Source organism: Undibacterium umbellatum (assembly GCF_014284125.1).
Classification (GTDB): domain Bacteria; phylum Pseudomonadota; class Gammaproteobacteria; order Burkholderiales; family Burkholderiaceae_D; genus Undibacterium; species Undibacterium umbellatum.
In genome coordinates this window covers 57672-115096 of record NZ_JACOFX010000007.1, presented here as the reverse complement: position 1 = coordinate 115096, position 57425 = coordinate 57672, and the positions used below count along the sequence as shown (strand labels likewise).

At 51.8% G+C, this 57425-nt stretch carries 55 protein-coding genes and 1 pseudogene (2 of these 56 cut by a window edge); 31 read left to right on the top strand and 25 right to left on the bottom strand.

What is annotated here, in order from left to right; all coding sequences use genetic code 11:
- Together H8L47_RS14995 and H8L47_RS14990 are read left to right on the top strand one after the other, a co-directional pair.
- A protein-coding gene (locus tag H8L47_RS14995; protein WP_186954403.1) for a GAF domain-containing sensor histidine kinase crosses the window boundary here: on the top strand, positions 1 to 286 show its final stretch. The gene continues 1685 nt to the left of window position 1, outside the view; 286 of the gene's 1971 nt are visible here — the last part of the coding sequence; the start codon falls outside the window, past its left edge; its stop codon occupies positions 284 to 286.
- 308 nt (positions 287 to 594) lie between these two features.
- Positions 595 to 858: a hypothetical protein gene (locus H8L47_RS14990; RefSeq protein ID WP_186954402.1), complete on the top strand. Its 264-nt coding sequence runs from the start codon at positions 595 to 597 to the stop codon at positions 856 to 858.
- Between the two features lie 223 nt (positions 859 to 1081).
- Here H8L47_RS14990 and H8L47_RS14985 read toward each other — a convergent pair whose 3' ends face one another.
- Together H8L47_RS14985 and H8L47_RS14980 are read right to left on the bottom strand one after the other, a co-directional pair.
- Positions 1082 to 2593 (bottom strand): response regulator, encoded by a 1512-nt coding sequence (locus tag H8L47_RS14985; RefSeq protein WP_186954401.1) that lies wholly within the window; start codon positions 2591 to 2593, stop codon positions 1082 to 1084.
- 130 nt (positions 2594 to 2723) lie between these two features.
- Positions 2724 to 3368 (bottom strand): LysE family translocator, encoded by a 645-nt coding sequence (locus H8L47_RS14980; RefSeq protein WP_186954400.1) that lies wholly within the window; start codon positions 3366 to 3368, stop codon positions 2724 to 2726.
- 172 nt (positions 3369 to 3540) lie between these two features.
- Here H8L47_RS14980 and H8L47_RS14975 point away from each other — a divergent pair, with 172 nt between their 5' ends.
- From H8L47_RS14975 to H8L47_RS14965, 3 genes are all read left to right on the top strand, one after another.
- Positions 3541 to 3897: a DUF7674 family protein gene (locus H8L47_RS14975; protein ID WP_186954399.1), complete on the top strand. Its 357-nt coding sequence runs from the start codon at positions 3541 to 3543 to the stop codon at positions 3895 to 3897.
- Between the two features lie 45 nt (positions 3898 to 3942).
- Positions 3943 to 4170 (top strand): hypothetical protein, encoded by a 228-nt coding sequence (locus tag H8L47_RS14970; protein ID WP_186954398.1) that lies wholly within the window; start codon positions 3943 to 3945, stop codon positions 4168 to 4170.
- 393 nt (positions 4171 to 4563) lie between these two features.
- Positions 4564 to 6393 (top strand): AMP-dependent synthetase/ligase, encoded by a 1830-nt coding sequence (locus H8L47_RS14965; protein WP_186954397.1) that lies wholly within the window; start codon positions 4564 to 4566, stop codon positions 6391 to 6393.
- Between the two features lie 51 nt (positions 6394 to 6444).
- On the opposite strand, the gene H8L47_RS14960 is transcribed toward H8L47_RS14965, so the two are convergent.
- Genes H8L47_RS14960 through H8L47_RS14940 form a run of 5 tightly spaced genes read right to left on the bottom strand, consistent with a single transcriptional unit; the run spans position 6445 to position 10547 of the window.
- Entirely contained in the window at positions 6445 to 7701 is a 1257-nt protein-coding gene (locus tag H8L47_RS14960; RefSeq protein ID WP_186954396.1) for a DUF4214 domain-containing protein, read from the bottom strand.
- Between the two features lie 24 nt (positions 7702 to 7725).
- Entirely contained in the window at positions 7726 to 8619 is an 894-nt protein-coding gene (locus H8L47_RS14955) for an FAD:protein FMN transferase (protein WP_186954395.1), read from the bottom strand.
- A 14-nt stretch (positions 8620 to 8633) separates the two neighbouring features.
- Positions 8634 to 9764 carry a DUF3570 domain-containing protein gene (locus tag H8L47_RS14950; RefSeq protein ID WP_186954394.1) on the bottom strand — a complete coding sequence of 377 codons (1131 nt, stop codon included), beginning with the start codon at positions 9762 to 9764 and terminating at the stop codon, positions 8634 to 8636.
- A 34-nt stretch (positions 9765 to 9798) separates the two neighbouring features.
- A complete protein-coding gene (locus tag H8L47_RS14945; protein WP_186954512.1) occupies positions 9799 to 10050 on the bottom strand; it encodes a DUF4266 domain-containing protein in 252 nt (83 codons plus the stop codon).
- Positions 10050 to 10547 (bottom strand): TlpA family protein disulfide reductase, encoded by a 498-nt coding sequence (locus H8L47_RS14940; RefSeq protein ID WP_186954393.1) that lies wholly within the window; start codon positions 10545 to 10547, stop codon positions 10050 to 10052. The genes H8L47_RS14945 and H8L47_RS14940 overlap by 1 nt, the downstream gene beginning before the upstream one ends.
- Before the next feature lie 316 nt (positions 10548 to 10863).
- Here H8L47_RS14940 and H8L47_RS14935 point away from each other — a divergent pair, with 316 nt between their 5' ends.
- From H8L47_RS14935 to H8L47_RS14920, 4 genes are all read left to right on the top strand, one after another.
- Complete coding sequence (locus tag H8L47_RS14935) at positions 10864 to 11289, top strand: carboxymuconolactone decarboxylase family protein (RefSeq protein WP_186954392.1); 426 nt, start codon at positions 10864 to 10866, stop codon at positions 11287 to 11289.
- Positions 11290 to 11308: 19 nt separating this feature from the next.
- Positions 11309 to 11809 carry a cupin domain-containing protein gene (locus tag H8L47_RS14930; protein WP_186954391.1) on the top strand — a complete coding sequence of 167 codons (501 nt, stop codon included), beginning with the start codon at positions 11309 to 11311 and terminating at the stop codon, positions 11807 to 11809.
- A gap of 121 nt (positions 11810 to 11930) precedes the next feature.
- Positions 11931 to 12995, top strand: coding sequence for a sensor histidine kinase (locus H8L47_RS14925; RefSeq protein WP_230413754.1), 1065 nt, complete (start codon positions 11931 to 11933; stop codon positions 12993 to 12995).
- Between the two features lie 13 nt (positions 12996 to 13008).
- Positions 13009 to 13752, top strand: coding sequence for a LytR/AlgR family response regulator transcription factor (locus tag H8L47_RS14920; RefSeq protein ID WP_186954390.1), 744 nt, complete (start codon positions 13009 to 13011; stop codon positions 13750 to 13752).
- Positions 13753 to 13758: 6 nt separating this feature from the next.
- On the opposite strand, the gene H8L47_RS14915 is transcribed toward H8L47_RS14920, so the two are convergent.
- Together H8L47_RS14915 and H8L47_RS14910 are read right to left on the bottom strand one after the other, a co-directional pair.
- The gene (locus tag H8L47_RS14915) at positions 13759 to 14313 is read right to left on the bottom strand and encodes a PaaI family thioesterase (RefSeq protein ID WP_186954389.1); all 555 of its coding nucleotides are present in this window, start codon (positions 14311 to 14313) and stop codon (positions 13759 to 13761) included.
- On the bottom strand, positions 14313 to 14762 hold the full coding sequence (locus H8L47_RS14910; protein WP_186954388.1) for a PaaI family thioesterase: 450 nt from the start codon (positions 14760 to 14762) through the stop codon (positions 14313 to 14315). Before H8L47_RS14910 ends, H8L47_RS14915 begins: the two co-directional genes overlap by 1 nt.
- A gap of 94 nt (positions 14763 to 14856) precedes the next feature.
- Between H8L47_RS14910 and H8L47_RS14905 the strand changes: the two genes are divergently transcribed.
- Together H8L47_RS14905 and H8L47_RS14900 are read left to right on the top strand one after the other, a co-directional pair.
- Positions 14857 to 15885 (top strand): GlxA family transcriptional regulator, encoded by a 1029-nt coding sequence (locus tag H8L47_RS14905; RefSeq protein ID WP_186954387.1) that lies wholly within the window; start codon positions 14857 to 14859, stop codon positions 15883 to 15885.
- Between the two features lie 382 nt (positions 15886 to 16267).
- Positions 16268 to 16852 carry a PilZ domain-containing protein gene (locus H8L47_RS14900; protein WP_186954386.1) on the top strand — a complete coding sequence of 195 codons (585 nt, stop codon included), beginning with the start codon at positions 16268 to 16270 and terminating at the stop codon, positions 16850 to 16852.
- A gap of 1 nt (position 16853) precedes the next feature.
- Here the strand turns inward: H8L47_RS14900 and H8L47_RS14895 are convergent, their stop codons facing one another.
- A complete protein-coding gene (locus H8L47_RS14895) occupies positions 16854 to 17564 on the bottom strand; it encodes a glycine-rich domain-containing protein (protein ID WP_186954385.1) in 711 nt (236 codons plus the stop codon).
- 436 nt (positions 17565 to 18000) lie between these two features.
- On the opposite strand from H8L47_RS14895, the gene H8L47_RS30275 reads away from it, so the two are divergent.
- The 5 genes and pseudogenes from H8L47_RS30275 to H8L47_RS14870 all read left to right on the top strand — a co-directional run bounded on the left by H8L47_RS30275 (position 18001) and on the right by H8L47_RS14870 (position 24223).
- Positions 18001 to 19692: a methyl-accepting chemotaxis protein gene (locus H8L47_RS30275; RefSeq protein ID WP_186954384.1), complete on the top strand. Its 1692-nt coding sequence runs from the start codon at positions 18001 to 18003 to the stop codon at positions 19690 to 19692.
- 51 nt (positions 19693 to 19743) lie between these two features.
- Positions 19744 to 20595 carry an HDOD domain-containing protein gene (locus tag H8L47_RS14885; protein ID WP_186954383.1) on the top strand — a complete coding sequence of 284 codons (852 nt, stop codon included), beginning with the start codon at positions 19744 to 19746 and terminating at the stop codon, positions 20593 to 20595.
- Positions 20596 to 20736: 141 nt separating this feature from the next.
- On the top strand, positions 20737 to 21717 hold the full coding sequence (locus H8L47_RS14880) for an MBL fold metallo-hydrolase (protein ID WP_186954382.1): 981 nt from the start codon (positions 20737 to 20739) through the stop codon (positions 21715 to 21717).
- 78 nt (positions 21718 to 21795) lie between these two features.
- A pseudogene (locus H8L47_RS14875) lies at positions 21796 to 23023 on the top strand (cytochrome P450).
- Between the two features lie 30 nt (positions 23024 to 23053).
- Positions 23054 to 24223, top strand: coding sequence for an ABC transporter substrate-binding protein (locus H8L47_RS14870; RefSeq protein WP_186954381.1), 1170 nt, complete (start codon positions 23054 to 23056; stop codon positions 24221 to 24223).
- Positions 24224 to 24324: 101 nt separating this feature from the next.
- Here H8L47_RS14870 and H8L47_RS14865 read toward each other — a convergent pair whose 3' ends face one another.
- Positions 24325 to 24537 carry a SlyX family protein gene (locus H8L47_RS14865; protein ID WP_162044826.1) on the bottom strand — a complete coding sequence of 71 codons (213 nt, stop codon included), beginning with the start codon at positions 24535 to 24537 and terminating at the stop codon, positions 24325 to 24327.
- Between the two features lie 164 nt (positions 24538 to 24701).
- On the opposite strand from H8L47_RS14865, the gene H8L47_RS14860 reads away from it, so the two are divergent.
- Positions 24702 to 26126 carry a glycoside hydrolase family 18 protein gene (locus H8L47_RS14860; RefSeq protein WP_186954380.1) on the top strand — a complete coding sequence of 475 codons (1425 nt, stop codon included), beginning with the start codon at positions 24702 to 24704 and terminating at the stop codon, positions 26124 to 26126.
- Positions 26127 to 26219: 93 nt separating this feature from the next.
- Here H8L47_RS14860 and H8L47_RS14855 read toward each other — a convergent pair whose 3' ends face one another.
- From H8L47_RS14855 to H8L47_RS14845, 3 genes are all read right to left on the bottom strand, one after another.
- The gene (locus H8L47_RS14855; RefSeq protein WP_186954379.1) at positions 26220 to 26468 is read right to left on the bottom strand and encodes a hypothetical protein; all 249 of its coding nucleotides are present in this window, start codon (positions 26466 to 26468) and stop codon (positions 26220 to 26222) included.
- A gap of 218 nt (positions 26469 to 26686) precedes the next feature.
- Positions 26687 to 26911, bottom strand: a complete 225-nt coding sequence (locus H8L47_RS29445; RefSeq protein WP_222616551.1) for a type II toxin-antitoxin system PemK/MazF family toxin — start codon at positions 26909 to 26911, stop codon at positions 26687 to 26689.
- A complete protein-coding gene (locus tag H8L47_RS14845) occupies positions 26895 to 27920 on the bottom strand; it encodes an alpha/beta hydrolase (protein ID WP_186954378.1) in 1026 nt (341 codons plus the stop codon). The genes H8L47_RS29445 and H8L47_RS14845 overlap by 17 nt, the downstream gene beginning before the upstream one ends.
- A gap of 247 nt (positions 27921 to 28167) precedes the next feature.
- On the opposite strand from H8L47_RS14845, the gene H8L47_RS14840 reads away from it, so the two are divergent.
- A complete protein-coding gene (locus H8L47_RS14840; protein ID WP_186954377.1) occupies positions 28168 to 29172 on the top strand; it encodes an HDOD domain-containing protein in 1005 nt (334 codons plus the stop codon).
- 257 nt (positions 29173 to 29429) lie between these two features.
- Here the strand turns inward: H8L47_RS14840 and H8L47_RS14835 are convergent, their stop codons facing one another.
- Entirely contained in the window at positions 29430 to 29765 is a 336-nt protein-coding gene (locus tag H8L47_RS14835) for a hypothetical protein (RefSeq protein ID WP_186954376.1), read from the bottom strand.
- A gap of 743 nt (positions 29766 to 30508) precedes the next feature.
- Here H8L47_RS14835 and H8L47_RS14830 point away from each other — a divergent pair.
- Positions 30509 to 32059: a B12-binding domain-containing radical SAM protein gene (locus H8L47_RS14830; protein WP_186954375.1), complete on the top strand. Its 1551-nt coding sequence runs from the start codon at positions 30509 to 30511 to the stop codon at positions 32057 to 32059.
- A 16-nt stretch (positions 32060 to 32075) separates the two neighbouring features.
- Here the strand turns inward: H8L47_RS14830 and H8L47_RS14825 are convergent, their stop codons facing one another.
- The 4 genes from H8L47_RS14825 to H8L47_RS14810 all read right to left on the bottom strand — a co-directional run bounded on the left by H8L47_RS14825 (position 32076) and on the right by H8L47_RS14810 (position 35427).
- Positions 32076 to 32915, bottom strand: coding sequence for a substrate-binding periplasmic protein (locus tag H8L47_RS14825; protein WP_186954374.1), 840 nt, complete (start codon positions 32913 to 32915; stop codon positions 32076 to 32078).
- 27 nt (positions 32916 to 32942) lie between these two features.
- The gene (locus H8L47_RS14820) at positions 32943 to 33257 is read right to left on the bottom strand and encodes a metal-sensitive transcriptional regulator (RefSeq protein WP_186954373.1); all 315 of its coding nucleotides are present in this window, start codon (positions 33255 to 33257) and stop codon (positions 32943 to 32945) included.
- Positions 33258 to 33319: 62 nt separating this feature from the next.
- Positions 33320 to 34753 (bottom strand): sensor histidine kinase, encoded by a 1434-nt coding sequence (locus H8L47_RS14815; protein ID WP_186954372.1) that lies wholly within the window; start codon positions 34751 to 34753, stop codon positions 33320 to 33322.
- Positions 34753 to 35427, bottom strand: a complete 675-nt coding sequence (locus tag H8L47_RS14810) for a response regulator (RefSeq protein ID WP_186954371.1) — start codon at positions 35425 to 35427, stop codon at positions 34753 to 34755. Before H8L47_RS14810 ends, H8L47_RS14815 begins: the two co-directional genes overlap by 1 nt.
- A 199-nt stretch (positions 35428 to 35626) precedes the next feature.
- On the opposite strand from H8L47_RS14810, the gene H8L47_RS30270 reads away from it, so the two are divergent.
- The 12 genes from H8L47_RS30270 (at position 35627) to H8L47_RS14750 (ending at position 49226) form a co-directional block, all read left to right on the top strand.
- Positions 35627 to 37549 (top strand): methyl-accepting chemotaxis protein, encoded by a 1923-nt coding sequence (locus H8L47_RS30270; protein WP_222616550.1) that lies wholly within the window; start codon positions 35627 to 35629, stop codon positions 37547 to 37549.
- 598 nt (positions 37550 to 38147) lie between these two features.
- Positions 38148 to 39263, top strand: a complete 1116-nt coding sequence (locus H8L47_RS14800) for an ABC transporter substrate-binding protein (RefSeq protein ID WP_186954370.1) — start codon at positions 38148 to 38150, stop codon at positions 39261 to 39263.
- An 80-nt stretch (positions 39264 to 39343) separates the two neighbouring features.
- Entirely contained in the window at positions 39344 to 40324 is a 981-nt protein-coding gene (locus tag H8L47_RS14795) for a Bug family tripartite tricarboxylate transporter substrate binding protein (protein ID WP_186954369.1), read from the top strand.
- Positions 40325 to 40420: 96 nt separating this feature from the next.
- On the top strand, positions 40421 to 41497 hold the full coding sequence (locus H8L47_RS14790; protein ID WP_186954509.1) for an ABC transporter substrate-binding protein: 1077 nt from the start codon (positions 40421 to 40423) through the stop codon (positions 41495 to 41497).
- A 104-nt stretch (positions 41498 to 41601) separates the two neighbouring features.
- Positions 41602 to 43380: an ABC transporter permease gene (locus tag H8L47_RS14785; protein WP_186954368.1), complete on the top strand. Its 1779-nt coding sequence runs from the start codon at positions 41602 to 41604 to the stop codon at positions 43378 to 43380.
- A 55-nt stretch (positions 43381 to 43435) separates the two neighbouring features.
- A complete protein-coding gene (locus tag H8L47_RS14780) occupies positions 43436 to 44500 on the top strand; it encodes an ABC transporter ATP-binding protein (RefSeq protein ID WP_186954367.1) in 1065 nt (354 codons plus the stop codon).
- Between the two features lie 176 nt (positions 44501 to 44676).
- Positions 44677 to 46107, top strand: a complete 1431-nt coding sequence (locus H8L47_RS14775) for a hybrid sensor histidine kinase/response regulator (protein WP_186954366.1) — start codon at positions 44677 to 44679, stop codon at positions 46105 to 46107.
- Between the two features lie 127 nt (positions 46108 to 46234).
- On the top strand, positions 46235 to 46633 hold the full coding sequence (locus H8L47_RS14770) for a hypothetical protein (RefSeq protein WP_186954365.1): 399 nt from the start codon (positions 46235 to 46237) through the stop codon (positions 46631 to 46633).
- Positions 46634 to 46679: 46 nt separating this feature from the next.
- Positions 46680 to 47624, top strand: a complete 945-nt coding sequence (dapA, locus tag H8L47_RS14765; RefSeq protein ID WP_186954364.1) for a 4-hydroxy-tetrahydrodipicolinate synthase — start codon at positions 46680 to 46682, stop codon at positions 47622 to 47624.
- A 23-nt stretch (positions 47625 to 47647) separates the two neighbouring features.
- Positions 47648 to 48295, top strand: coding sequence for a hypothetical protein (locus H8L47_RS14760; RefSeq protein ID WP_186954363.1), 648 nt, complete (start codon positions 47648 to 47650; stop codon positions 48293 to 48295).
- A 16-nt stretch (positions 48296 to 48311) separates the two neighbouring features.
- Positions 48312 to 48641 (top strand): hypothetical protein, encoded by a 330-nt coding sequence (locus H8L47_RS14755; RefSeq protein ID WP_186954362.1) that lies wholly within the window; start codon positions 48312 to 48314, stop codon positions 48639 to 48641.
- Between the two features lie 3 nt (positions 48642 to 48644).
- Positions 48645 to 49226: a hypothetical protein gene (locus H8L47_RS14750; protein ID WP_186954361.1), complete on the top strand. Its 582-nt coding sequence runs from the start codon at positions 48645 to 48647 to the stop codon at positions 49224 to 49226.
- A 51-nt stretch (positions 49227 to 49277) separates the two neighbouring features.
- Here the strand turns inward: H8L47_RS14750 and H8L47_RS14745 are convergent, their stop codons facing one another.
- From H8L47_RS14745 to kdpA, 6 genes are all read right to left on the bottom strand, one after another.
- Entirely contained in the window at positions 49278 to 50012 is a 735-nt protein-coding gene (locus tag H8L47_RS14745) for a TorF family putative porin (protein ID WP_186954360.1), read from the bottom strand.
- A 97-nt stretch (positions 50013 to 50109) separates the two neighbouring features.
- On the bottom strand, positions 50110 to 50817 hold the full coding sequence (gene kdpE, locus H8L47_RS14740; RefSeq protein WP_186954359.1) for a two-component system response regulator KdpE: 708 nt from the start codon (positions 50815 to 50817) through the stop codon (positions 50110 to 50112).
- A 14-nt stretch (positions 50818 to 50831) separates the two neighbouring features.
- Complete coding sequence (gene kdpD, locus H8L47_RS14735) at positions 50832 to 53549, bottom strand: two-component system sensor histidine kinase KdpD (protein ID WP_186954358.1); 2718 nt, start codon at positions 53547 to 53549, stop codon at positions 50832 to 50834.
- A 57-nt stretch (positions 53550 to 53606) separates the two neighbouring features.
- Entirely contained in the window at positions 53607 to 54191 is a 585-nt protein-coding gene (gene kdpC, locus H8L47_RS14730) for a potassium-transporting ATPase subunit KdpC (protein WP_186954357.1), read from the bottom strand.
- A gap of 27 nt (positions 54192 to 54218) precedes the next feature.
- Positions 54219 to 56258 (bottom strand): potassium-transporting ATPase subunit KdpB, encoded by a 2040-nt coding sequence (gene kdpB, locus H8L47_RS14725; RefSeq protein WP_230413760.1) that lies wholly within the window; start codon positions 56256 to 56258, stop codon positions 54219 to 54221.
- A gap of 205 nt (positions 56259 to 56463) precedes the next feature.
- Positions 56464 to 57425 carry the 3' portion of a potassium-transporting ATPase subunit KdpA gene (gene kdpA, locus H8L47_RS14720; RefSeq protein ID WP_186954355.1) on the bottom strand. 847 nt of this gene lie beyond the right edge of the window, so only the last 962 of its 1809 coding nucleotides appear in the window; its start codon lies off the right edge, out of view; the stop codon is at positions 56464 to 56466.

Sequence of the window (57425 nt, the reverse complement as noted above, 5' to 3'; positions counted from 1 at the left end):
AGGCACCGTGACTATCCGCGCGCAAAGGTCGCAGGATCAGGTGGAACTGGAATTTGCCGATGATGGCATAGGCATGGATGATGCTGCCCTGAAAAAATTGTTTGAGCCATTCTTTACCACCAAGCGTGGGCAGGGTGGCAGCGGGCTGGGGGCGCATATTGTGTATAACCTGGTGACGGGGGCTTTGCATGGTACGGTGAGGGCGACAAGTGTACTGGGGGAGGGATTGCGGTATCAGTTGCGGTTTCCGCAGAGGAGGAGTTTGCCGGTGAGGGAGGGGGCTTAGGTTCTCGCGTCTTCATTTTTTGATATTTTGATACGAGATTGGAGATCGCAGACCGATGATAGACTGCATACTAAGCTACGTCATTCCTGCGTGCTTTTAGCAGGAATCCAGAGGCGTTCGTTGTATACAGCCAGGTATATTAATTTTAGATTTGTAGTGTTTTATGTATCTGATTGTCAAGCCTGTACACGTCATTTGAGTTTACAGGCCGGGGGTAGCCCGGCAGCTACTCACCTTTTTTGCTTCGCCAAAAAAGGTAAGCGAAAAAAGGCGACCGAGGCGTCGCTGCCCCCTAAAGGGGGTCCCCTTTGCTGCAAGTCAAAAAATGGGAAATGCCCGAAACTCGCTACGCTCAGACAGCGGTCCTTCTTAATCCATTTTCTGCCTTGCATCAAAGGCATCGACACGTCGGAACGGCAAAGATCAAAGCCAACCTCAAAGTCAAAAGCAACGTCAATACAACCGAGATTCGAATTGCATTAAATGTGGTTGATCAACGAGATGCGGGGTTGCTTTTGACTTTGCAGTTCCCATGTGTAGACGCCGTTTGTGCAGTACAGAAAATGGATTAAGAAGGACCGCTGTCTGAGCGTAGCGAGTTTCGGGCCTTCCCATTTTTTGTACTGCACAAACGGGAACCCCCTTTAGGGGGCGACTACGCCTGGGTCGCCTTCTTTGGCTTACTTTTCTTGGCGAGACAAGAAAAGTAAGTAGCTGTCGGGCTACCCCCGACCTGCAATCTTAAATGACGCATACAGGTGACTAATAATCAGACTAAAAACAATCCTGGCAGCCTCAATCCGGAAACCTTGCATTGATCATCAGCGCCTCATCCACATTGGCAATCATCAAATCCACATAACGCGGATCAAGGTGGCTGCCGCTGACGCTTTGCAGGTGGCTGAGGACGTCGTCCAGTTCCCAGGCGGGTTTGTAGCAGCGGGCGTGCATGAGGGCGTCGAAGACGTCGGCGACGGCGACGATGCGGGCGTAGGTGTGGATGTCTTCGCCGCGCAAGCCTTGTGGATAACCACTGCCATCATATTTTTCATGATGCTGGTGGGCGATGATGGCGGCGGCTTTAAGTATGGGTCTTTGTGAACCTTCCAGTATCGATGCACCTACGTCGGGATGTTGCTTCATGATTTCCCATTCGGCCAGGTCGAGTTTGCCGGGTTTTAGCAAGACAGCGTCAGGTGTCGCTATTTTTCCTATGTCATGCATGGGGGCAGCTTGCCGCAGGATATTCGCTTCATCCCTGGGCATGCCGGAGGCAACTGCCAGCAGATAAGAGACTTCTGCCATGCGCTGTACATGGTTGCTGGCTTCATGCGAGCGCGATTCCACCACATCACCCAGGCGCATGATCATTTCACTCTGGGTATCGGTGATTTCCTGGTTGAGCAAAATATTATCGAAGGCGATGGCGACACCGGAAGAAAAAACTTCCAGCAATTTGGCATCGATCTCGGCAACATCATGCACACCCCTGAGCACCAGCAAAGACGCCTTGCCGCTACTGTTCGGGAAATAGCCTACATAGGTATCACCGTTCAGGAGCGAGATGCGGTTGGCGCAGGCTTCATGTAATTGCTGCACCAGTTCATCGGTAAAAATCTGGCTGTCATCGTCGAATTCACCAATCTTGGCCAGTACTTCATAGCTGTCAGCACCCGAGATGCCGCTGGCACCGCGCAGGCGCACCAGCAGGCTTTGTTCCAGCCGCAACAGGGCGACTACTTGCTGTAGCAAGCCATTGGCAAAATCATGCAAGTTGCGTTGTTTAAAAATATGGGCGGAGGCTTCGATGACACGCTCCAATCCTTCGCGATAAGTGGCCTGGAAACGCCTGGCCTGTTCCACGTCCATGATATCGCGGTAAGCACGCAGGGCAGCGAAGGTGGTGGTGAATAATTTCTTGCGGTCGAGCTCGGTTTTTTCCTTGTAATCATTGATATCGTAATCAACGATGACATTTTCTTCCGGTGCCTGGCCAGGTTGTCCAGTGCGCAAGACGATGCGGGTGAATTGATTGCCCTGTTCCTGGCGCAACCAGCGGGCGACTTCCAGGCCGCTGTCTTCTTTTTCCATGACCACATCAAGAAATACCAGGGCGATATCCTGATGGCTGGCCAGCATGGTTTTAGCTTCTGCACCGCTATAGGCATCGAGAAACAGCAGAGGCCGCTCGTCCATGCGAAAACGGCTTAGTGTCAGCTTGGTGACATCATGAATATCAGGTTCATCATCAACCAGCAAGACTTTCCAGGGCGGCAATGACTTTGTATTCGATGACAAGAAAGACATGACGTATATCCCCTCAAAACCTGCATGGATGAGTCTGAATTAATTCGGTCTGCTTATGCTCATTATGTATGTATTTTTGTTATCTGTCACAAGAGGTATTTTTCTTGATTTCAATCTGCCTGAGTTTCTTTCAGTTTTTATTTGACAAGGCCAGCTTGATACCAAAAGAGACAAACATCAAACCAATGAAGCGGTTCAGCCACAGCGTCACAGCCTGATTGACGCGCATGCGCTGTCTGGCGAATGCTGTTGATACTGCGAGGAGGTGGCACCAGATCATGCCATTGAAATTAAAGATGCAACCCAGGACAATCAGGGCCAGTGGCTTGTTGCTTGCATCTGCAGCAATAAATTGCGGCACGAAAGCCAGGAAGAAAATCGCTACCTTGGGATTGAGTACATTCGTCAAAAAGCCCTGCATGAAAATCTTGCGGTGGCTGAGCAAGGGCTGGCTGGTAATGCCTGCCTGAGCTTGTTCGGCAGATTTTGCCTTGCTCAACAGCATGGATATGCCGACGTACAATAGATAGGCAGCCCCCGCCAGTTTGACGATGGTGAAGGCAGTTGCAGAAGTTGCCAGCAAGGCTGACAACCCCAGTGCCGCCGCCATTATATGCACCAGAGTACCCGCACCTATTCCCAGCGCCGCAGCCGACCCGGCACGCCAGCCCTGCGTTGCGCTGCGTGTCATGATCAGGATGGAGTCGGGGCCAGGGGCGATATTGAGTAAAATGCCTGCGATGATGAACTGGATGAGGTCTTGCGTGCCTAACATAGATACTCCGGTATGGGATGGGGCGGACAAGGCCTCCATTATAATTGGTAATTGAATAGGGATCGTCACCTGCAAGTCTGAACTGGTTTTTCAGGAACATAATTTTATTGATACAGTTTACATATCGCGAATGCAAATCCACCCAAGCGTAAGAAAGCTTTTGCTAAACATCATGAAGACGTTTCCTGATGTTGCCATTCCTATGTTAAGGCATGCCAGGAAACATCGCAGCATCGCACTTTGCACAACTGAAATGGTAGGAGAATTTGCCAGACTGACTACTCAGGCAGTGCGTGATGGCAATCAGCCAGTGGTGCAATCGCATCTGAAGTTCATGTCCGGCTTACTGAGAGTAGCAGATGAAAAAACAAGAGAATATATAGATGTCTATTATGTCGAAGTGTTATTTTTTGGGTTGACTCACAAGCAAAAGAAAACTGCCTGGCCCTGGATGCCAGCAAATTTGAAACAGTTATATGTTGCCATGTGGGGGGGCTTGAGTGAGACTAATTTCCTCCTTGCCCGCTGAATACAATTAACTACTATTGAATACAGTTGTTGAGGATTTTTACAAATGAAGCTGTTTTGGCATAACTTATCCCCCATCTGGAAAACAGTGCTCGCATGCCTGGCGATGGAAACAGGCTTGTTTCTCTTGCTGCTCATATTCAGCCGTTCACTCATCATTTCCATGGTGGTACAGATAGTCTTGTTTGGTCCGCCTACCTTGTTCTTCGCTCCCTTTCTCTATAAAAAATATAAGAAACTGGCAGAGCAGAAAAAGGGATTATTGAGTGAGTAGCAAAAAAATCGACTATGACTGGTCCTGTCATGCCTGCTCAGCAGAAAACAGCAAGCAAGTCCAGCAGTGCCAGGTTTGTGGCTGCGAAGCTTTTGCCAGCGTGAAGACTATACAAAACCACACGAACCAGCAGCCCAACGTTGAATTTCGATTTTCACGTGAGATTGTGGTGGAGGCCTTTTCCTGGATAGTGGGAGGCGTCCTTGTGCTTTTATTTAAATATGCCCTCTTAGTGTGGATGTGAAACGAGCATTTTGCGCCCTCGCAATAGCTTCTTCCCTGTTTGTTGCATAATGACGCTTTTAGTCGGCATATTCGTGTAAATACGAACCAAGTTTTCCCGGGTCCGGTTGAAAACTTGCTGCTGGCTTGTTTAATTTTGCTACGCATTTCATGTCTATCTCTGCCCAAACAGCAACAATTCCCGACTTATCCACAGTGCAAACCCTGGCAGAATTATTTGCCTGGCGGGTAGCACAAACTCCAGATGCAGAAGCCTACCGGCAATTTGATGATGCCCAGGGCTTGTGGATATCTTATTCATGGCAACAGACGCAAGAGCGCGTCCAGGGTTTTATCAAAGCCTTGTCACCGCTGGCACTTGAGCATGGCTCACGTATTGCGATCCTGCTGCCGAATGGTTTGCATGCCGTCTGCATGGACCAGGCCGTGCAGGCTTGCGGCTTTGTGCCCGTACCCATGCATGCACTGGATAACCCGGCCAGTATCGCCTATATCCTCAGTGACAGCGATGCTGCTTTTTTAATCGCCGCAAGCGACAGACAATGGAAAGACATCGCCAATGCAGGCCTGGAATTGCCTGCCTTGCGTCAGGTTGTTGTGCTGGAAAAAGAGCTGGATGCGACGGTCCTGCCAGCCAGTGTCCCTGTTTTACAAATCGATGAATGGCTGGCCAGTGCTACGCATTTGCAGGCCAATGCAAAAGGCCCGGTAGCTGATGACCTGGCAGCCCTGGTGTATACCTCTGGCACGACAGGCAAACCCAAGGGTGTCATGCTGACGCATACCAATGTGGTGTCTAACGTCAAGGCAGTTGTCCACAGGGTGTCGCCTGTCATCACGGATGTGTTTTTATCTTTCCTGCCCTTGTCGCATACCTTTGAACGTACGGCCGGTTATTACCTGCCGATTGCTGCTGGCGCCTGTGTCGCTTTTTCGCGCTCGGTCAAGCAATTGCCGCAAGATTTGCTGGAAGTGCGGCCGACGATCCTGATTTCTGTACCGCGCATTTATGAGCGTGTGTATGGCGTGATCCAGACCAAACTGTCGGCATCAAAATTCCAGGCGAGTTTGTTTAATCTGGCGATTGCTACCGGTTGGCGTCGTTTCAGCCGTGAGCAGGGTTTGCTCAAGGGTGATGGCATGACAGCCATGCTGGATACCCTGCGCTGGCTGGTGCTGGAACCGTTGATCGCCAGCAAGCTCAAGAACCAGTTTGGTGGCCGCCTGCGGGTGGCTGTCAGTGGTGGTGCGGCTTTATCGCAGACGATTTCGCAATGTTTCCTCGGTCTGGGTATTCCTATCGTGCAGGGCTATGGCATGACCGAGACGGCCCCTGTGGTTTCCTTCAATGCGCCTGACGATAATGATCCTGCCACCGTAGGCCGCGCTGTGGAAAAGGTAGAAGTGCGCATAGGTGAAAATGCAGAATTGCAAGTCCGTGGTCCGAATGTCATGCGTGGTTACTGGAAGCGGGAAGAAGATACTGCCAAGACTTTTATCGATGGCTGGCTGCGCACTGGTGACCAGGCATCTATCGTTGACGGCCGTGTACGTATCCTGGGACGTGTGAAAGAAATCATCGTCACCTCGACAGGTGAAAAAATTGCTCCTGTAGACCTGGAACTGGCGATCATGAATGATGCCGTGTTCGAGCAGGCCTATGCCTTTGGTGAGAGCGCCCCCTTCATCGCCTGTGCTGTTGTGTTGAGCCGTGCTTACTGGCTGGAGCTGTCCAGTTCGCTGGGCCTGAATCCGGATGATGCAGCCAGTCTGAAATCACCACAGGCGCAAAAAGTGGTGGTGCAGCGTATCAAGGCGCTGACGAAAAACTTCCCTTACTATGCACAACCACGTGCCGCGATACTGACGCTGGAACCATGGACTGTGGAAAACACCCTGATTACCCCTACCCTGAAGCTTAAGCGCAATAACCTGCTAGCGCATTTTGCTGCGGATATCGAGGCTGTGTATAAACGTTAGCTTATGCACAGGCTGATGCTGCGCACTAGCAGTGCAGCATCAGCATGAGTCTTATCCAAACGGGATGAAATCTATACCGTTCTGTATCTTGGCTATCACCTGCACCTGGTTCTCGGCGCTTTCACTAAAGCTGGCGAGTATGTCGGCGCGTGTCATGCCCTTGCTGACCTGCCCATTCCAATAATCAAAGCCTGCCTGGTCTGGCGCCCGGTGCAGTACATTACTGTACAAGGCAGTCAGGAAGGCATTGTCGGAGATATTCGCCCCATACAATTGCTTGAACTCAGCTGAAATGACGAAGCTGGCAGCGACCTGGTTCAGGGTTGATCCCTTGTCCATCTGTCCTATCCAGTAACCCAGGCCAGGCAAATCCGGCGTGCGGTTGAAGGCTGCCTGGTAAATGCGGTAAGCAACGCCTGCCGTGCTATTGATATCCAGTGCCACGCTCATATCGGCAAACTGCAGGCGTTCCAGCTGGTTGACGGTATCCGTACCCTCGGCCCCGGTTTTATCCTGAACAGTAAAATTGGCACCGGATGGTGAGATGTTGAAGTCGCTGCGTTTGCCAGCATAGATGGCAATGTCCAGACCCGCGCCACCATTGATGATGTCATTTCCGGCCAGTCCATTGAAACTGTCATTGGCTGCGGTGCCGCTCAGGCTGTCATTGCCAGCCGTGCCGATGATGCCGCCAGGTACCGCCTTTATGGCCGTGGTGAAAGAATAACTGCTGGTGCCGATATAGTTGTTGCCAGCAATATCCTTGATGGCACCTGAAGGTATGTTCAGCTTGTAAGTGCTATTGTTATTCAAGTCATTGGTCGGGTTGATGGTGACCGTATTGCCGCTGATCGTGACATTGTTGCTTTGGGCAATATTGTAGCTGGCGACTGTGCTGCCGTCGGCGTTTTGCAGGCTGATGGTGCCGCTGCCAGCCTTGACTGGTTCGCTGAAGGTCAGCACGATATCGCTACTGGTGGCGACGCTGCCAGCCAGTGTCGCCGGGCTGAAGCTGATCACCACAGGTGCTGTGGTATCGCCAAAAAAACTCAGCAAGTCCACCGTATCCTGGCCATTGTTGAATACCAGTCTTTCCATATTAAGCAGCGTCGCATGCAACTCGCCGCTGGCACCGGACAGGGTATCCACATGAATGGAGCCATCTGCTGCCTTGGTGATGGTATAGCTGGAGCGCAGTGAAGTGCCCAGATTGAGGGTGTCTATGCCACCCTTGCCATCGAGAGTAAAGGTGGATGGGTTGATGACGGTCCAGGTATTGTTGCCATCGTCGCCGACTACTGTAGCCATGGTTTTACTCCTTAAGTTCTTGGTTCAGGCAGCAGCCTGCGTATGTACTTTACCCTGCTGGTCTATCGCCAAAAACCGTAATCCGGTTTGTTGCAAATACTCCAGTGCGTCTTTTTCTTTCAACATGCCTATCGTGGTGCAACTGCCAGCCAGTGCGGTCAAGGGTGCCAGTACGCTGATACTGCGCCAGTGCCTGACCGGCATGCCGGTTCGTGGATTGAGGATATGACAATACCGCTCTTCACCGACTTCAAAATATCTTTCATAATCTCCACTGGTGGCCAGCGCCCCTGTTGTTAAAGGGATGCTGGCAGCGATCTTGTCTTGCTGGCGCGGGTCTTGTATGCCCATGATCCAGGGCTGCTCGTCCGGTTTGGGGCCGAGTACCCGTATATCGCCACCCAGATTGATATAGCCATGCGTTACGCCTGCTGCCTGCAACACTGCAGCTGCCCGGTCTGCCGCATATTCCTTTCCAAAACCACCAAAATCGATTTCCATTCCCGCCAGTGGCAATCTCAGCTTGTCACCTGTTCTCTCCACCTTGGCCCAGCCAATGCGCTGGCATAAAACCTGCAGTTCGTCTGCTGCTGGCACTCGCGAGCTCTTGAAGTTCCAGGCCTGTCGGAGGATGCCTGCTGTGATGTCAAACAAGCCATCGCTGGCCTGGTACAGGGCCTGCGCATAATCAAACAAGGCCAGGGTTTCTTCATCACAGACCACTGCATCCCTGCCCGCCTGGGCATTGATGCATGAGACTATGCTGTCTGGACGATAACGCGAATACTTGACTTCTATCCTCCTTACTTCCGCAATCGCTTCCTGTGCCTTGGCAAACATTGCATGTTCATCATGGTCTGCAATGACAACTTCACAAGTGCTGGCCATGGCCTTGAAAGGGATGCGATAAATCTGCATAGTCAACTCAATAACTAAAATTGACGTGACAGCCCGACTTGTATGGTCTTGGCATCAAACGGCAATAAGCCAGTACTGCCACTGCCAAACAAACGCCATGAAGCACGTTGCTGATATTGCTCATACTTCACATCGACCTGCCAGTCTTCATTGATTTGCTTGGCTACTTTGATACCCACAGTGCGAGCGCCATAGGCAGAAACCCTCTGGTCTTCGGAAGAATTCAGCGCACCGTCTGGCGGGTTAGGTGCAAACGGATACATCTCCGGCTTGGCATCGACATAAAAACTGGCCGCACTCTGGCTATAGATGCGCAGTATCGGTGTGATGCTCCAGCCCTGACCAAAGGGCTGGGTATATTCAAGATTGAAGGTATGCGACCGGATTTTCCAGCTATCGCTAAAATAGCGGTAACTGAGTCGTGCGCTGCCACCTGTAGAATCAAAATGATGGTTCCAGCGCGTCAATAGAGCATAGCTATTGCGCTCATCCGGGCGCTTGTCGAACGCCTTGTAAGGGTCAGACAAATATCCTTTGGCATGGGCCAGGCTGAAGTTGACTTGCACAATATCATTCATGCTCATGACCTGGGTCAGGCCCAGCAAGGCATCGGTCACTTGTTTGTTTTCACCCCTGACCTTGCCTGTCGATGCGCTGACAGTATCATTGGCAAACCCCAGGCCTGCAGTCCAGGTGGTATTTTTATCTTCGCTGAACTGGCTCCCCATTACCGAGACGCCACGCGAAATATAATCTGCTTCACTGGAAGCCGTGGCACCCAGGGTCAGCGTGTGATGCGGGAAATAGCGGGTAACTTCAGCATCCAGTGCACGGCGAAAATCCCTGAGCTTGACCAGGCCATAGCTATGGAAGGCGGGTGAAGCGCCAGAAATACTGTCAGTCACATACGTTGCACCGACTGACCATTCATCCGACAGCGGTGCCATGATCTTGAGGGCGCTGGCCTGTACCTTGACGCGCTCTTCACCAGGTTGACTATCCTTGTACTCGAGTAATTTCAGACTGATGACACCCTTGTCCGGTGCTGTTTCCGCATGTGCAGCCTGCATCATGGGCAGAGCAAGCGCAGCCGCCAGCAAAGTGCTGGCCAGATTATCAGGGGTTTTGGACGTGACAGGTTTCATGCTTTTTTTCCTGGGCTTTTTCCGCGCTTACACATTAATTGCATCCACAACCGCCGCCACCGACACCGCTGCCGCCGAAGGCAGATTCCTTGCTGGAATAGGTATGCTCGGCGAATTTGCTTTCTAGTTTGTCATGGTCAAAAGTCATTTCCTTTTTAGCCAACTTGCCTTTTTCCCAGGGTTGCACGGTCTGCACCAACTGCATATTGCTGCAAGCAGTGCAGGACAACACCAGACCCAGCAAGGCCAGTCTATGCAAATGTTTGTATGGCTTAAATTGCTTCATCATTTACTCCCCAGACTCGCCACGATGGCCTGTTCGATTTTAGCTTTGCTGGCGTCATTAAAGCCCGCGTGTTGCGCCAGTATCTTGCCATCCCTGTCTATCAGGATGCTGCTGGGCATGCCCTTGATTTCATATTGGCGTGGCATGACTCCCTTGGGGTCATAGGCTATATGAAAATTGCCGGGAGTGGTTTTCAGGAACTCCAGAGCATCCTCCTGCTTGGTATCCAGATTGATGGCTACTACCTGAAGACCTTGTGCGCCGTATTTGCTCTGCAAGGCATTCATCCATGGGAAGGATAGCTTGCATGGCCCGCACCAGGACGCCCAGAAATCAAGATAAACGACTTTGCCGCGATAATCAGCCAGTTGTATATTGCCCTTGCCAGCCTGGGCGGTGAATTCTGGCGCGGGTTTGCCGGTTTCCAGCGCCAGGGCATGCACATTGATGCCTAAGCCGATAATGACTGCCAATGCCTTCAGGTTTAGAAATTTCATGATGCGGCCTTGCCTTGCGGGATAAGTGATTGCCAGCGCTGTGTCAGCACAACGACTTTGCGTTTTACATCCATCATAAGCCCGGCGCAGGATAAGTAAACGCTGGCTTTGGTAAAGATGCCGGGATTTCTGTAATGAACTGTAACGGATAATATTGTTAAAACAAGTCTGTTCTCAAACAAGTTTCCAAATTAACATATTTTCTCTTGAAAATCGTATTGCTACCTAAAAACAACAATTCGCATTGCAGTTTTGACCCTCTCCGCTGATATGGCTAGCATGGCTTTACAGAAAAACCACATGGAGTCCCAGCACAATGCATAAGCAAACAGATCCGCAAACAGATCAGCAGTTTAAAGATGGCCTGCACATACGCCAACAAGTCATGGGCGATGCCTTTGTCGAAAAGGCATTTAGCAATACCGATGCCTTCACCGCGCCCCTGCAGGAATTTGTCACCCGCAATGCCTGGGGCACGGTCTGGTGCCGCGATGGTCTGGATTTGAAAACCCGCAGCCTGATCACCCTGTCCATGCTGACAGCTCTTGGGCGCGCGCACGAGATCAAGGGTCATGTACGCGGTGCAGTCAACAACGGTGCCAGCATGAAAGAAATACAAGAAGTACTATTACATGCCAGTGTGTATTGTGGCATGCCGCTGGCGATTGATGCCTACCGCTCTGCCCATGAAGTCTTGCTGGAGATGGGCAAGATAGACGCGGACAAAGCAGGAGCCACCTGATTTTTAATTGGAAACCTATATGACAGAGAGCAGAAAAGCAATCGCACTCACTGACGAAGGGGTAACCCGTCCGTTTGCGGTCGAAGACGTGCCCTGGGATGAATATTCCCACGGTCAGAGTTTTGGTTCACGTTATCGCCAGCTCGGCCAATATGGCGGCTGCCAGCATGTAGGCGTAAGCCTGGAAGAACTGGCGCCCGGCAAGCATGCCTGCCCCAACCATTATCATTATCTGGAAGAAGAACAATTGATGATGCTGGACGGCAGCCTGACCCTGCGCATGGGCGAACAGACTTATGTCATGAAGGCAGGGGATTACATGGTATTCCCGGCCGGGCAAAAGATTGGTCACAGCCTATTCAATCATACCGATGCAGTATGTCGTTACCTTGTCATAGGAGAACGTAATCCCCATGATGTGATTGTTTATCCCGATAGCAACCGTATCAGTGTGGTGCTGGCCGGTGAAGGTTATGACAAGGCGGCGACGCTGGAATACTGGGAACGTGAGAAGGATTGATCAGAGCTCTAGCCTGGCAATTAAGGCCCCTATTTCCTCATTTGGTGTCATCACGGTAGCTGTCCGGCAAGAATTGCCGGATACTGCAGTCATTGCATCAGACTAGTGGAAAGGACAGGCAATGCGCCGTATGTGGCTTTTTTATACCCTGGCATGGATAGCCTATTCGATACTGATCGCTTTCGCGATACAGATTGATGGCCTGTCCAAGGGCCAGTTTGATTTGCAACTGGCGCTGTATTCTGAAATCAATACCTTGCCAGCGGCAGTCACCCTGGCGCTTATCTGGCCCATGACGGGCTGGATGGACCGCAAGTCTTTTCGGCCCGTCAGTATTGTGTTTATCCACATTTTGATGAGCATAGGCTTTGGATTTTTCTGGCATTACCTGGTCAGTGGTTTCATGCAAATGATCGTGCATGTCAAAGAAATTGAAGCAGCCCGCCCCCTCAGCGCCTATATCTGGCCTTTCCTGTACAGCCTGATGATGTATGGCGTGGTGGCCAGTATTTTTCACTCGGTGCGGTCCAGCGAAGCACGTCGCCTGCAAGCACTGGCAGCGACCCAGGCCCAGGGTTTGCTGGTGGTGGCAGAGCTGGCCAGTTTGCGCAATAAACTCAATCCCCATTTCCTGTTCAATACCCTGCATTCCATCATTGCCCTCATGCGCAAGGATGGCAAGGCAGCCGAGGCCGCGCTGTTCCGTTTTTCTGACATGCTGCGCTATGTGCTTGATACCGAGAAAAACGGTACGACCCATGTTGCGCTGGAAGAAGAATTGAATTTCGTGCGTGATTACCTGAACCTGGAAGCTCTGCGCCTGGGACACAGGTTAAACGTCGACTGGCAGCTTGATGAAATGGCAGGTGGTTTTGGGTTACCAGCCTTGAGCGTGCAACCGCTGGTGGAAAACAGTATTAAACACGCCTTCAACCCGCGCGCCCAGCCTGGCAATTTGCTCATCAAGACCAGACTCAAGGCGCTGCGTGGCGAACTGGAAATCACCATCAGGGATGATGGCCCCGGTGCAGACCTGGCAGAAGTGCATGCTTCCAGCGGCATAGGCGTGAAAACCGTAGAGCGCCGCCTGCACCTTGAATATGGCGGGCGTGCCAATTTCACCATCAATACTGCACCCGGACAGGGTTTTGAAATATGCTTGACGATACCTATCTCTTCAGCCTGATCTCGTCGTTACCATGACAAAAATAAAAACCGCCTTTATCGCAGAAGATGAACCACTGGCCCGCGAAGTCTTACGCGATGCCGTCAGTGACAGGCCAGAACTCAGCCTCATCGGTGAAGCTGCAGATGGCGTCACGGCTCTCACGCAAATCAATTTGCTGAAGCCCGATGTGGTGTTCATGGATATACAGATGCCCGAGATGACCGGCCTGGAAGTCTTGCGCCGCCTCAGCCATTTACCTGAAATTGTGTTTACCACAGCGTATGACCAGTATGCCGTGACCGCCTTTGAATTGCATGCAGTCGATTACCTGCTCAAGCCTTTTTCGCGTGAGCGCTTTGATGCTGCCGTTGATCGCTTGCTGGATGCGCCACCGTCCATGCAAGCTATGGAACACGCGCTGAACCTGGCGGCAGGCCGAGAAACCAGTCGGCTGGAACGCATCCTGGTGCGTGACCGTGGCCATATCTTCCCGGTCAATGTGAATGACATCGCCTATTTGAAAGCCGATGCCAAGTACACCGCCATCATCGTCGGTGACAGGACGCACCTGGTCAGGCTGGGCATCACTGAACTGGAAACCCGGCTAGACCCGGCGCGCTTCATACGCATACACCGCTCGCTGCTGGTGAACCTGGATTTTGTCGAATCCATGAAGGCCGATGAACAATCGCAATTGCGCCTGCATATGCGCGATGGCAGCGTTTTGCTGGCGAATCGCGAAGCATCAAGGATGTTGCGCGATATGTCGATTTGATCTTGCTCAGGGCAAAGGAAATATCAAACAAGTTGTTGTTGCATGGGCGTACACCTTGCCTGCCGCATCAACGATACGACCTTCTGCCGTCCCAACCTGCTTGCCCACCTGTATCACCTTGCCTTCAGCGCGCACGGGACCCGTCTTGTTGCTCATGGCGCGGATCAGGTTGACCTTGATTTCCAGGGTGGTGTAACCAATCCCTGCCGGTAGCATGGATTGCACTGCACAGCCGACAGCAGAATCCAGCAGGGTGCAAAAATAGCCACCATGCACACTGCCTAGCGGGTTGTAATGCTGCAAACCGGGCGTGCCCTGGAAGACGATGCGGCCAGCTTCACCTTCTACCGGGATAAAGTCCAAAGTCTTGCCTATGTGGGCGACAGGGTAATCACCATTCAAGATACCGCGCAAGAAATCGATGCCGCTGACAGCTTTCAATTGTTCAAGACTCAATACCCCAGGTTCGGCCATGCGGGCGCGCACGGTGGCTTCCTGCTCCTGCCATTGTTTTAAGACTGCAGTTACGTCACCCTTTGCGTCACTCTTTGCATCACTCATCATGCGTCCTTCCTGGGGAATAATATCATTTGGGTACAACGGAACAGGGCTATCGTCTTTCCCTCATAACTGACGACTGCATCCCAGACCTGGGTAGTACGCCCCAGATGCACGGCGCTGGCAAGCACGCTGATCTTGCCTTCCCGGGCAGTACCCAGATGATTGGATTTCAGCTCCACCGTGGTAAAGCTTTGCGCCCCTTCAGGCAAGCTGGCAACGCAACCGTAGCCGCAGGCAGTATCTGCCAGCGTAACAACACTGCCAGCATGCAGATAACCATTCGGGGCCAGTAAATGTGGCTGGACTGGCAATTCCGCAGTGACTTTGCCTTTTTCCACACTCAGGATATTGATGCCCAAATGGCCTGGTAAGAATTTGGCACCGAACTGGTTCAGGCGCTGCGCCTGTTCTTCTGCTGCACTTTGATTGTGCGTATCTGCCGTCGTCATGATGTTTTCCTGTAAGAAGCTAGTCTGCATTCTAGTTATTGCAAGAATGAATGGACAGTGTCAGTATTGACTCTTTTAATGCAGATTGCGACAAATGGCACATATCGAAGTCTGGCTCTACCCTCAATGCATGGCATCTGCGGTCACTGGCCCACTGGATGTGTTTGCGGTCGCCAATGCCATCTGGTCGCTCAAGAACGTGGATGAAGTCGATCCCTTGTTCACCTGGAGTTTGCATTCCATCGATGGTGAAGCTGTCATGACGCCCGCCAAAGTCAGATTGAGTGCCGACGCCAGCATACAGGCCGAGAGCAAGGCAGATGTCATTTTATTACCTGGCCTTTATATGGAAAATGGTATTACCGGCCTGACCAGCAGCATGCATGCCATGCGTGCACTATTCCCGATATTGCGAGCCAGACATGCCCAGGGCTGTGTGCTGGCAGCGAACTGCAGCGCCACCTTCTTGCTGGCCGAAGCGGGTTTGCTGGATGGCGGCCATGCAACGACTACCTGGTGGCTGGAGAGAGCATTCAAGACCCGCTACCCTGAAGTCAGCCTGCGTCTGTCTGAAGTGCTGGATGAGTATGAGAATATTCTGACCAGCGGTGCCGCCACCAGCTTCCTCAATCTTGCCTACCATCTGGTGGAACGCTTTGGTGGCCAGGATATTGCCAGTGGTGTCGCCAAGACCTTGTTGATTGATGCCAATCGCACTTCGCAAATGCCGTATATGCAAATGCTGAGCCTGACCCAGCAAGATACCCATCAGCATGAAAACATCCTGGTACAAAGGGCGCAAAAATGGCTGAGCCAAAATCATCACCTGCCTTTTCGCCTGCCTGCGTTGGCTGAGCACTTGGCTGTCAGCGAGCGCACTGTCATACGCCATTTCCACCAGACTCTGGATACCACCCCGGCCAGTTATGCCCAGCAAGTCAAGATGGATATCGCAAAGCGCTTGCTGGAAACCACCACGCTAACGCTGGAGCAAGTGGCAGAACGCACCGGTTATAGCGACCCCAGTTCATTCCGCCGCCTGTTCAAAAAACATTCGGGCCTGTCACCAGCCAGTTATCGCGAGCAATTCAGGCCAGCGAAACGGGTAGTCCACACTGCCTGAAATGCTTTTTTTAATACCGTAGCATCACTGTGTATTAATTAGGACTTACGCAAAACCGCCCCAGCTGTGTTGCAGCTCCTCCCGCGTACTAAAGTACTGTCTTCGTCGCTACGGTGTAGTCGGGGTTTCAGGCAATATATTGTCCGCCAACGGAACGAACCTCCCTTGCCAGGGAGGTTTCCTTGGCGATAGGTATAGTTGGGGTTTCGCACAACATGTTGTCCGCCAACGCAACGAACCTCCCTTGCTAGGGAGGTTTCCTTGGCGATAGCCTTGCTGGGACAATTTTGCGTAAGTCCTGTTAATATACAAAACACATATCAAAAATTTATCTTAATTTCTTTGTGGAAATTATGTCTGGCTTTATCTATATAATGCTGTCATGCACAAAGTACCCGGAAAAAGAAAAGTTTCTTATGGCGCCGAGACCGTCGCGCCAGAAGCGCCTGCTGTGCTCGATAAAGCCGCTGTCACTGATCATTTTCCATCAACTGCGACCACCGAGGCTGATACGGGCGATGTCAAGCTAGCGCCACCAGCAGTCTCCTATCAAGACCCGGCCGTCACTGATACGCTAGCCAAATTCAATGTGGTGAAAACGCAGTTGCTGCGCTCCCACAGCCGTTATCTGGTGAAATGGGAAGTTGCCCTGATTCACCAGGTTGAGGAGACGAAACTCAGCTATTACGGCAAGATCAATGATATTTCCGAAAATGGCCTCAGCATGTTTTGTGACTACAATGTCTTCTTTAATGGCAAAGTGAAACTGGTGATGACCTTGCCACCTTTGCATATAGGCATGCCAGCGCAAAAAATAGAAGTCGAGAGCAGGATGGTCTACACCATACTCTCGCAATACTCTTTCCGCATTGGTTTGGAATTTGTGAGTTTCCGCGATGGTGAAAAGAAAATTTTAATGGACAGGCTGGAAAGCAGCAATTCAGCTCTCAAGCCAGGCACAGCTTAAGTTAATCTCCGCCCCCGCCACAGCCGCCTCCGCAGCCTGAACTGTCGCCGCCACCGCTGTCATTGCTACTAGCTCCGGCACCACCACTATCGCGCGCTGTATCGCCAAAATCGTAAGAAGCATCACTGCTGCCCGCGCCGTAAAAATCGCCGCCGCAATACACCGTGCCATCACCGTTGGCGCGTAAGGCGCTGCAATCCGGTGCATAACGAAAACCATCGGCGATATTCCATTTTGCATCTAGGGCAAACAAGAGCGGCAAGCGGGTCGCACGGCGTGGATTGATATTTTCTTCCAGACAAGCAAACCACCAGGTACGACGCAAGCCTTCATTACTGCGCTGGCCAGCGCCCAATACAGCTGCCGGGGTATGGTGCATGTAACGGCCAAAAGCTCTTTGGCAAAATTGCTCGTAGTTTTTTGTATATAGTATAAATTCATGCCATAACTCATCAACCACTTGAGAAGGCATGGAAATATGCTTGAAACCGGACTTCAAATAGACCAGAAAAAATTGTCGCAAGGCTCTCGCGACCAGTTGTTGATCTTTTAAAGCGAGATCGGGTCGCTGTTTGTGTAGTCTTTCCAACAGTCCAGGTGGAAACATATAGCTGCGTATATAGTCAGCCTGTGCTGCACGTCGCCAGCGAGTCCAGACCACTAGCAGACTGACGGCAAGCACAAGTACAAGCAAACCAAGGAGGATGGACATCAGCATTCTTGCTTTCGATCAATAGAATTTAACAAAAACTTGCGCCATGCGTGCTTTGCGCAAAAGCAATTTTGGCATAGTATGGAAACAAAGTGATTTAGTTAACTGCTAATGCGTTGTGATACGAAAAGCACACCGTAGCTTATTCCATGTGAAGTCCGAGATACCAGATTTTCTCTTCCTCGGGTTCTGTTATGTTGTTTTATGAAAAAGTTTTTTCTAAGAGGCTTATCTGAAATCTTTTCACCATGCAAATGCTTGCCTGGATATCGCCAGCAAATTTCTGTGTGATAGTTCGATGCTTGTCCGTGACAACATGCTGGCATATAGCTTGCATGTGATAAAGCGGCCAGATTTCCAGGCAGCAAGCCAGCCAGATCAAGATTTTATGTAAGCACGACCTCGTAGTAACAGTTTTCTTTCTGGGAGATTCACTATGAATTTGCGTCACTTGCGCATAGGAACCCGACTCGCTGTGGGCTTTGGTGTGATACTCGCTACTCTGGTACTCATACTGGTCATTGACAGCATCTTCAGCGCCAGCAATCGCAAGGATATGGTTGCCGGGCTGGAACTTTCACACAGCAAAAGTGAACTCGCTGCCACCATGAAAAGCAGCATGCTGGAAGGCGGCATTGCCATACGCAATATAGGTCTGCAAAGCGATATCGGTGAAATTGACAAGCAAAAAGTCATATCCAAAAAACAGCAAGCCCGATTTGCCGAAGCACGCGAAAAACTTATCGCACTCGGACTTAGCGAAGAAGAAAAGAAGATAGTCGACAGCGTCTCGGAGTTTGACAAGCAAGTTGATGTGCCTATCAAGGAAGCCATGAAAATGCTGCTGGCCTTTAATGGTGAAGAAGCTGTCAAACTCATCGCTACGCAGGTCGACCCCATACAACAAAAAGCCTTGCTTGAAATCAATAAACTGGTGGATATCCAAAACAAGGCAGCCTCTGAATTGGCTGACATTGCCGAGAGCAAGGGCAAACAATTGACGACTACCCTGTTCGCCATAGGTGCAGTGATCTTGTTGTTTGGTGCGGGATTTTCCATCTTCCTGACACGCAGCATCACCACGCCCTTGCGAGATGCGGTTGTTATCGCCAAGCGAGTCGCCGCTGGTGAACTGAGTTTCCGGGAAGCGTCTGATGGCACCGATGAAATCAGTGAATTGCTGAATGCCCTCAAGGAAATGAGCGACAACCTGCACAACATCGTCAGCGAAGTCAGGCAAGGCACGGATGCAATTGCGATAGCTGCAGTAGAAATCTCGACCGGAAATTCTGACCTGTCTTCACGCACTGAAAACCAGGCTGGCGCACTCGAAGAAACAGCCAGCTCCATGGAAGAAATCACTGCCACCGTCAGACACAATGCTGACAATGCCAGACAGGCAAATGGCCTGGTCACCTCGGCTTCCAATTTCGCCATCAAGGGTGGCGAAGAAGTGGGTAAAGTTGTCCATACCATGGACTCCATCAAGGAAAGCTCACGCAAGATTGTCGATATCATCAGCGTCATCGATGGTATTGCCTTCCAGACCAATATCCTGGCTCTGAATGCGGCGGTGGAAGCTGCCCGTGCCGGTGAACAGGGGCGCGGCTTTGCTGTCGTGGCTTCTGAAGTGCGCAATCTGGCACAACGTAGCGCCAGTGCTGCCAAAGAGATTAAAACCCTGATCGGTGATTCTGTAGAAAAAGTCGATGCCGGTGGCAAGCTTGTCGATGCAGCTGGCAAAACCATGAATGAAATCGTCAGCTCGGTAAAACACGTGGCAGAAATCATGTCCGAGATCACTGCTGCTGGCCAGGAGCAAAGCTCAGGCATAGAAGAAGTCAACCGCGCCATCAACCAGATGGATGAGATGACACAACAAAATGCCGCCCTGGTAGAACAGGCAGCCGCAGCGGCAGAAAGCATGGAAGAACAGGCCAACAACCTGGCAAGAGCAGTATCGGCTTTTAAACTGGATGCTGCAGGCAATCATGTACGCCGCGTGCAAGCGGTAAGCCAGGCGACTAATGTCAACGTCTCCAGGAACGACTATACTGAAGAAGAAACCTCTTTCATCATGGCGACTGCTGGTAAACTGGTGAGGGCGCTAGGTTTCAATAAGAATTAGCGGGCCTGTGGGGCAGATCCCCTGCTTCAGGTCTGCTCCAATTATCACATTATGAACAAGTCGGAAGCATTAAAGAGTATCGTTGCACAAGCCAGCAAGGGGGACTTGGTATTCCCTACCAATGTGAATGCCTCGCTGAAGATACAACAGGCACTCGACGACCCCGATTGCGGCATCGAGACAGCCGCAAAACTGGTCATGACTGAACCCCTGATGTCAGCCCGCGTGGTTGCCATTGCCAATTCTGTTGCCTACAACCGCTTCGGCGGCGGCGTCACCAATATCCGCACGGCCATCACCATACTGGGCTTCAATACCCTGCGCTCCGTCACGGCTGCTGTCGTTATGCGCCAGCTAAGTGCTGCGGTCTCTGACCCCGCCATACGCGCCAAGATGGAAGCCTTGTGGCGTCATTCCGCCTACGTGGCTGCACTGGCCCACCTGATTGCCCGCAAGGTCAGCAAGGTGGATGCTGAAACCGCACTGTTCGCTGGCATAGTCCATGAAGTCGGTGGTTTTTATCTGCTGTCGCGGGCACAGGAATTCCCGGCCTTGCTGGAAATTGAATCCAGCCAGACATCTCCAGACGCCCTGGCGGAAACCGATGAAACTTTCATCGGCCGTGCCGTCTTGAACAAATTGCTGGTGCCAAAGCGCGTGGTATCAGCGGTAGAAGCCCTGTGGTATGGTATGCGCGTCATGCCACCAGAAACCCTGGGCGATACTTTGGTGCTGGCGAATGAACTGGCAGCAGTACCATCGCCTCTGGACCCGCGCTCGCCAGAGAACATACGTCAGTCAGCATCGGAAATAGATTTTGCTGTTGGCGAAGGCACCCTGCTTTCCATCCTGTCTGAATCGGCAGAAGAGGTCGATGCCCTGACTGCATCCCTGATCAGCTAGCCTTCATTTTCCCGCCTCAACGAGCTTGGCAGAAATTCGGCATAATAGCTGTCGCATTTGCAATTTTCGTGTCCATCACAGCAAGCTGCCAGATTCTAGTTACCAGCCTGCTGCGTCACTGCCACCTTCAAAGGAAAAACCATGCAATTGAAAAGTTTGCTCCGCTCCGGCCTGTTCAGTTCTTCCATTCTTGCTGGCGTCGCTGTGTTTGGCATACCTGCCATCAGCGCCCATGCCGCCGCGCCCATGGTAAAAACCAGCGCCCCCGGTTTTTACCGCAGCATGCTGGGTGATTTTGAAATCACGGTCTTGTCTGATGGCGTAGTACCCCTGCCTGTTGATAAACTGCTGACCAATACCACGCCAGAAAAAGTCGGCAAGGCACTCAGCAAATACCATTTACAGTCCCCTGTTGTGACCTCGGTGAATGCCTATCTCATCAACACGGGCAACAAGCTGGTATTGATAGACAGCGGTGCCGGTGTGTTCTTTGGACCTACCCTGGGTAAGTTGCAGGCAAGCCTGAAAGCCTCCGGTTATCTGCCTGAGCAAATCGATGAAATCTACATCACCCATATGCACACAGACCATATCGGCGGCCTGGTAGATGGCGACAAAGCAGCTTTCCCGAATGCTATCGTACGCGTAGACCAGCATGACACTGATTACTGGTTAAGCCAGGCCAATCTGGACAAGGCCCCCGCCGATGCCAAAGGCAGTTTTGAAAAAGCCATTGCCATCCTGAAACCCTATGTGCAGGCTGGCAAGTTGAAGTCCTTCGAAGGTGATACAGAACTGGTACCCGGCATCAAGGCAGTCGCTTCCCATGGCCATACCCCTGGTCACAGCATCTACAAGGTAGAGAGCAAAGGTCAGACCCTGGTCTTGTGGGGTGACCTCATGCATGTCGCTGCAGTGCAATTTGAAAACCCTGCAGTCACCATACAATTCGACAGCGACAGCAAGGCAGCTTATGCACAAAGGCAAAAAGCCTATGCTGATGCAGCGCAGCATTCCTATCAGGTAGGTTCTGCCCACCTGTCCTTCCCTGGCCTGGGTTATATACGCAAGGAGGGCAAAGGCTATGCCTGGATGCCGCTGAATTATGTGCCACTGCCATGATCTGAATTGTCGTCAGCCTGATTGACAGTACCCGGCAAATCGGACAGAGTGCAAACTCTGTCCTTTGCCGGGTTTTTTATGACTTCTGAGTATCGAAACTCTGTCACATTGCCTCCGCTTATAACGGATGATTTTGACCTGCGCCACCTGCCCGCCGATTTTTACCAGAACCCCTATCCCTACTACCACGCGCTGCGCGAACAGACCCCCGTGCGCAAGATGCCGGATGGCTCTTACTTGCTGACACGTTATGCCGACCTGATGCATGTGTACAAAGACGCGAAGACTTTCAGTTCGGATAAAAAGCTGGAATTCAAGCCGCGCTATGGCGATTCGCTGCTGTATGAACATCACACAAATAGCCTCGTCTTCAACGACCCACCGCTGCACACAAGAGTGCGCCGTCTCATCATGGGGGGCCTGACCCCCGCAGCTATGGCCAATACCGAACCCGGGCTTATCAAGCTGGTCGATGGCTTGCTGGACCAGATGGAAAGCAAGGGTGAAGTTGATCTCATCACAGACTTCGCCTCCGCCATACCGGTAGAAATCATAGGCAATTTGCTGGCTGTACCACATGATCAACGCGAGCCTTTGCGGGCATGGTCACTCGCCATACTCGGAGCGCTGGAGCCAGCCATCACGCCTGAATTTTTTGCCTATGCCAACCAGTGTGTCGCAGAATTTCTGGAATACCTTAAGCAACTAGTGGCACAACGCCGCAGTCATCCCGGTGACCCAAAGGCCGACATGCTGACTCGTCTGATAGAAGGCGAAGCAAATGGTGAAAAACTGACTGAAACCGAGCTCTTGCAAAACTGTGTCTTCCTGCTTAATGCCGGGCATGAAACCACCACCAACCTGATAGGCAATGGCCTGGTCGCCTTGCAGGAATGGCCGGAGCAAAAGGCTCGCCTGATCGCCCAGCCAGAAATGATCAACACCGCCATAGAAGAATTTTTGCGCTTTGAAAGTTCCAACCAGTTGGGCAACCGCATGACGACAGTGGATACGCAACTCGGTGATGTCGATATTGCTGCTGGCAGCCGCATCAGCCTGTGCATAGGTGCGGCCAATCGCGATCCCTTGCAATTTCCTGATCCCGACCAACTGGACATCAGCCGCAGCCCCAACCGCCATCTGGCGTTTGCATCTGGCATACACCAGTGCGCGGGCATGTTCCTGGCGCGACTGGAAGGCAGGGTGGCAATTTCTCGCCTGCTGGCACGACCAGTTAAGCGCAGCACCCGTCAGAGGTGGACGCGCACGCTTTCGCGGTTTTTTATCAGTACCCTGCAAACTATAAAATTACTCACAACAAAAATACGGAGACACTATGAAGACAAATACCCACATCAAGAAAAGCCTGCTGGCAGCAGCGATCATGCTATGTGCCAGCCTCAGTATTAATGCGCAGGCACAGATCAAAATAGGCGTCACCATCTCATCGACAGGCCCGGCGGCCTCGCTGGGTATCCCAGAGAAAAATGCGATAGCCATGTTGCCCAAGGAAATTGCAGGCAAAAAAGTCGACTACATCGTCCTCGACGATGCTTCAGACACCACGCAAACCGTGACCAATACCCGCAAGCTGATCTCGGAAGAAAAAGTCGATGCCATCATAGGCTCGACCACTACGCCCAACTCCCTCGCCATGCTGGGCGTCATTGGTGAAGGCAAGACCCCGACCATCAGCCTGGCATCCAGCAACCGCATCATAGAACCCATGGATGCCAATAAAGCCTGGATGTTCAAGACACCGCAGACCGACACCATGATGGCAATCGCAATCGCCGAAGACATGAGCAAAAAGGGCATCAAGACCATGGGCTTCATCGGTTTCTCGGACGCACTGGGTGAAGCCTTCCTGGTAGAAGTGACGAAATATGCCGAGCTGAAAAAGATCAAGGTCGTGGCGACCGAACGTTTCAGCCGCAGTGACAATAGCGTGGTTGGTCAGGTCTTGAAACTCATGTCCGGCAACCCCGAAGCCATCGTCGTCGGCGCCTCTGGTACACCCGCCGCCCTGCCACCTAAAACCCTGGCAGAGCGCGGCTACAAAGGCCGCATCTATCACAACCACGGCGTCGCCAACAGTGATTTCCTGCGCGTCTGCGGCAAAGACTGCGACGGTACCTACCTGCCCACCGGCCCGGTCATGGTGGCCAAGCAACTGGCCGACAACAACCCCGTCAAAAAAGCTGCACTGGATTTCTCCAACAAGTTTGAAGCCACCTATGGCGCAGGCAGTTTGGCTGCATTCGCCTCCTATGCCTGGGATGCTGGCCTGCTGCTACAACAAGCCATCCCGATCGCCTTGAAAAAAGCTAATCCTGGCACACTGGAATTCCGCACCGCATTGCGCGATGCCCTGGAAGCGACACAAGGCCTGGCCACCACCAACGGCGTAGTTAACATGAGTAAATCTGATCACCTGGGTCTTGATCAAAGGGCACGTGTCATGGTGCAGATCAAGGGAGGGAAGTGGGTTTATCAGGTGGAGTGAGAAACGGCATTGTGGGCTAACTCGTAGGAGCAGCTTTAGCCGCTCCTACGATACATAGCGAATACGCGCCTGATTTTTTCAATAAGCAGATTTGATAAGGTTCAATAATGCGGTGGCCTCTCATCCACCACCGCAGTCCTCTGACTCGCCGCCACAGCGACTTCCCGCAGTCGCGCTGCCATCGCCGCACACAGCGCCTCCAGCTCATCAATTTTCTTTTGTTGCCTGTACACCTGGGTATTGAGGGTATCGACCAGATCATCCTGGCGGGTCAGGCGTATTTCCAGGTCTATCAGTCTTTCTTCTGTCGTCATGGCATCGCTTTCATTTAATCAGGCACACAGTATGCCATACCAGTCTGGTATGCTAGTGGACTGGTATTCTCAAGGTACAAGCCAGGCATGCAAGTGGTATGCCCTGCTTTCGCAAAAAATAAAAACCTGTTGACCCAACTTGCTCACACTTGCATGCTATGCATATGAAAAACATACACTTTTCCCCTCGCCCCTTCCTGTCTTGCCTGTTCGGCCTGCTGGTCTTATCTTCCACTGCTGGCAGCCAGGCCAAAGAAACCAGTAAGCCCGCAGTAAAAGTGCAAAACAAGCCTGTGGTGATGGCTTATTATGCGCTCGACAAAGAAGAAATCAATCATTATGACGAGGGCAAAGTCGCCTTCCCGGTGTCTGCCATCACGGCAGAAAAAGCACGCATGCTGACGCATCTTAATTTTTCTTTCCTGACCATCAGCGAAGACGGGAAATGCATACTGGAAGAAGGTACGAAGCTGCCTGCAGCAGCAAAAATTTTCCAGGAATTGCAGGGACTGAAGAAACATAATCCCGATCTACGCTTGCAGTTTTCCATCGGTGGCTGGGGCTATAGCAATGATGAAAGCCCTACCGTAGGCCGTTACCGTACTGCTGCTGCGACAGCAGAAAATAGAAAGAAACTGACGCAGTCCTGCGTAGGCATGGTGCGTGAATATGGCTTTGATGGCATTGATCTCGACTGGGAATATCCCCGCGCAGAAGATGCCCAGAATTTTGTTGATCTGCTCAAGGAAATGCGCACGCAACTGAGCCAACTGAGAGCGACCAGGCCAGGTAACAAGCTGGCCCCGCAACTGACGATAGCGGTTGCCGGTGGTGCTTTCAATATGGCACGCACTTACCTGCATTTGCCACAAATCGCCGCCCAAGTCGATTACATCAATCTCATGAGTTATGACCTGACCGGCCCATGGGAAAAATTGACCAACCACAATGCCCACTTGTTTGGTGATGCGCGTGAACACATGTTCGATAATCCCCTGCGCGCCTTGCCCATCAAACCGGCATTAAGCAAGAAAGCACTGGAACAACGCTTCCCTTCACCTTTGCCTCTGACTGTGGATGCCACCGTGCAGCAATACCTGTATGCCGGTGTGCCTGCCAGTAAACTGGTGCTCGGTTTGCCGTTCTATGGCCGTGCATACTTCCAGGTAGAAGCTGGAGAAAATCGTGGCCTGTATCAGCCATTTGTCACCCCTGCGGGCGATGTGTACGCAGGCGACCCCAGCTTGCTGGCAGGTTGCGATACCTGCACCGCCCGCAAAGACCCGCGCATGCCCAGCTTTGGCGAAATAAAGAAACTGCTGGCCGCCAATCTTGGTTATCAGTCCTATTTCAGTAACGAAACCAAGGTGCCATGGATATACAACGCAGAAAAGAAAATTTTCATCAGCTATGACAATGAAGTTTCTTTCGGCTACAAAATCGCTTATCTGAAAAAGTATAAACTGGCCGGCGCCATGTTCTGGCATCTGGGGCAGGATGATGAAGAGGGTAGCCTGCTACGTAGTTTGTATACAGGCTTGTATCCTGAGGAGGGTTTAAAAGGTGGTTTGCATTATGAGCCGAAGTAAGGGATGCCGCGGCTGAAGCCAATCTTATAAAGTGAAGGAAGCTTTGCTTAAGTTATGCGAAAAAATCAATAGGTTTATTCGCTCCGCGATTACTTAGTTAATACTCTCTATCCAGATTTTTTCATCAGCATGGTGATCTGCTATGGTTTCCAACGCGCACTGGAAAGCTTTGTCATCGCGGCTTTCCAGTGGATAGTTAAAACGCGAAATATTCACTCCTGACAGAACAGCATATTCAGCTTCACTCAGGACATTGCTACCACACCAGATCGCCACATCCGGCGTTTTTCTGAGCGCAATCAATTCATCCAGACCACTGCGTGTCAATGCAAGGAAAACCATTTCTACTCTTTTCGTAAATACTGAAGCCGCTGTTCGTTGATCCAAACTTCAGACATGGTTGGCGATTCTTCCGAATATATCCGTTAGCTAAAAAACGCTCTTTGCTGAAATCTCATCCCCGCCAGAATGAGTTCGACTCTGCCATCAGACAATCACCTTATGTATTCGCCTAGCTGATGTTTGCCTATGGACGATACCTGAGAAACCACGACCACCCTCTATTTGCTCAAGCTAGCCTCACCCAGGTCCAGCATGACATTGCCCGGCTCGGTCACCCGTTTGAGATTGGTCGTCAGGGCGCAGATGATGACGGTAGCAATGCGTGAATGCTTGAAGATGTCATCCTGCACGATCACATGTGGATGGGCCAGGCCAGCGATATTGCCACGTCCTTCATCAGGACAGGCCCAGTAAATCTCGCCACGCTTAATCATGGACTGCATGCAGCACGATATCAAACTGCTTCAGGAAGTGATCCACAGCCGCAGTATAGGCATTATCCAGCCCCAGGTTTTTGTTGATCTCGGCATGGCTCAGGCTTTGCGGCAGCAAGACTGCCTGCATGCCCAGGGATTTGGCTTTATTGACGAAAACCTCGGCCTGGGCGCAGGGTTTGTCTGGTCGTATGCTGGAGCAGACGGCCATGAAAGGCGAGGTTAGCTGTTTCAATTGCAAGCTGGGTGAAGTCGCTTGCCAATACGCTGGATCAGTGCCAAAGGCTTCGTCATAAAAGCGGTAATGTTTCTGTTCCATGATCTTGGTGATATCGTAAGCTGCGCTGTCGAGCGCGATAGTCGCCAGCCAGGCTGAGGCACCAGCTTTGGCGGCGATGGCAGGTGAGCTGGCCAGCAGGGACACCAGATGGGCGCCAGCAGAATGCCCCATGAGTATGAAGCGGTTGCACGAACCGCCCCATTCAGCCGCCCTGGTTTGTGCCGTTGCCAGGGCATGGGCAACATCATCTGCCTGCTCCAGTGGTTTGATGTCTGGCAGCATGCGGTAATTGATGGAGATGAAGATATAACCCCTGGGCAGCCAGTGCGCCGCCTTGTTTTCAACCACGCCACGGGCAGTCTTGCTGCCTGTCCTCCAGGCACCTCCATGTACCATGAAGATCACTGGCATGGCTTTTTGGCTGGCCGCATTGGCGGGCAGGTAGATATCCATGGTCTGGCGTTTATCGCTGCCATAGGCAATATCACGCAAGACTTTCGTGCCAGCAGGCAGTCCGAGTGGAGCTAGGTCTGTTGTTTCCGGGTCACTCATTTCATTCTTTTCCTGCACCTGCCCTGCTCGCTGCTCTATTCTTTCCTGGCGCTTTTCCATGATCTTGTCACGCAACACGCCAGCGCTGGCGGGGGCAACTGGCGATACCAGCGCCAGGCCCAGGCAGAGTGCCAGTGCTGGCAAGACAGGGCGTGTAATAACAGAAATAGAGAGTGACTCAGGCATCTTGTACTCCGGCAGAAGGAAGAAAAGTAAAGCAGGCATAGTGCTTATTTTATGAAAACTGAAGGGCTCTATTCCAGTTAATTTATGCAACATTTGTTACCTGAGCCCATAAACAAGCAAGCGCAGTCAAGTCAGGTGTGCAAAGCAGCCCTGGTTTGTGCGAATATAGCAGGCATCAACCGTATGGAGTGCCTCCTATGTTGCTGCCCTGCCTGCCGTCGCTCTGCCGCTGCCAGCCGGAGGCAAGGTGATAAGCTATTTCCGCAACTTGCTAAGGCGCTTCCGCAAAGACCAGTCAACTGACGCCTTGCAGGCAGTGACGGTTTTCAGCGAGCCTGAAGACATCGTTGCTGAAGAGGGAGCCTGGCACGCTGACTTTGATGTCGATTCCCGTTTTTATCCCTGGTTGCTGGGCATACATGGCAAGCAGATACAACACGGCGCAGAAAAACCCTTGCTGATCGCCCTGGACCGCCTGGTGCGGGCAGACTTCAGCGATACCCGCCATATCCCGCGGGTGCCCAGCGTGCTGCCTCAATTGCTGAAAAGCCTGCGCAATGAAAATGTCTCAGGCGATGAGCTGGCCAGTCATATCGCCAGGGATGTGACTCTGGTGGCCGAGATCATCAGTGAAGTCAATAGTTCTTACTACAACCCGGCTGACAAGATCAGCAATCTCGATAATGCCATACGCCTGCTGGGTATTAATGGCCTCCGCCTGCTGGTGGCACGTACTGCTTTCCGGCCACTGATACAACTACAGTCAGGCCGTATCACCAGCGTGGTTGCCCCCCTTATCTGGGAGCAGTCAGAAAAATGCGCGCAAGCCTGCCGTTTGCTGGCGCAAGGACGCGGGCTGGATGGCTTCCATGCTTATCTGGCAGGCCTCTTGCAAAACATAGGCTTGATTATCGCCTTTCGCAGTCTTGATCAAATCATGTTGGCCCCAGTCATGCCGCTGGCAACTGAATTTCGCCTGCGTTTTTTGCACATGGCGCATATCCTGTCTTACCGCATTGCCAAAGAATGGGATTTCCCCGATGCCGTCATGCAAGCCCTGAAAGCCCAGGTTAGTCATGAAGGAGAATTACAGGATCTGGCCCTGGTATTAAAGCAGGCGAGTGACATCAGCAAAATCCGATTGCTGGTGAATGCAGGTGTCATTGATGCCAATGATGATGAATTGTGTCTGTCTGCGGACGCAGAAATGCAGCGCTGTTTAATAGCGCTGCATTCGCAGGATGAACCTTAGAGGCTGTTGCAAAATTAACCTGGCGTTGTTGCGCCGCCTTGCCGTGCTAAAGCACTGTCTGCGCCGACGACGCCTAGCCAGTTTAACTTTGCAACAGCCTCTGATGCCCTTCGCCCATTTTCAAAACAAAAACTTCCGTCTGTTTATCGAAAATCTTTGTTTTAAAAACGGGCTGTCGTAAAGAAAAAAAGCCGTTTGTACTTGCTGGCATCCCTTGTGGCTTTGGCGATTGCTATCGCGCACAAAACACATGCTCATCAGCCTTGTATGTGTTTGAGTGATGCCGTTTTTTCTGCCAGTTGCTGACGCACAACCTGGTCTTCCATATCGATCGCCATTTTCTCTTGTGCAGTCAGTCTTTTTGCACTGATCAGTACAGTGTGCGTGACGTTCTGTGCCAGGTTGTCAGCTGTGTCGTATGCGAGTTTTTGTTCTGCAGTCATGCGTTTTGCAGAGATAGTTACGCTGGCGATATTCATGCTTGTTTCAGCCTTTCCTTGGGTAAAAGCAGCAGTGATTGCCAGTGCGCCAGTCAGCAATGCTGTAGACAAAATCAGGCCAGTTTTGAATGTGTTGTTGAATGTGTTTTTCATTTCGTTTTCCTCTTTGTGGTTGGTTGATGTGTGTACTTTAGAGCTTGCGCTGTCAATCCGCGAGGGCTATGCGACGAAACGCAGGAAACTGAGATTGAAGTGTCAAAAACACCTCTCCAACGATTTTTGGGAGGGATAGTTTGATGAAGAAAATTGCCAGGAACCCGGCGGGGAAAAGAACAAACAGAGGTGGATGAGTGGGCAAGGTGACTGCCAGAAAACGCGGTAGAGATAGAGTGTGGCGCAGGATATTTATCGATGAAATTCCTGGCTGGGGGTATATTACATTCATGTTAAATAGAAATATGACTTAACAGTGACATTCACAAATCATATAACAGACATCTAAACATGTAATTGGATTAGCAAGTTTCCTTCCCGTATCATGAACTTGTTTTTAATCAACCAAGGAAATAAACATGATCACCATTATCGTTTTTGCTCAAATTCTGGCAACGATCGTTATGCTGACTGCTGCTTTGACTGACTAAGCATAGTCAAGCAATAGTTTTTACCAGTAATACGTTGTAGTAGTCGTTGTCGTCGAAGTAGTTATTACATAGTTATCGCATAGTAATCGAAAAGCAATTGTAGTTTCAGGCATATCCATGCCAGATGAGTAAGTTTCACTACCAGCACAAGCGCGACCACCCGGCGTCGCGCTGAGGCGTACCGGATTCATGGCAGGCTGCCTGCACTAGAGGCGTACAATAGTGGTTTTAGCCGCTCTTGCCATCCGTACCATGACCATCCTGCTCACCACCCTGAATGCCCGCTATTCCCATGCTTCTCTGGGACTGCGCTATTTACTAGCAAACATGGGCGAATTGCAGCCAGTGACGCAGATTCAGGAATTTGTCATCGGTGCGCGCAGTACCGACATCGTCGAAAAAATCCTGGCTTTGCGCACGCCCGGCGAAAAATTCATCGTCGGCTTTGGTGTCTACATCTGGAATGTCATAGAAACCACGCAAATCGTCGCCGTCCTGAAACGGGTGGCACCAGATGTCGTGGTGATACTCGGCGGCCCCGAGGTCTCACACGAAACTGGCGATCAGGAAATCATACGCCTGGCCGACTACGTGGTTACTGGCTGGGGTGATGTCAGTTTCCCTGCGCTGTGCCAACAAATCCTGCAAGGTCCGCAACCATTGATGAAAGTGCACGCGGGCCTGCAACCACCTATGGCCGAAATACAATTGCCTTACCACTTGTATAGCGACCAGGATATCCGTCACCGCACCCTGTATGTGGAGGCTTCGCGCGGCTGTCCTTTCAAGTGTGAATTTTGTTTGTCAGCACTCGACAAGACCGCCTGGCCATTTGATATAGACCAGTTCCTGCAAGAGATGGAGGGCCTGTATCAGCGTGGTGCGCGCCTGTTCAAGTTTGTCGACCGTACCTTCAACCTGAATATCAAAACCAGTTTGAAGATCATGCAATTCTTCCTCGATAAACTGGAAGCAGCGCCGCATGATCCTGTATACGCGCATTTTGAAGTGGTGCCTGATCATTTACCGGATGCCTTGAAAGAAGGCATACAAAAATTCCCGGAAGGTAGTCTGCAATTCGAGATAGGCATACAAAGTTTTAATACCGAGGTACAGGCCCTGATCAGCCGCAAGCAAAACAATGACAAAGCCGCGGAGAATATACGCTGGTTATGTGAACACTCGCATGCCCATCTGCATGTGGATCTGATTGCTGGCTTGCCTGGTGAAACCATGGAGAGTTTCGCCCAGGGTTTTAACAAACTGGTGGCACTTGGCCCACATGAAATCCAGTTTGGTATCTTGAAACGCCTGCGTGGTACGCCGATTATTCGCCACACCGAAGCCTATCAACTGGCCTTTGATCCGCAACCGCCTTACACCATCCTGGCCAACAAGGACATCGCCTTTGCTGATATGCAAAGACTGATACGGTTTGCCCGCTACTGGGACATGATTGCCAATTCAGGCCGTTTTTCCAATAGCCTGCCCTTGATACTGGCAGATGCCGCTTTCGAGAATTTCATGGCCTTGTCTGACTGGATGTTTGCCAATACCGATGCAACCCACCGCATCGCCCTCGACAAGCTGGCAGCACTGGTCAACAAATGGCTGCTGGAAGTACAGGGCACGGCAGCAGAAGCGATACAACTTGCCATGTCAAGCGACTATGCCGGGCAAGCCATGCATAAGCAGGGTAATAAGAGTGATCCATCGGCACCTCCAAGACAAACCAGGAAAGAAGCCAGCAGGGAGGCTGCAAAGTCTTTACCGCAAAGGCAAGCGCGTCATATGGCAGCGTAAGTAGGTAGCGCGAGGCTTACTTGTCGCTGATCAGTATGCGACTGATTTCACCAGATTTTTTTCCAGCCAGGATCGCTGCATTCAGTTTTCGTATCCATACCTGATACTGGCTACCTACCGCAGCAAAATGCAATTCATCGACCAGCATGGGCTTGGGCAAGACCTTGAAGCCTTGTTCCAAAGTTTTATCTGCCGTGCTGGATTCTTTGCGCAAGATGCGCAGCAATAATTGTTCAATCTCATCTGCCTGGGCACGGCGGTCGCCAAATATCATCACATCCATTCTCTTATTGACGAGTTTTTTCAGGCGTGCGCCGTGCGAGCTTGTATCTTCTTCTACCTGGAACAAGACATTGCGCTGGCTATCGAATTCATCACCATAGCTGGTGCCACGTACGATACCGATGGTCTTGCCTTTCAGGTCCAGCATGCCGTTATAGCTGAAAGTGGCATCGCTGCGGGTGATCAGCCAGACGTAATTGGCGTAGATGGCTTCAGAAAACTGGTAAGTCTGCAGGCGCTCGCGGTTTTTCGACAAGCCAAAAATAATGCCCTCACCAGCCTTCGCATTGATTAACAGCCGCGTCCACGGATAGCGACGGATTTCAAATTTGATGTGCAACTGATGTTCAAAGTAATTCAGTAACTGGCGGATTTCATCACGTATCGGCACCATCTCACCCGCTTCATTACGCAGTTCGCGTATCAGCAAAACCAGCTTTTCCTGTTTTTCTACTTCAGTTGCTTTAACTGACGGATATGCAAATAAACCAAGGACAAAGAATAGTAGCAGCCACGCTGGCAGCCAGTACCTGCACTCTGGCTCAGGACGGTCTGGCTGGACAGGAGTAAACATATGCAGTGACTCTTCTATCAACTTCAATCAGGCAAACTTTTCCAGTAAAGAAGCCAGCCGCCTGGTACTGGCAATGGCCTCTTCGGTAGTCTCTGCTTTTTCTGCGTGAGTGACAACTGCGCTGGTCAGCAATGTGACAAAAGAGCGGTCCAGCGCCTTGCGCGCTGCCGACATCTGTTGCGCTACCGCCTCACAGTCTGCAGGCACGGCTGCCTTGGCGATGAGCTTTTGCACACCACGCAATTGCCCTTCTACCCTGGCCAGACGGTGCAACAGGTCTTTCTTTTGTTGATCGTTCAAGGCCGTGCCTTGCACTATCTTCAGTGGGGGAGTATCTGCCATGAAAAGCCTCCTTCGCTATGGTGATATTAAATCCGATACTACTACTGAGTATCCTACACCAGCTAGTCAGAGATGGGGAAACGGATTTGCACACGCAATCCAGACGTTTCTGATTGGGGGTTTTCTTCCAGGCTGGCGCTTGTCAGGCTGATCTCGCCACCATGCAGTTTGACGATGTCATGGACTATGCATAAACCCAGGCCAGTGCCGCCAGGATTGATTGCCGAACTGGCAGATGCGCGGTAAAAAGGCTGGAATACTTTCTCGCGTTCCGCTTCAGGTATGCCTGGCCCGGTATCCTGGATATCAATCATGGCCTGCCCATTGTCCCGATAAACATGCAAGATGATGCGCCCGCCTTCTGGTGTATAGCGTATGGCATTGTCGAGCAAGTTGCTAAGCATTTCATGCAGCAATAAGATGTTGCCACGATAGTAGACGGCATCATCCGCTTCCAGCGCCAGGTCGATCTGCTTGCGCACGGCGGGCATGGCCAGTTCCAGGCAAACTTCTTGAGCAAGCTGGTTCAGCAAGACATCTTGCAGCTCTGCTGCCGCTGCGCCATGGCCAGTGCGCGCCAGTGTCAGCAGGCGGTTTGCCAGATGGACTGTGGCATCGGTAGTCTGGGCAATGCTGGCGACTATCTGGCGCATGGCTACCGCATCATTTTCGCGTAATGCCAGTTCGGCCTGGGTCTTCAATACCGTCAAGGGTGTACGCAATTGATGCGAGGCGTCAGCGATGAAACGTTTTTGTCCATTGATCAAAGTTTGCAGCCGCGCCATATACGCATTCATGGCATTCACCAGCGGGCGTATTTCCTTGTGGACGACATTCGGATCAAAATCAGACAAGTCGGTAGGTTCACGCGCCTCTACGTCGGCGCGCAATTGCATGATAGGGGCGAGCACGAAGCGCAAAGCCACCCACACCATGAGCGCCACCGCCAGCACCAGTGCCGCTTGGCGCAGCAGGGTGTCGATGAGTATCTTGCGTGACAAGCCACGCCTCGCATCCAGGGTTTCACCAACCTCGATCAGGGCGATACCACGCATCTGGTCGTCATACACGGGCTGGTGCAGGGCGGCGATACGCACAGGCTGGTCCTGATAGTCAGCATGAAAGAAATGCACCAGCGCAGGGTAGATTTCTGAGCGCGGCACGTTCTTCGGTAGATCCGGCAAGTCTTCATAACCAGACACAAATTCTCCCTTGACGCCGGTGACCTTGTAATACAGACGCCCTAAAGTATCGGTCTCAAAACTGTCCAGTGCCACATAGGGCACATTCGCGACGACCTTGCCATCCAGGATCTGCACTCTCTCAGCCAAAGCGCGCGCCGAAGACAAGAGGGAACGGTCATACGCCAGGTCTGCCGCATCAAGCGCGTTGCGGTAAACCGAAAAAGCATTCAAAGCTACCAACAAGACCAGGGGTATCAACAACCAGCGCAAAAACTGCCCGCGCAAACTCCCCAGGCGGTATGGTCTGGACATCAGCGTGCTTCCAGCAAATAGCCTATGCCACGCAGAGTAACGATCACTACCTTGCCAGTGCTGACGGTGTCGAGTTTTTTTCTTAATCTGTGGATATAGATTTCTATGGCATCCAGGTTAGCATCATCATCAAGGGCAAATACTTCATCAAATAGCTTGTCCTTGGATACTGCCTGGCCGGGGCGGCTGATCAGGGTTTCCAGCACCGCATATTCACGCGGTGTCAGTGACAGTGGCTGGCCGTCATAATGGAATTGTCGCGTGACGGTATCAAAGCTCAGCGCGCCACAAGTTAAAGTCACAGCTTCATTGCCCTGGGCGCGACGTAGCAAGGCTTTGACACGCGCTTCCAGCTCAGCCAGCTCGAAAGGCTTGGGCAGGTAATCATCCGCACCAGAATTCAAACCCTGTACCCGGTCACTCAGGCCACCGCGGGCAGTCAATATCAATACCGGCGTCTTGCTGCCACGCGCACGCATGCGTTTCAGCACATCCATGCCATCCATTTTGGGCAGACTCAGATCAAGGATAACCAGCGCATATTCCTGGGTATGCAAAAGTGCATCGGCGTCTGCCCCGTTCATGGCGGTTTCTACCGTCAGGTGCGCATCACGGAGGGCCTTCGCCAGCCAGTGGGATAACTCGACATGATCTTCAACTAATAGTATGCGCATACACAGCCTGTTTAATCCAGATACACGCTAGGCTACCAGCATGGTACAAAAGCGTCACTATTTGTGTAACTATTTCTAACAAGAAAAGCGAGTGGAACTAAAAATACGGATCGCATTCCGGTCATGTCTGGTCTAAGATAAATTTATAAACTTTCTGCCTGACAAGAAAATCTTATAGATCCTGCAACAGGAGGCTGGAATGAGATCAATATTGACAAAGTTGTCGCTATGGCAAAAATTTGTACTATTGAGTGTGATAGCGCTTATTTTGACTGCCATACCAACCGCCCTCTACTACCTCGAATCTTCCAAAAACCTCGACGCAGCACTGGCAGAAAATCAAGGCCTGCCAGCCATGACGCAAATACTGAAAACAGTACAACTGACGCAGCAACATCGTGGCTTGTCCGCCCTGGTACTCGGCGGTGTCAGTAGTGAAAAAGACAAACGCGAAGCCAAGCAGAAAGAGGCCGATGCATCTTATTCCAGCATGGCTGGCATAATCAAAATCATCAACGACAAGGCCATCAATGAAGCCTGGAGCGCCGCCGAGCAAGACTGGCATACTCTGCGCGAGCAAGTAAGCAAAGCCAGCATCAACGTGCCCGCAAGTTATCTGGCCCATAGTGCCCTGGTACCCAAATTGCTGATCGTGAATGATCTTATTGGTGACTACTACGGCCTCAGTCTTGATCCCAGTGTCGACAGTTATCAGTTGATACAGGCCATATACTATATCCAGCCCTATCTGACTGAAGAGCTGGGGCGCATGCGTGCCAAGGGTGCTGGTTTGCTGGCCAGGAAAGAAGCCACGCTGGAAGACAAGATGGTCGTCTCTGACCTCATTGCCAGGTCACAGGACCGTACCCAGCAAATGAACAATTCTTTCAGTAAAGCCGTGTCCAGTAATCCCGATATCGAGAAAAAACTCGGCTCTCTCATGAAAGAAGCCACAGCACAAGCCACAGCCGCGATGAAACTGGCCACGGAAAATATTGCCAAGGCAGAGGCCATGGAATTTTCATCAGTGGAATATGTGCAGGTGACGACCCGTTCCATTGACACACAATTCCAGCTAAATGCTGAAGCCAGCAAGGAATTACACCGCATACTCGATCAGCGCATCAGCGATTTCTACCAGCTCAGGTGGACCATGATAGTCGCCATGCTGGCGCTGATTTGTGTGGCAGGTTTGTTTGCCAGGGCCATTGCACGCTCGGTTAGCGTGCCGCTGGAACAAGCCATCGTGGTGGCCCAGCATATCGCCAGCGGCGACCTGCGTTTCCCTGCTGACGCAGGTGGCCACAATGAAACCGGTCGCCTGTTACAAGCACTGGAAGACATGCGCGTCAGCTTGATAGACATAGTCGGCAATGTCAGGGATAGCATACAGAATATCAATTCCGGTACACACGATATTGCCAGGGGCAATGTGGATTTGTCCGCCCGCACCGAGACCCAGGCTTCCAGCCTGGAAGAAACTGCCTCGTCGATGGAGCAAATGACAGGCACCGTCAGACAAAACTCCGACAGTGCCAGGCAAGCCAATCAACTTGTCAACGATGCCAGCAAGGTGGCTACGGATGGCGGTGGCATCGTCGATCAGGTCATCCATACCATGGAAGCCATCAATATCAGTTCCCGCAAAATTTCCGAGATTATCGGCGTCATTGACGGCATTGCCTTCCAGACCAATATCCTGGCCCTGAATGCCGCCGTCGAAGCCGCCCGCGCTGGAGAACAAGGCCGCGGTTTTGCCGTAGTCGCCGCCGAGGTCCGTAACCTGGCCCAGCGCAGCGCCACCGCCGCCAGGGAAATCAAGGGCCTGATAGGTAGCAGCGTAGAACAGGTAGACGCCGGTAACGAGCTGGCTGGCCACGCCGGCAAAGCCATGAAAGACATCGTCGCCAGCGTCAAACGTATCACCGACATCATGTCAGAAATCGTTACCGCCACCGTCGAACAAAGCACAGGCATAGAACAAATCGACCTGGCCATCACTCAGATGGATGAAATGACCCAGCAAAACGCCGCCCTGGTAGAACAGGCGGCTGCCGCTGCCGAAGGCTTGCAGGAACAATCGCAGGCGCTGGTGCAGACGGTGAGTGTGTTTAAGTTGTAGCCATATTTCATCTTGGTAGCAACAAAGGGACGCTTATGCGTCCCTTTTGATTTGTTGAGCCGCAATGTAAAGCGCAATTTGGATAGATGATGCATTGACGTTGCTTTTGGGGTTGCTTTTGGCTTTCGCAGTTCCCATGTGTAGCCGCCGTTTGTGCAGTACAGAAAATGGAAAAAGAAGAGCCGCTGTCTGAGCGAAGCGAGTTTCGGATCTTCCCATTTTTTGTCCAGCACAAACGGGAACCCCGCAGGGGCGGCTACGCCTGGGTCGCCTTTCTTTGAATACTTTCTTTGGCGAAGCAAAGAAAGAATTTCGGCCGCCGGGCCGAGACCCGGCTTGTATCCACGGAGGGTAGTCGTGTTAATCGAAGTGTGTCATGTAACGAGCAATACGGCATACCTCGAACGCCGCTGGAGCGCCAGCCCGGTGGATTCCAGCAAATCCCATGCTGGAATGGCGTCAATAAGATTACCCCAATGCACCCAACGCGTGAATATCCACGCATCACAAATCTCCCACAAGCCCAATCACTGCAAGCAAACTGAAAGCTCCCCGGCTCTATGCTCCCTTACAAAAAAAAATTCCGGAGACTACCAATATGAAGCCCCTACGCCTCAGTTTCTTCCTGCTCGCCTGTTTCATCTGCCCCGCCATCGCCAGTGCAGGGGGCAAAATCGTCATAGGCCAGTCCGTAGAATTATCTGGCCAGGCCACAGGCAAGGAAAACCGTGAAGGTGCGCAGTTATATTTCGATGCACTGAATCGCCAGGGTGGTATCCACGGCAAGAGTATAGAACTCATCAGCTATGACGACAAACGCGATCCGGCGCTGACTAAAGAAAATACCCTGAAGCTCATCAATGAAGACCATGCCATTGCCCTGTTTGGTTACCGCAGCACCCCCACCATAGAAGCCATCTTGCCATTGCTGGCTAAATATGCGATACCTTTGATTGCTCCTTTTTCCGGTGCACAAAGCCTGCATCAGCCCCCGCATGCTCAGGTATTCAATCTGCGCGCCAGCTACCAGGATGAGGCTGCCAAGATGGTGGCCTCGCTGGCTGACCTGAAAATCAGCAAGCTGGCTATCCTGCATCAGGATGACAGCTTTGGCAAAGATGGTTTGAACGGCTTTGTCAGCAATCTGGAAAAGCGCAATATGCGTGCCGCCGTCATTGCCAGATACGACAGGAAAGAAATGAAAGTCGATACTGCTGTTGCCAGTATCGCGGCAACATCGCCGCAAGCAGTCTTGATGGCTTGTACACCAGCCGCCTGTGCCGACTTCATCCGGCAAATGCAAAAACTGGGGCAAAGACCGCAATTTCTGATGCTCTCAAATGTCAATTCTGATGATTTCTTCAAATCCCTTGGGGCAGAAGGACGCGGCATAGGTGTCATGCAGGTCATGCCTTATCCGCGTGACATAGGCATACCCGTCGTCAAGGAGTTACAAAAAGCGCTGAGATCCAGCAAAAGTCCACCGCCTTTGTCCTATGCTGTACTTGAAGGCTATGTTGCCGCCAAATTAATGGCAGAAGCCTTGCGCCGTGCTGGTAATAATCCAGACTCAAAGAAATTGCTGCAGGCACTGGAAAGCATGCGCGATGTTGATCTGGGCGGGGTGGAAGTCAGCTATGGGCCCAAGGACCATGATGGCTCACATTTTGTTGAGCTCACCATCGTCGGGAAAAATGGCGTGATATTGCGGTGAGCTGCACCGGTAGTTTGTGAAAGCGTACTGAAAGATTCAATTCGGTATGATCCATGTAACCCATCCACTATGGACTTAACATGCAACGGTCTATCTATCTGACATTCTTGCTGAGCAGCCTGCTGGCCTGCCCGCCTGTTGGCGCGGCAAAGTCTGCATTGGCATCAGAAAAGCCAGAAACGGCAATGTGCATAGTCCCTGCCAAACCCGGTGGGGGCATGGACCTTACCTGCAAATTGGCACAGCAGGCGACAGCCAGTCAGCATATGCAAATTAGCTATTTGCCTGGTGGCGTAGGCGCTATCGCCTGGACCACCATCATTTCCCAAAGAAAAGCCGAACCGAATACCCTGGTTGCCTATTCCGGTGGTTCGCTGCTGAACCTGGCCGAAGGCAAGTTTGGTAAATCCGATGCCAGCAATGTGCGCTGGGTGGCAGCTATCGGTACTGATTACGGCATGATCGCGGTGCGCAAGGATTCGCCCTACAAAAACCTGCGCGAACTGATGGATGCCATCAAGAGCAAGCCCGCCTCGGTTGCTATCGGCGCTGGTGGCACAGTAGGCAGCCAGGACTGGCTGAAGATGGCCCAGCTAGGCAAGCAACTGGGCATAGACTCCAAAGCCATGCGTCTGGTGGCTTTTGAAGGCGGGGGTGAATCTTTTACTGCCTTGCTGGCTGATCATGTGCAGGCAGTATCTGGTGATGCTTCTGAAGCTGCCCTGCACGCCCGTGAAGACAAGATACGTGTATTGGCCGTGCTGTCTGATGCCCGCCTGCCTGGCTCTCTGGCGCATGTGCCGACGGCGCGGGAACAGGGTTTCGACGTGACCTGGCCGATTATCCGTGGCGTCTATATGGGCCCACAGGTCAGCGACAGGGATTATCAAAAATGGGTCAGCTACTTCCAGCAAGCCATGACTACCCCCGCCTTTGATGAACAGAGAAAAATCCATGGCCTGTTCCCCTTCGCCATGACAGGCAAGGAGCTGACTGATTACATACAAAAAGCCGTCAGCAATTACCGTCTGCAGGCAAAAGAATTTGGCATGGTGCGTTAAGCCTTTGCCAGTAGCAAGTCCGTATAAATTCGTAATACCCAAATAAACAATAACAGGAGAAGACAAATGCATGCAAAAAATTATTTCATCAAGAGTATGACCGCCCTTGCTGTTGGCAGCATCATGATGCTGAATGCCCAGGCGCAAGCACCGGCTGGCTATCCGGCGGATTACAGCAAGATCGTTGACGGTGCCAAAAAAGAGGGCAAGCTGGTCATCTACAGTGCAACCGATACCAAGGCCGTGGAATCGCTGATCAAGGATTTCCGCAGCATGTATCCTGATGTGCAGGTTGAATACAATGACATGAATTCCACCGAAGTCTATAACCGCTATATCTCGGAAATGGCAGCCGGTGGCAATAGTGCTGACCTGATGTGGTCCTCTGCCATGGACCTGCAAACCAAGCTGGTTTCAGACGGCTATGGCCTGCAATATGCATCGCCAGAAATCAGCGGCATACCCCAGTGGGCGATCTGGAATAACTCTGCCTACGGCACGACATTTGAACCGGCCGTCTTTGTGTATAACAAACGCATGGTGACAGCCGATGAAGTCCCAAAGACCCATGCCGAATTTGCCAAGCTCATCAATAGCAAGCTGGATAAATTCAAAAACAAGGTCACTACTTACGACATCGAAAAATCCGGTGTAGGTTTCATGTTCATCACCCAGGACAGCCGTGAAAACAAGAACTTCTGGGAACTGGCCAAAGCCTTCGGCAATGTCAGCGTGCGTGTGCAATCTTCTACCGGCACCATGCTGGAACGCCTGTCGTCTGGTGAGAACCTACTGGGTTACAACATCCTGGGCTCTTACGCTCTGGTACGTGCCGCCAAGGACCCGTCGATAGGTGTGCAAATTCCCCAGGATTACACACTGGTGCTGTCACGTGTGATGTTCATCAGCAAGGCCGCCAAACATCCGAACGCTGCCAAACTGTGGCTGGATTACACCTTGTCAAAACGTGGCCAGACCATGATTGCCAATGAGGCCAAGTTGTATGCGATACGTGCCGATGTCAAGGGTGAAACCACGTATTCTGATCTGGCGAAAATCATCGGTGTCGGTCTCAAACCTTTGCCCGTGAACCCGATGTTATTGCAATACCTGGATCAAAACAAACGCCTCGCTTTCCTGAAGCAATGGAAAGAAACCGCAGGCAAAAAATAAGCCTTTGAGGCTGTAGCAATGCCGGTTGCTGACTGGCATTGCCAAATGCAATTGGTGGCATTTCCCCACCGCTACCACAAATCAATATTTACATAGGGCTAAGCATGAGCACCCTGAGTCTACCTCCGCGCAGCCGGTGGTCGCAATTCAACTGGCCGCGTGGCCTGGTTGTGACCCTGACGCTGCTGGCGATTTTTACGCCGCTGTCTCTGATTTTATTCCAGAGTTTTTTGAATGCACCTTTCTTTTCTCCGGTGAAAGAACTGGGTCTGGATTCTTATCGTTTCATCTTTGAAGATCCTGATTTCCGCCAGGCATTCTGGAATGGCCTGATCCTCGCTTCCGGCCTGGCTGGCATCGCCGTTCCACTTGGTGCCTTGTTGGCTTTCCTGATGATACGTACCGACTTGCCAGGGCGTAGCTGGATAGAACCGATGTTGCTGGTGCCTATCTTTGTCTCACCCATGGTGATGGGCTTTGGCTATGTGGTGTCGATGGGGCCGGTAGGCTTCTATACCCTGTGGGTCAAGCAAATGACCGGTGTCGAGCCGTGGAATATCTATTCTTTCTTCAGCATAGTCGTGATCGCCGGTCTGACCCATGTGCCACACGTTTACCTGTATTCATCTGCTGCCCTCAAGAGCCTGGGGTCAGATGTGGAAGAAGCTGCACGGGTAGCCGGTGCCTCGCCTTTCCAGGTCGCCATGCATGTCTCCCTGCCCATGATCATGCCAGCGCTGGCCTTTGCTGGGGTGCTGGTGTTCTTCCTGGGCTTTGAAGTTTTCGGCCTGGTACTGGTGCTGGGTGACCCGGAAGGGCATCTGGTATTGGCGACTTATCTGTACAAGCTGACCAATAAACTGGGCACGCCGTCGTATCACCTGATGGCAGCGGCGGCTGTCTGCCTGGTGGCGGTGACCATGCCACTTGTCATGGTACAGCGCTGGTTGTTGAAGTCAGCCAATAAATATGTATCGATCAAGGGCAAGGGTTCACGCCAGAAGCCGCTGCCACTGGGCAAATGGAAATGGCTGGCTTTTGCTGTGCTGGCGGCCTGGCTGATCTTCACTATCGTGCTGCCGTTGTCCGGCATCGTCTTGCGTGCCTTTGTGTCCTACTGGGGCGAAGGTGTCAAGCTGGCAGATGTGATTACCCTGCAGCATTTCAAGGATATTCTGGAACAACCCTCTTTGATGCGAGGCATATTCAATACCGTGTTGATAGGCATTATCGGTGGTGGCCTGGCAGTGATGTGTTATGCAGGTATCGCACTGGCCATGCATCGCAAACCTGACGGCATTACCCGTCTGCTGGATTACAGCGTGCTGGTACCACGCGCAGTCCCGGGTTTGCTGGCTGGCCTGTCTTTCCTGTGGGTATTCCTGTTTGTGCCCAGCTGGCTGGAAAGTGGCCTCAAAGGTTTTGATAATGCCTTCTGTGTCTGGTTGATAGAAAACTTCATCCCGCAATTGCGCGCCTTGCGGTCCACCATCTTCTCGGTCTGGATTGCTTACTCCGTGGTGTGGATGGCATATGGTTTGCGTCTGATTTCTGCCGCCATGCTGCAGGTTGGCCCTGAGCTGGAAGAGGCGGCGCGTGCCGTCGGTGCCAGCCGTGGCCAGGTCACGCGTGATGTCACCCTGCCGCTGGTCAAGTTTGGTTTGCTGGGTGCCTGGCTGATGGTTTTCCTGATTTTTGAACGCGAATATTCAACCGGCGTCTACCTGCTGTCGCCAGGCACTGAGGTCATTGGTGCTTTGATTGTTTCGCTATGGGCGGGTGGTTCTGTTGACTTGGTGGCGGCGCTGTCCTTCATCAATATCACTCTGGTCGCCATAGGTTTGGGTCTGGCTCTGCGCTTTGGCGTCAAATTGAGTCATTGATGACATCTATAAAAACTTCATTGCATCGCAATACAAAAATATACGAGAGCACACCATGTCTGAATTAAGCGTACAAAATTTGACCCTGGAATATGGTTCAGGAGCCACCGCCAACCCCATCCTGAAAGGGGTATCGATGAACTTGCAGCGTGGCGAAGTGGTCGCCCTGCTGGGGCCATCGGGCAGCGGCAAGACTACCTTGCTGCGCGCAGTTGCCGGGCTGGAGTCGCCAAAAACCGGCACCATCACTTTGGGTGAACGCGCCATTTTTGATGGCAGCAAGGGCCTGGAAGTACCGGCAGAACAACGCAACCTGGGCTTGGTATTCCAATCCTATGCCTTATGGCCACATAAAAACGTATTTGACAATGTTGCCTATGGTTTGAAGCTGCGCAAACTCGGCAGCAGCGAAATCAATGACAAGGTCAGGGATGTGCTGGGTCAGCTCGGCCTGGGTCATCTGGGCGAACGTTTCCCGCATCAATTGTCAGGCGGCCAGCAACAGCGCGTGGCGATTGCCCGTGCACTGGTGTACAACCCGCCAGTGATATTGCTGGATGAACCACTGTCGAATCTAGATGCCAAACTGCGTGAAGAAGCACGCGCCTTCCTGCGTGAACTCATCGTCAGGTTAAATCTGTCCGCGTTGATGGTGACCCATGACCAGGGCGAAGCGATGGCGATCTCTGATCGTATCCTGCTATTGAACAATGGCGTCATAGAGCAACAGGGTACACCGCAGAGCATGTATGAAACCCCCAACACACTATTTACTGCTGAATTTATGGGCAGTAATAACAAACTCAAAGGCAAGATCATCCAGCGCAATGGCGACACGGCTACCATCAGTGTCAACGGCGAGCAGTTGAAAGCCACGGTGCGCGGCAAGGATATCGGTGAGGAAGCCACCGCCATCATTCGTCTGGAAAAAGTCAGGATTACCGATAGCCACGCTGAAAATGCCATCAAGCTGCCACTGACCACTTGTATGTACCTGGGTGATCGCTGGGAATGCCTGTTTGGTCATGCCGAGGGCGGTTTGCGTGCGTATTCACCATTCAAGCTCAACCAGGGGGAGTATTATTTGCAAATGGATGCAGACAAGCTCTGGCTCTACTAAAAAGACGCAGGCATCATCCCTGAAAGCCCTACATTGTGGATAACAATGTGGGGTTTTTGCCATTGTGGGCAAGAATTCCCTTAAAAAACACATACTTAGGTATTTCAGCTCTTGCCCGAACTGGCAGTTACGCTCATTATGCCTCCCCATACCGATTTTCGAACATGACTTGAATAATGTCTCATTTCCGCACTTGCCAGCTGACCGCTTTTGCCATGCTAACCTGCCACTGGCAGGTGGCCAGTGCGACTGTACCCGCCAGTGGCAGCGCGTCACCCTGCTGGCAGAGTCTGTGGATTTGGCTGGGTGCAGCAATGCTCGCTCTGGTCATCATTACGACTGTCTATCTATGGCATGTGCGCACCCTGAAAAAACAAAAGCAGGACCTTGAAGCTGAGATCAAGCTCAGGGCCATGGAAGTCAGTGCCCAAAGAGAGGAACTGGAAAAAGTCAATCTGGCCTTGTTAAAAGTGAACAAGCGCCAGGAAGCGCAGCAAAGTGAGCTGACACGTTTTCTTGCTGTTGCCAGTCATGACTTGCGCCAGCCCATGCATGCACTGAATTTGTACCTGGGGGCACTGACTAATTTTGAACTGCCTGCCGCAATGCGCCCTGTCGTCAATAATCTCAGGCATTGCGCACGCACCATGGATGACATGTTTGCCAATCTGCTGGACTTGTCACGTCTGGATGCGCAAATCGTGGAACCACAATTAAAGGAATTTGCCATCGCAGAAGTGTTAGGAAAACTCGATGTGGAGTTCACACCGCAGGCCTTGGCCAAGGGGCTTCAATTCCAGATTCATCACAGCCTGGCTATCGTCAACAGTGACGCCGATCTGGTCGAACAAATTCTGCGCAACCTGATTGCGAATGCAATACGCTATACACCAACTGGCCACATCGTGGTCAATTGTCTTGAGTTTGACCAGCAGTTGCAAATTGCGGTGGAAGATACTGGCATCGGCATCTCCACACATGATCAGGAAACCATTTTTGAAGAATTTTTCCAGGTCGAAAGAAAACAGGAATCCAGACGCAGCACCATGGGCATGGGCCTGGGTCTGGCAATCGTGCAAAGACTGGTGCGGCTCCTGAACATCCCTATTAAGCTGCAATCGCAACCTGACCACGGCTCGACATTTGCTATCGGCCTGCCACTGGCTGCCAGCCAGGAAATGACGGACAAACATGGCCGCAGCAAAGCCAGCAATTCGGCATCGCTGCTGCAAGCCCTGATCGTCGTCATTGATGATGATGAAAACATACTGATGGCCATGCGTGGCTTGCTGGAACGATGGGATGCACGCGTCATCACTGCTACCTCAGGCGCAGGCGCGTTGGCACTGTGCAGCGAAGAAATTAAAATCCCTGATTTACTGATCTGTGATTACCGACTGAAACTCAATGAAAACGGCATCGACGTCATCAATAATTTCAGGGAAGAATTCAATCACCTGATTTCTGCAATATTGATCACTGGCGATATCTCGCCGCAGTTATCAGATGACGCAAAAGCAGCTGGATTGATACTGATGCACAAGCCAATACAAGCAGAAAATTTGCATGGGACTCTGACACAATTGCTCAACGAAGCGAAACAGTGAAGTAAAAATAGGGAACACAAGGATGAAAAGAATTTACATCATGTTTACGATTTTCACCCCTAATTTTTAGAGAATATTTACGCCGCGACTGCTAATCTTGAATTGTGTCAAACAACACGAGATTACGATGAATCAGCATCCCGGTCACACATCTGAAAATTATTCAGACGTTTTAAAATCATGCAAGCGCGAAAAATTTTTATTTGAAAATCATCGCCATCGCAAAAGCGCCTATGCGCTGCAGCAACCCCTGGTCACGTACAAGACGCCTGTAAAATTAGTACAAAATGATTTCGTCATGCGTATTACGGTCGACTCCGAAAGCATCACTGAATTGCGTCATTTAATACTGAAGTCCTGCGGTGACCTGGTCTTGTTCATGCGCGTCAAACCGATAGACCATGCCAGCAAAATGAAGGTATGGCTATGTCTCAGCAAATCTTCGGTCGATACCATCATCAGCCATATCATGCGCGTCTTACCGCAAGCAGAATTTGGAAAAATCACGCCACTTTTGGCAGCCTGAATCAAAAACATAGCGATTCAATCATTCACTTTAGAAATTATTCATCATGTCTATTTACGAAGGCATCTGGGTTCCGCTCGTCACGCCATTTAATCAGGGCAAACCTGATCTGGATAAAGTGCAGCAACTGGCCACGCAATTGATTGCTGCAGGCATACATGGCCTGGTAGTTTGCGGCACCACAGGCGAGGCGGCGACCCTCACTGAAAATGAGCAAGGCCAGCTATTGTCAGCGGTGCTGGAAGTAGCGAAGAATTCTTGTCCGGTACTGATGGGTATCAGCGGTAGCGATACACGCTTGCTGGCAGAAAAAGTGCGGGCATATACCAATCAACACCTGCAAGGTTTTTTGCTGAGTGCGCCATCTTATTTGCGCCCTTCGCAAGAAGGCGTGCGACTGCATTTCGAGACTATCGCAAGAGCGACTGAGAAAGACATTGTTCTATACAACGTCCCTGCCAGAACAGGTGTGAATATCGATCTGAGCACCGTCATTGCGCTGGAAAAGCAGACAAACATCGTCGCCATCAAGGAAAGCAGTGGCAACCTGACGCAAATGATGGGGCTGGTGAATTGCAGTCATCTGAAAGTCTTGTGCGGTGATGATGGCATGTTGATGGACACCCTGAGTATGGGAGGACAGGGTGCCATTTCTGCTGCCGCGCATGTCCAGCCTCATCTGTTTGTGCAATTGCTTGCGTTGATGCGGACTGAACATTATCCTGAAGCACAGGCTTTGTTTACAGAATTGCAGCCTCTGATACGTTTGCTGTTTTCTGAGTCCAATCCGGCTCCCGTCAAGGCAGCACTGGCCTTGCAGGGCTTGATACAGGAAGAGCTACGCCTGCCTCTGACAGCCATGTCCTTGACAGGAAAAATAAAACTGGCGAACGAGCTGGAAAGATTGGCGAACTTGTCTCTGCCTGTCAAAGCCAAAACCCTGTCTATTCCTGCCTCCGGCCAATTCCGCTCCCTGCGCATAGTGCGCTGAACTCTTTGACTGTATCGCTACTTATGATAATCACCATTGCACATGGCGCGGGCAGCCGTGCCAAGTCCATCGTCGCTGACAATCTTGCTGCCTTGAGGACGCTGTCAGGCAGCAAGCTTATTTTGCTGGACAATGATGCCCGCCATGCCTCCCTGAACTGGAGCATCATGCGCCGTTACTCTGGTACTTGCACTCCAGTCATGGCGCGTCAGATCAGTGGCAAGGGCATGCAGGCAGAATTGGAGAATCTACGTTTTCACTATCATGACATCGTCATCGATGCCGAGGCACGCGATTGCATGGGTAGCCGTAGTGCCTTGCTGGCGGCACATGTCACCATCCTGGTGATTGATCTGGATCAGATTGATCAATTGCAAGAAGCAGAATTGAGCGCACGCATGCAGATTGCCCAGGCCGCCAATCCCCGCATGCGCACCTTGATCGTCATGAGTTGCGAGGATGCTTTTCCCGCGAAAGAAAAAGTGTTAAGGGTCAGAAATTTTGTCAGCCAGCTCAGAGCCACAGAATTATTTCCTCACCCCATACTCTGCAGCAATGGCCTCAATCAAGCCTATGAACAAGGCCTGGCAATAAGTGAGTACCAGGCAGCCGATCAAGAGGTGGTATATGGCATGACAGAATTGTTCAGCATGGTATTTACCACCCATTAGCAGCAAGAGATTCTACATGAATAGCCAATTTTTCCTGGTCTTTGTCATGCTCTTGCTAGTCATCTTCGCACCGGCCGTGACGCCATTGCCCGCTATTGGCTGGACTGTCTATTCCCCGCACATTTTCCTGCTTGTATTGTGGACATACGTTTGCGTCACCATGCTCTCCATGTTGATCGCACAGCAAACTGGCAAGTTTTCAAGGGGCAAGAAATACAGTGTGCTGGTCGTAAGCTTGCAGAAATTTCTGGCCCTGATTCTCGTGCTAGTGGCAGTGCAATACCTGCTTTCGAGCTTGTCGGCACACCCAGGGACTATGCCCTTACTACTCGGACGCGGTGCTTGAACCATGATATTGACAATCGTTGGTGACAGCATGGCACCTGGCCAGGAAATCAGCGCCACCTGGCTGGCCAGGCGCCGTGCTTTGGCCGGCAGGAATGTCTTACTGCTTAAGCAAAACTGCGCGAAAAAGCAGGCAAACCAGTACACCAGGGAACGCGACCATGCTGACTGGTTGCGTACAGAAATGAAAGCTGGTGCCAGGTCCAGTGAACTGGCGAGTGATCTGGTGGAGCAGGAATTGGCAAGTGAGAATAATGCGTTTCACGACATTATTATCGATATTCCCAAACCTTTCTATGCCGACGCAAAAACCGTCCTGGCCAATAGCGGCCTGTTGATATTTCACATGGAGCTTAACTTGTGGAATAAGGAAAGGCAGGCAAATTTACTCAAGTGCATCAGGCACGCCCGTAGATCGAATGCCGAACTGCCCGTGCTTATCATAGTCGACAAAATTACCTGTATGCAAAGCCAGAGTTTTGTCAGTAAAATCGCCCATAGTCTGACGAACATCAGGTTCATATACCTGGACGTAGCTGGTGATTTAGCTTTGGTCAATCTGTACAGGGCGGTTTATTTATCATAAATCACCCTGAATATGCTGAGCCAGGCTCGAAGCTGGCTCAGCACGCGCAACTTAGAACGTTTTGCTGACACTCACTACCAAGGCTGTCTTGCCGAGGAATTTTCCATTCGCTGGAGAAGCATAAGCAACTTCACCGGCATTGGTACCGATGACTGCCACGGCACCTGTGACGATACCAAAATCCTTGGTCAGGCCCAGCTTCCAGTCTGTATAACTAAAAGCACCATTGTTCTTGACTTGTTGACGGCCCGCATGCAGATTCAGCGTCAGACCACTGCTGATTTCTACATTCGCGCCCAGATCCAGATAGCCACTATTTTTGCTGTCAGCAAAGCCGAACAGGTTGGTGACTGAATGCGAATACTTGGCATAGGCCGGGCCATAGGAAACTTGTCCATAGATTTCTGTAGTGTTGGCGCTCACAGCAAGACCATTCGATGGATAGACATAGCTTAGCACGCCTACGTCATAGTTGAAGTCCTTGGCGATTTCACCGCGCTTGCCAGCGTACAGATCAATTTCTACATCGCCACCACCACCTGCATCCTTGGTCCATTTGATGGTGGATGCCCATGCGCCGACATAAAAGCCGCTGCGGTTATGTGTATAGTCTGCACCACCCTGCAATGCTGCTTGCAGGCGTGTTTGTGAAATGCCGCGATAGCGATAGTCAGAAGTCACTGCTGCGTTGTAGCTGACTTCATGCTCAGGTTTGGTATCTTCTGCACTGGCGTATCCGGCAAAAAAAACTGTACTGATGGCTGCTGCCATGATGATTTTTTTCATATTGAGTCCTCTCAAAAAAGTATTTGCAAAATTCAAGGATGCAAAAGTCCCACCGGCGAGCAAAGGCTGCTGCCGGTTATTCAGATTCGTAGGTAATTTAAGTTGGCAAGTGCAAGCGATAACCTATCGCTGTCTCTGTCAGCAGATAACGCGGTTGCGCCGGGTCATCTTCCAGTTTCTGTCGCAAATGCCCCATGTAGATGCGCAGGTAATGGCCGCTTTCGGAATGACTGGGACCCCAGACCTCACGCAGTAATTGCGGGTTGGTGACGACCCTGCCGACATTGGTGACCAGCACCATCAGCAGGCGGAATTCTGTTGGTGTCAGTTTCACCATAGCTCCAGCCTTGGTGACCAGGCGTGCTTTCATATCGACCTTGACGTCACCAAACTGGACTATGCCATCCAGATTGACGCCAGGCTGGCGCTGCCGCCGGAAGGTGGCACGCACCCGAGCCAGCAACTCACCAACACCAAAAGGCTTGCTGAGATAATCGTCGGCCCCGGCATCCAGTGCCTTGATCTTGTCTTGTTCACTGACGCGGGCAGACAAGACGATGATGGGTACGTTCGACCATTTGCGTACATCCAGGATGAAATCTATGCCGTCGCCATCTGGCAGGCCAAGGTCAAGGATGATGAGGTCAGGCTGGCGTGTACCGGCATCCACCAGGCCGCGTTGCAGGTTGACGGATTCGTGGACTTGCCATTCTTCTTCCTCCAGCGCATTGCGCACGAAGCGGCGGATTTGCGGTTCATCTTCCACCAATAAGGCAACTGGCATTGCTTGGTTAGTTGTATTCATTTTGAGTGTTCTGATTATTCTTCCAGGTCCGGCATTGCTGGCGGAGTGCCCAGGGGCAGGGTGAAGACAAAGCAGGCTCCGCCATTGGGCGATGTGGCTGCATGCATGGTTCCCTTGTGGGCCGTGATAATGGCGCGGCAAATTGCCAGCCCCAGGCCAACGCCAGGCAGGGCAGATTCACGTTCACCACGGGTAAATTTTTCAAATACGGCTTCTTCACGTCCGGCTGGCAAGCCCGGCCCATTGTCATACACCTTGGCTTCCAGCACGCTGCCATTGAGTTCGGCTGAAATGCTGATGAGAGAATTGGCGGGCGTATATTTGCAGGCATTTTCCAGCAAATTACACAATACCCGCTCTATCAGCACGGCATCAAAATTGATCAGTGGCAAAGCGGCTTGCAGCCTGGTCTCCACTTTGTGCGTTTGCAATTGTTCGCTACAGATGCGTAGCGAAGTGCCAACGATTTCTTCAAAGCTTTGCCATTGCAAATTCAATTTGACTTCACCACTTTCTATCCTCGCCATGTCCAGCAAATTAGTCACCAGGGCAGACAGGCGCAAGGTTTCGTCACGCAGGGCTTGCGCCATATGCAGTTGTGCATCTGCCAGTGCGGGTTTGGACATGGCCAGGGATTCGGAGATACCCACCAGTGAAGTCAGCGGTGTGCGCAAGTCATGCGAGAGGGCAGCCAGCAGTGAATTGCGCAGGCGTTCGGATTCCATATGGATCAGGGCATCTTGTGCGACTTCGATATAGTGCACGCGTTCCAGCGCGATTGCTGCCAGGGCGGCAAAGGTATCGAGTTGCTGCCTTTGCTCGGGGATCATGATCCAGCGCTTGCTCTCAGGTTGTATCGCCAGCAAGCCACGGGTGCGCATGGGTGCCACCAGTGGCAAATAAAAGAAATTGCTGGCGGGCAGGGTGTCTGTACCTATACCTGCTGCTTCGACCTTGTCAAAAGACCATTGCGCTATGCCCATGTCCAGACCATCGACTGGTAGGGCTGGTGCTTGCAAGTGCCCGCCATCATCAGGCAATAACAGGGTTGCCTGCGCACGAAATGCCCTTTGTATGATAACTTGCGTGGTTTCTGAAATCTGCTCTGCCAGTAGCACACCGGATAAGTCGCGGGCAAATTCATACAGCGCCCGTGCCCGCGATTCCCTGTGTGATGCCACCCTGGCCTGGTAGCGCAAATCAGCAGTCAGGTGACCGGTGATCAGACCCACCACCAGCATGACGGCAAAGGTCATCAAATACTGAAAGTCGCTGACCGCGAAAGAAAAACGTGGTGGTACAAAAAAGAAATCGAATACGGCAATACCAATAATCGTTGACAGTACCGAAGGGCCGCGGCCAAATTTCACCGCCACCAGCACCACCGTCAATAAAAACAGCATGGCGATATTGACCAGATTGAACACCTCGAATAAAGGTGTGGCAATCAAACCGGCCGCAACACTGGCCAGGGCTGCATACACATAACGCCAGTGCCGCGCCGGTACGCGTGGGCTGGCAAACTCACTGATGTTGTCAGACACCGTATTTTTTTCATTTTCAGTGTCTGTAGTACTTGCCCGGCTTTGTCCAACCTCGATTAAATCCAGATCAGGTGCATAGTCGGCTATGTTCTTCAGATGTGAAGTGTGCTGCCACGCAAAACGCCATTTACTGCTGCTGTTTCGTCCTAGCACAACACGTGAAAAATTATGGCTGTGCGCATATTCAACGATGGCCAGCGCAACATCCTTGCCGGTTAACACTGCCGTAGTCGCTCCAAGATCTTGCGCCAGTTTCAGTGTCTTCAAAATACGTTCACGCTGTGCTGATGGCAGACGCTGCAATTGCGGAGTTTCGACATAAACGGCGTGCCATTCTGCACTCATCTGGCTGGCCAGCCGGGCAGCACTGCGCACCAGATGGTCGGCATCACCATCTGGTCCTATGCAGGCCATCAGGGCGGCATCGGTCTTCCAGATGCTGCCTATGGATTTTTCTATGCGATAAGCCTGTACATCATCTTCCACCCGGTCGGCGGTGCGGCGCAGAGCCAGCTCGCGCAAGGCGATCAGATTACCTTTGCGGAAGAAATTCTTGGCGGCGCGTTCTGCCTGCGGGAGTTGATAGACGCGACCAGATTTGAGCCTGGCCAGCAATTCATCGGCCGGGATATCCACCAGCACGACTTCATCGGCTTCATCAAAAACCTTGTCAGGCAGGGTTTCATTGACGCGTATGCCGGTAATGCCACCGACTACGTCATTGAGACTTTCCAGATGCTGGACATTGACAGTGGTGTAGACATCAATACCGGCACTCAGCAATTCGTCGACATCCTGCCAGCGCTTGGGATGACGTGAACCAGCGGCATTGGAATGCGCCAGTTCATCCATCAGGATCAGGGGGGGGTGGCGTTCCAGTGCTGCGTCTATGTCAAATTCACTGAGAGTCTTGTCGCGATAGGGTATCGCCCTGGGCGGTAAGACTTCCAGCCCATCGACCAGCGCAGCAGTTTCATCACGCCCATGGGTTTCTACGACACCGACCAACACTTGCTGGCCTTCAGCAATCAGCTTGCGCGCGGCCGTCAGCATGGCGTAGGTTTTGCCCACGCCAGCGGAGGCTCCAAAATAAATGCGCAACTTGCCACGCATGGCCCTGCGTTCTTGCTCCTGCACGTGGGCAAGCAAAACATCAGGGTCAGGGCGTTGTTCGCTGTTGATGGCCATATTCGTGTTGATCGTTAAAACTACTTACTTGCGAAGTATATGGATGAGCAAGCTATCTTACTTGCTCGCCTTGTCCAGTGCCAGATTCAAAGCCAGCACATTCACCCTGGCTTCGCCCAGCAGACCCAGCATGGGCTGTTGCGTCAACTGGTCTATGATAGCCTTGACTTGCGACTCTGGCAGCTTGCGTTCACGCGCTACCCTGGCAAGCTGGTAATTGGCGGCTGCCAGACTGATTTCCGGGTCGAGGCCACTGGCCGATGCTGTCACCAGATCAACCGGGATTTTTGCAGTATTGCCAGGGTCCGCGGCTTTCAGCGCTTCTATCCTGCCTTTGACAGCATCAATCAGTGCCGGATTTGTCGGGCCCAAATTGGAACCACTGGATCCGCCAGCATTGTTTGACATAGGGCCAGTCGCAGATGGCCTGCCCCAGAAATACTTGGGTGAAGAGAAGGACTGGCCTATCAGGGAAGAGCCGACGGTTTTGCCATCTTGCACGATCAGGCTGCCTTCAGCCTTTTCATTAAAAAGGACCTTGCCTACGCCTGTCATGGCGAAGGGATAGATGACGCCAACGATCAGTGTCAGACCGGCAAACAAGACCACAGCAGGACGAAAATTTGAATTACTGGTACTCATGATATTTCCTTATGGATCAGGATAGCTTCAAGCCAGGTGTAAAAGGGTCAGAATGACATCGATCAGCTTGATGCCCACAAAAGGCAAAATGATCCCGCCCAGGCCATAGATCAGCAGATTGCGGCGCAACAACAGTGAGGCACCGATGGCGCGGTATTTCACACCCTTCAGGGCCAGCGGGATCAGGAAAACAATGATCAGGGCATTAAAGATCACCGCAGACATGATGGCCGAGGATGGGCTGGTCAGATGCATGATGTCCAGCGCCTTCAACTGTGGATAAGTGGCGACAAAGGCAGCCGGGATAATCGCAAAATACTTGGCGATATCATTCGCAATCGAGAAAGTCGTCAGCGAACCGCGCGTCATCAGCATCTGTTTGCCGATTTCGACGATTTCCAGCAGCTTGGTAGGATTGGAATCCAGGTCCACCATATTACCCGCCTCTTTTGCCGCTTGCGTACCGGAAGCCATGGCCACAGCCACGTCAGCCTGTGCCAGTGCCGGTGCATCATTGGTGCCGTCACCTGTCATGGCAACCAGGCGGCCATCGGCCTGGTAACTGCGGATCAGCTTGAGTTTGTCTTCTGGCGTGGCTTCAGCCAGGAAATCATCGACACCGGCTTCGGCAGCAATCGCCGCAGCGGTCAGCTTATTGTCGCCAGTAATCATGATAGTCTTGATACCCATGCGGCGCAGTTCGGCAAATCTTTCCTTGATGCCGCCCTTGACGATGTCTTTCAACTCTATCGTACCCATGACCTTTCCATCATCCACAACCACCAGCGGTGTACTGCCACGGCGGGAAATGTCTTCCACTACGCGTGTTACTTCGGCAGGGAAAGGGCGACCCATGGATTCAACAAATTTCCTGACTGAATCAGCGGCACCTTTACGTATCTGGCGGTTAGCGATATCGACGCCACTCATGCGTGTTTGTGCGGTGAACTGCACGAATGTTGCATTCAGGCTGGCCATTTCACGTTCACGCAGGTTATAGCGCTGTTTGGCGAAGATGACGATGCTGCGTCCTTCCGGGGTTTCGTCTGCCAGTGAAGCCAGTTGTGCAGAGTCGGCCAGTTGTGGCAGTGTCACGCCAGGTGCAGGGAAAAAGTCAGACGCCTGACGGTTACCGAGAGTAATCGTGCCGGTTTTGTCCAGCATCAATACATCAACGTCACCGGCAGCTTCCACGGCTCTGCCAGAAGTGGCAATCACATTGGCCTGCATCATGCGGCTCATGCCAGCCACACCAATGGCAGACAGCAAGCCGCCGATGGTAGTTGGGATGAGGCAGACCAGTAAAGCGATCAGGACAGTAATGGAAATGGGACTTGAAGCAATCCCTGCTGCTTTGGAGGCATCCACACTGAACAACGAGAAAGGCAGCAAAGTCACTGTGACAACCAGGAAGATGATGGTCAGGGCGACCAGTAAAATGGTCAGGGCAACTTCATTAGGTGTCTTTTGACGTTTGGCACCTTCCACCATGGCGATCATGCGGTCGATGAAGGCTTCGCCTGGATTGGAGGTGACTTTCACCACCAGCCAGTCAGACAAGACGCGGGTACCGCCAGTCACGGCAGAAAAATCACCGCCCGATTCACGTATCACGGGCGCAGACTCACCAGTGATTGCGCTTTCATCGACAGTGGCCACACCTTCTATGACTTCACCATCGATAGGGATGACATCATTGGCTTCGACCAGCACCACGTCACCTTTGCGCAAATCATTGGTGGATGCAGGCAGCCAGCTAGTGCCATGTTTTGGGACGGACAGTTTTTTTGCCATCACTGTTTGCTTCAAGGCACGCAAGGAAGCAGCCTGGGCCTTGCTGCGCCCTTCTGCCAGTGCTTCGGCAAAATTGGCAAACAGGACGGTGAACCAAAGCCAGATGGAAATGGCCAGGATAAAGCCGGGACTGGCTTCGCCTTCGCTAATCAGTGACTGTATATACAATAAGCTGGTGATGATACTGCCTACGTAGACAACAAACATCACTGGGCTGCGCAGTTGCGTGCGCGGGCTGAGTTTTTTGAAAGAGTCGACAATGGCAGGCATCATCAGGCTGCTATCAAACAGCGACAAGCGTGGCTTGTTGCCAGATATGGTATCTCCAGCTTGTCCGGCAGCGGGTTTAGCGCCTCCATTGACTTTGCTATCGATCGATTTTTGTACACTGGTACTAGACATGAAAATCCCCTTAAACTACGGGCAGAGCTGAATGAGAGCGCATTCCAAATGCTGCTGTCATTCAGACTTCCCCAAATTATTTCGCGATGAGTTGCAGATGTTCAACGACCGGTCCCAAAGCAAGGGCGGGCACATAGTTGAGCACACTGATCAGCACCACGGTACCTACCAGCAAGGCAATGAACATCGTGCCATGAGTAGGCATGGTGCCGGCATTGGCTTCCAGACGTTTCTTGCCAGCCAGTGAACCGGCTATCGCCAGCACGGGCACGATCATGGCAAAACGGCCAAACCACATGGCAATCGCCAGCATGATGTTGTAGAAGGGCGTATTCGCACTCAGGCCGGCAAAGGCACTGCCATTGTTATTGGCGGCTGAAGTAAAGGCATACAGCACTTCAGAAAAACCATGGGCACCGGGATTGAGGATACCGGCCCTGCCAGCCTCCGACATGACCGCTATCGCCGTACCAGCCAACACCAGTACCGGAGTTACGAGGATGGCGATGGAAGTCATCTTCATTTCAAATGCCTGGATTTTCTTGCCCAGGTATTCTGGGGTGCGACCTATCATCAGTCCGGCGATAAACACCGCCAGTATGGCGAAAATCAACATGCCATACAGGCCACTGCCAACACCACCAAACACCACTTCACCAAACTGCATCAGCACGATAGGTACCAGACCACCAATAGGCATGAGGGAATCATGCATGGCATTCACGGCACCGCAAGAAGCTGCTGTAGTCACCGCAACAAACAGGCTGGAGGCGCTGATGCCGAAGCGGGTTTCCTTGCCTTCCATATTGCCACCGGCTTGCAGAGCTGAACTCGCCTGGTCGATATTCATGCTGGCCAGTACAGGATGGGTCTGCTGTTCAGAGAACATGACGGTGAGCGTCATTGCTACAAACAATATCGTCATCGCCGTCAGCACGGCCCATCCCTGGCGCATATCACCCACCATGTGGCCGAAGGAAAAGCACAGCGCAGCAGGGATCAGGAAGATGGCGATCATCTGCATGAAATTGCTCAGAT

Bases quoted from the DNA above. Each gene is read 5' to 3' on its own strand.
- H8L47_RS14985 (WP_186954401.1), bottom strand. From the start codon at position 2,593: ATGTCTTTCTTGTCATCGAATACAAAGTCATTGCCGCCCTGGAAAGTC.
- H8L47_RS14980 (WP_186954400.1), bottom strand. From the start codon at position 3,368: ATGTTAGGCACGCAAGACCTCATCCAGTTCATCATCGCAGGCATTTTA.
- H8L47_RS14975 (WP_186954399.1), top strand. From the start codon at position 3,541: ATGAAGACGTTTCCTGATGTTGCCATTCCTATGTTAAGGCATGCCAGG.
- H8L47_RS14970 (WP_186954398.1), top strand. From the start codon at position 3,943: ATGAAGCTGTTTTGGCATAACTTATCCCCCATCTGGAAAACAGTGCTC.
- H8L47_RS14965 (WP_186954397.1), top strand. From the start codon at position 4,564: ATGTCTATCTCTGCCCAAACAGCAACAATTCCCGACTTATCCACAGTG.
- H8L47_RS14960 (WP_186954396.1), bottom strand. From the start codon at position 7,701: ATGGCTACAGTAGTCGGCGACGATGGCAACAATACCTGGACCGTCATC.
- H8L47_RS14955 (WP_186954395.1), bottom strand. From the start codon at position 8,619: ATGCAGATTTATCGCATCCCTTTCAAGGCCATGGCCAGCACTTGTGAA.
- H8L47_RS14950 (WP_186954394.1), bottom strand. From the start codon at position 9,764: ATGAAACCTGTCACGTCCAAAACCCCTGATAATCTGGCCAGCACTTTG.
- H8L47_RS14945 (WP_186954512.1), bottom strand. From the start codon at position 10,050: ATGAAGCAATTTAAGCCATACAAACATTTGCATAGACTGGCCTTGCTG.
- H8L47_RS14940 (WP_186954393.1), bottom strand. From the start codon at position 10,547: ATGAAATTTCTAAACCTGAAGGCATTGGCAGTCATTATCGGCTTAGGC.
- H8L47_RS14935 (WP_186954392.1), top strand. From the start codon at position 10,864: ATGCATAAGCAAACAGATCCGCAAACAGATCAGCAGTTTAAAGATGGC.
- H8L47_RS14930 (WP_186954391.1), top strand. From the start codon at position 11,309: ATGACAGAGAGCAGAAAAGCAATCGCACTCACTGACGAAGGGGTAACC.
- H8L47_RS14925 (WP_230413754.1), top strand. From the start codon at position 11,931: ATGCGCCGTATGTGGCTTTTTTATACCCTGGCATGGATAGCCTATTCG.
- H8L47_RS14920 (WP_186954390.1), top strand. From the start codon at position 13,009: ATGACAAAAATAAAAACCGCCTTTATCGCAGAAGATGAACCACTGGCC.
- H8L47_RS14915 (WP_186954389.1), bottom strand. From the start codon at position 14,313: ATGAGTGATGCAAAGAGTGACGCAAAGGGTGACGTAACTGCAGTCTTA.
- H8L47_RS14910 (WP_186954388.1), bottom strand. From the start codon at position 14,762: ATGACGACGGCAGATACGCACAATCAAAGTGCAGCAGAAGAACAGGCG.
- H8L47_RS14905 (WP_186954387.1), top strand. From the start codon at position 14,857: ATGGCACATATCGAAGTCTGGCTCTACCCTCAATGCATGGCATCTGCG.
- H8L47_RS14900 (WP_186954386.1), top strand. From the start codon at position 16,268: ATGCACAAAGTACCCGGAAAAAGAAAAGTTTCTTATGGCGCCGAGACC.
- H8L47_RS14895 (WP_186954385.1), bottom strand. From the start codon at position 17,564: ATGTCCATCCTCCTTGGTTTGCTTGTACTTGTGCTTGCCGTCAGTCTG.
- H8L47_RS30275 (WP_186954384.1), top strand. From the start codon at position 18,001: ATGAATTTGCGTCACTTGCGCATAGGAACCCGACTCGCTGTGGGCTTT.
- H8L47_RS14885 (WP_186954383.1), top strand. From the start codon at position 19,744: ATGAACAAGTCGGAAGCATTAAAGAGTATCGTTGCACAAGCCAGCAAG.
- H8L47_RS14880 (WP_186954382.1), top strand. From the start codon at position 20,737: ATGCAATTGAAAAGTTTGCTCCGCTCCGGCCTGTTCAGTTCTTCCATT.
- H8L47_RS14870 (WP_186954381.1), top strand. From the start codon at position 23,054: ATGAAGACAAATACCCACATCAAGAAAAGCCTGCTGGCAGCAGCGATC.
- H8L47_RS14865 (WP_162044826.1), bottom strand. From the start codon at position 24,537: ATGACGACAGAAGAAAGACTGATAGACCTGGAAATACGCCTGACCCGC.
- H8L47_RS14860 (WP_186954380.1), top strand. From the start codon at position 24,702: ATGAAAAACATACACTTTTCCCCTCGCCCCTTCCTGTCTTGCCTGTTC.
- H8L47_RS14855 (WP_186954379.1), bottom strand. From the start codon at position 26,468: ATGGTTTTCCTTGCATTGACACGCAGTGGTCTGGATGAATTGATTGCG.
- H8L47_RS29445 (WP_222616551.1), bottom strand. From the start codon at position 26,911: ATGCAGTCCATGATTAAGCGTGGCGAGATTTACTGGGCCTGTCCTGAT.
- H8L47_RS14845 (WP_186954378.1), bottom strand. From the start codon at position 27,920: ATGCCTGAGTCACTCTCTATTTCTGTTATTACACGCCCTGTCTTGCCA.
- H8L47_RS14835 (WP_186954376.1), bottom strand. From the start codon at position 29,765: ATGAAAAACACATTCAACAACACATTCAAAACTGGCCTGATTTTGTCT.
- H8L47_RS14830 (WP_186954375.1), top strand. From the start codon at position 30,509: ATGACCATCCTGCTCACCACCCTGAATGCCCGCTATTCCCATGCTTCT.
- H8L47_RS14825 (WP_186954374.1), bottom strand. From the start codon at position 32,915: ATGTTTACTCCTGTCCAGCCAGACCGTCCTGAGCCAGAGTGCAGGTAC.
- H8L47_RS14820 (WP_186954373.1), bottom strand. From the start codon at position 33,257: ATGGCAGATACTCCCCCACTGAAGATAGTGCAAGGCACGGCCTTGAAC.
- H8L47_RS14815 (WP_186954372.1), bottom strand. From the start codon at position 34,753: ATGTCCAGACCATACCGCCTGGGGAGTTTGCGCGGGCAGTTTTTGCGC.
- H8L47_RS14810 (WP_186954371.1), bottom strand. From the start codon at position 35,427: ATGCGCATACTATTAGTTGAAGATCATGTCGAGTTATCCCACTGGCTG.
- H8L47_RS30270 (WP_222616550.1), top strand. From the start codon at position 35,627: ATGAGATCAATATTGACAAAGTTGTCGCTATGGCAAAAATTTGTACTA.
- H8L47_RS14800 (WP_186954370.1), top strand. From the start codon at position 38,148: ATGAAGCCCCTACGCCTCAGTTTCTTCCTGCTCGCCTGTTTCATCTGC.
- H8L47_RS14795 (WP_186954369.1), top strand. From the start codon at position 39,344: ATGCAACGGTCTATCTATCTGACATTCTTGCTGAGCAGCCTGCTGGCC.
- H8L47_RS14790 (WP_186954509.1), top strand. From the start codon at position 40,421: ATGACCGCCCTTGCTGTTGGCAGCATCATGATGCTGAATGCCCAGGCG.
- H8L47_RS14785 (WP_186954368.1), top strand. From the start codon at position 41,602: ATGAGCACCCTGAGTCTACCTCCGCGCAGCCGGTGGTCGCAATTCAAC.
- H8L47_RS14780 (WP_186954367.1), top strand. From the start codon at position 43,436: ATGTCTGAATTAAGCGTACAAAATTTGACCCTGGAATATGGTTCAGGA.
- H8L47_RS14775 (WP_186954366.1), top strand. From the start codon at position 44,677: ATGTCTCATTTCCGCACTTGCCAGCTGACCGCTTTTGCCATGCTAACC.
- H8L47_RS14770 (WP_186954365.1), top strand. From the start codon at position 46,235: ATGAATCAGCATCCCGGTCACACATCTGAAAATTATTCAGACGTTTTA.
- dapA (WP_186954364.1), top strand. From the start codon at position 46,680: ATGTCTATTTACGAAGGCATCTGGGTTCCGCTCGTCACGCCATTTAAT.
- H8L47_RS14760 (WP_186954363.1), top strand. From the start codon at position 47,648: ATGATAATCACCATTGCACATGGCGCGGGCAGCCGTGCCAAGTCCATC.
- H8L47_RS14755 (WP_186954362.1), top strand. From the start codon at position 48,312: ATGAATAGCCAATTTTTCCTGGTCTTTGTCATGCTCTTGCTAGTCATC.
- H8L47_RS14750 (WP_186954361.1), top strand. From the start codon at position 48,645: ATGATATTGACAATCGTTGGTGACAGCATGGCACCTGGCCAGGAAATC.
- H8L47_RS14745 (WP_186954360.1), bottom strand. From the start codon at position 50,012: ATGAAAAAAATCATCATGGCAGCAGCCATCAGTACAGTTTTTTTTGCC.
- kdpE (WP_186954359.1), bottom strand. From the start codon at position 50,817: ATGAATACAACTAACCAAGCAATGCCAGTTGCCTTATTGGTGGAAGAT.
- kdpD (WP_186954358.1), bottom strand. From the start codon at position 53,549: ATGGCCATCAACAGCGAACAACGCCCTGACCCTGATGTTTTGCTTGCC.
- kdpC (WP_186954357.1), bottom strand. From the start codon at position 54,191: ATGAGTACCAGTAATTCAAATTTTCGTCCTGCTGTGGTCTTGTTTGCC.
- kdpB (WP_230413760.1), bottom strand. From the start codon at position 56,258: ATGATGCCTGCCATTGTCGACTCTTTCAAAAAACTCAGCCCGCGCACG.